The sequence below is a fragment of the Nocardia jinanensis genome (assembly GCF_014645735.1).
Lineage (GTDB): Bacteria > Actinomycetota > Actinomycetes > Mycobacteriales > Mycobacteriaceae > Nocardia > Nocardia jinanensis.
Genome location: NZ_BMMH01000027.1, coordinates 1 through 57,671 on the forward strand (window position 1 = coordinate 1; position 57,671 = coordinate 57,671).

Consider the following 57,671-nt stretch of genomic DNA (forward strand, 5'->3'; position numbering starts at 1 on the left):
GCCGCAGCCTGATCTCATCACCGGGACTCATCTCCCGGGCTTGACATCTTCATTGGGAAGCTCCTCGAGCGGATCGGGCCCATGGACCTATCGCATCCAATTCTGTTCTCGCTCAGCGCTATACACAAGCCTTCCAATCCGGGACACGAACCGGCATCCTCGGCGCAGACCGCCGGGATCACTGATCACGGCAGTTCCGGGGATCAGTGGTCGCCACGTTCCTTCGCCTCCAGGCGTTAGCGAAGCGCCCCGGGACGAGCGCTGACAATCGGCGCGGTACGGGTCGTCGAGCTGTAGCGTGGCGAAACGGCATCGCGGGGATAGCCTGAGGAAAGAAATTCCACGAGCGAGGAGTTTTCGATGCCGGCACCACGATGGGTCGCCCGCGCCAACCGGGCCGGGCTCAACAAAGTCACCGGGTTCATCGCCCCCTGGGCCCCGGGTTGGGCTGTCGTGGTGCATCGCGGCCGGAAATCGGGTCGCGTCTTCCGCACCCCGCTCTGGGCTTTCCGCCGCGCGGACGGCTACGTGATCGCGTTGACCTATGGGGCCGAATCGGACTGGGTGAAGAACGTCCTCACCGCCGACGGCTGCGAACTGGAAACCCGCCGGCGGCGCTACGCGGTCGGCGCACCGCGCGTCTACCACGACGAGACCGCCGGCGCGATGCCACCGTTCATCCGGTTCGTGCTGCGCAGGGTGATCAGAGCGCCGGACTTCCTCAGCGTAGAGGTGGTCCGGGAGCTCGACACCGCGCACTGACCCCACCGCGCCTCTCCACAGTGGCCGACCTACCCGGCTCGGATCTACCGGCACGGGGAACACACCGGACACCGACCGTCGCGGACGCGGCCCGGGCCGGTTCAGTTCTTCCGGCCGACGGCCCGGAAGAGCACCAGCTCGGTTTCCGGGAGGTCGTCACCGAACCACCCACTGCTGCAGCGGGGCCACGCCGGGGTCGGTGTTCTCGAAACCGTCCAGCATCGAGGTCACCTGTTCGCGTGATCGGTATCGGACCTGGAGCTGTTCCGCGCGTCCTCGGTGGTGCGCTCGATGATCTCCGGATGGCTGGTATCGGCGCCGTGCGTGATCGCCAGGAAGCGACCGGGTGCCACGACGTCGCGAGCACGCTGTACCGGCACTTCCCGACCCGCGAGGATCTCCTCGCCGAGGTGTACCACCGCGAGGTGGACGAACTGGTCACCGCGGCTCCGCACCTACTGGAAACCCACCAGCCGCTGGACGCGCTGGCGGCGTGGTTCGATCGAGTGGCCGCCTACGCCCGGGTCGAACGCGATGTCTTCGCCGCCGTCGAAGATCGAACAGCACGCCGTGCTCATGGCCGTAGTGTGGCCCGCGGTGCCGACACTCGTGTTCGCACCGCTGGGGCGGTGCATCGGTTCCAGCGTTTGAGCCGCTGAGGCCGGATGGGCGGCGCGGCCGGGTCCGACCCGCCGTCCATCGCGTACTCCGGTCGGCAACGAACCGCGCGGTCGCGACGATTGTCCCTCGGGTGAACCGCCTCTACAGCGCCGGAACCGTCCGGCGCGTTGTCGAACGCATGATCCCGGTCGCGATACAGCTCGACGACGACGGCCGCATCGAGCCCTACCTCTACGCCGCCGACTACGCCAGACTGCCCGATGTCACCGTGGACCGGGTCGATGAATGGTCCGCCGAATACCTGCATCTCCGTGGCCGCCACGGCGGTATCGACTACGCGGAGATCGGCGGCTCCAACAACGAGATTCCCGTCATGCGCGAAATCATCGTCTCGGTGAACCGCCACAACGAACCGACTCTGGTCCTGTTCTTCACCGACGGCGGGTTCCGCCGAAAAGCGAAAATCGCCGCACTCATGCGGGAAGCGTCCACACTTCCCGCGTTCTGGCAGTTCATCGGCCTCGGCCACGCCGACTACGGGCTCCTGCACGATCTGGACACCATGACCGGGCGTCACGTCGACAACGCGGGTTTCTTCTCCGTCGACGATATCGACACCCTGACCGATGCCGACCTCTACAACCGGCTTCTCCACGAGTTCCCGGACTGGCTGCGTGCGGCAGAGTCCGCCGGAATACTGCGCCGCCACTCCACCGCGACGGAATCGTGGTGAGCACTGCGTCACGGTGCGGACGCCCACCGAAGCGATGCGATCGCCCGCGCCCAGTGGGCGGGGCGGCCGCGAGTCCGGTAGCGGCCGCTGCTCGGTCCCTGGCCTACCTTCCATCCAGCCGGGCCCGACCGCGCTCGAAGCCGAATGTCCGGGGGTGCACTGCATATGAGAGCTCGGCCGCCCCCACCGGTACGCTTGCTCCGCTCACCCGTTCTCGAGCGGAATACCGTTATCGCGGAGCCAGGCGGCGATCTGCTCGATCACTGCGCGCGCGGGCGCCGGCCGCAGCATGGACGGCGTCATGAACAGGTAACGCTGGAAGGTGACGCCCTGTGCGTTTTCGGCCACGGGGTCGGCGCCTGCCTGTAACAGGTCGAGGACGGTGGTGTGCTCGTCGAGCTCCGCGGCGACGTGCAGGGGGGTCTCGCCGCAGCGATCGGCGATATTCGGGTTCGCGGCAGCGGCCAAGAGGGCGCGAGCATTCGAATGCCGTTGGTGGAGTACCGCCTCGAGTAGTGGCGTGCGACCGGTATGCGGGTTGATCGCATCGGGGTCCACCTGCCGTCCGAGCAGTATCGTCAGGCACGCGGGATCGTCGGCCATCGCCGCACAGTGCAGTGGGGTGTCGCCGTCGTCGTCGGGGCGCAGTGGATCGGCGCCGGCGTCGAGCAGTGCGCCGCAGGCGCTGTCGGCTCCATTGAGAACCGCCCAATGCAGCAGCGTGATCCCCTCCGCACCGGCGGCATCCGGCTCGATACGGAGCGTGAGCAGCCGGGCCAGGTGTGCGTCGTCACGAGCCGCGATCGCCGCGGCAGCGTCCTGGTCGGCAGTTCCGTCGAACGGTGTCGCCATCGCCCGGGTGTTCCCTTCATCCGGAATTGTTCGAGTCCTCAGCTACCCGGCGGACCGGACCAGGGTCGCGCCTGGTCCAAGGCCAGCTGGACGCCCGGCAATTCGTGTAGATCGATCGCGCGGGACAACCGCCCGCCACCGTATTCGGCCGGGAACGGGTCGGGCAGATCTATTCTCGCGCCGAGCGCGGGCGCCACCTTGGCGAGCCCACCCGCAATGCCGGTGGCGCCCGCTGCACCGCCCATCGCCGCACCGACGAAACCGCCGACGGAACGTCCGGCCACAACCCCGGCTATCCGGCCTGTCTGACCGCCGATCGCAGTGCCGACCGCGCCGCCGAGCGAGGACCCCACGAGACCGCCGGCGACCCCGCCGATCACCGAACGGTGCACGCGGTGCGCCTCCTGTATTGCCGTCAACGGATCTCCGGCGACCATATAGGCGCGCACATTACCCGCCGCCGCGTAGTCCCTCGCGGCCACGGGTTCGAGGCCCAGCCCACGGATCGTCTGATCGGACAGGCCCACACCGTTGAATGTCACCGCCGGCGCACCCGATTTGAGCGCCGCAGTCGTCGCCAGACCGCCCCCGAGCGAATGACCGGTGATCACCAGGTCATCGCCGAAAGCGACGCGAGCCAGCTTGCCGAGGCGCCCGGCCATGACGTACTGGCGCGCCGGTAGTCCCATGCCCTGAGCAAAATTGGTCTGCCAACTTCGCAGGCTGGTTCGGTAGGTACCCGCGAATGCCAGCACGTACCGTCCGTCATCAGCTCGGTATATGGCGCTGGTGAGACCGCTGCGTGCATCGTTCAGCGCGCCCGGGGGTATCCCGACACTCTCCAACTCCCTACTCTCGAGCCGGACGAATCCGTCGATACGATGGCCGGGCCGGGCCGGGAGGTACACATCATCGGCAAGCTTGGCCAGTGACCGATCGATCTGTTGTGCCGCAGTCGAACGCGTACTCGCCGCGAAGGTTTTCCCGCCGCTGCGCCGACGATCGGCACCCCCACCGCGGTGATCGGGTCGCCGGATGACACTTACACCTTCGATCTCCTTCTTGCCCCGGCGAGCGGCGTTTTCGACTTCGTCGGCCCCTCTCCGCAGCGTTCCGACCATCGTGCGCATCCGCCCATCCGTGTCCCGGATCGCCCGCTGGGCCGCATGAGCCAGATTACGACCGGCCAGCTGGGCGAGGCGCCGCGCCGGAGATGTCACTGTGGTGACGCTATCCCAAAGTAGGAGGCCATGAGGTGAATGTATGCGGGCCGACCGAATTGTGATCCCGGCGAGAAGAAACCTTCGCCCCACGGCGTTCGACGTCGGAGGCGGCGGCCCGCTGCTGTCGTCTGATCACCCGGCAGCCGTATACCGCCGCTAGATGCCCGGCCTCAGCGCACGTGCCACCGTACCGATCCTGCGTTCGCTCATGTGATCCGAGAGGTGGGCCGGCCCCGCCCAGGGCATCTCCGAACGGGATACCGCAGTTGGCGGGGTCGACGGGATCGATCGGCGATCGCCTCGACAGCGGCATGGCCGCAAGTTCCGCAGGCGCTGGACAGTCGGAACCAGTCGCCGGGCCACCACCGAGAGCCGGCCGACGTGCGACTACGCCGAAGCGCGGTTCGCCCACGGACGAAGCTGCGGGTGAGGGCGGCTACGGTGGCTGGACCGATGTGGACAGGAGTCGTTCATGGTGCGGTTGGACCATCTCGTGAACGTGCTGGGCGGGTACGGAGTGCGGTTGCGCTACTGCCCGGTGTCACGAGCGACTGTGATCCGCAGCGTCGCGATGTACGACGCGACCGGGTCGGAGGACGCTACCGGCGATATCTTCCTCGCCGTAGGCGCCGGCTCCGTGCGCGAAGCGGTGGCCGGGGCGCGGGCCGCGAAAGCCGTCGCCGTGCTCGTCCGTGGCGGCGCCGATGCCGAACGAGAAGCGGCCGGGATCGGGCCCGGCGACGGGGTCGCGGTGTTGGTGGTCGATCCCGCGGTGTCGTGGAGTCAGGTCACCGGCGTGGTGTTCGGTTTGGTCCTGGAGGGTCGGGAAACGGCGTCCGGACGCGGTCCGACGGATCTTTTCGCATTGGCCGACAGCTTGGCGGCCGCGGTCGACGGCGCAGTGGCCATCGAGGATCCCGTGTTCCGCGTGATGGCTCATTCCACCCCGCAGCGGGGAGCCGACCGAGCACTGTCGGAGACGGTGCTGCGCCGGCAGCTGCCCGCGACCTTGCGGACCCTTTTCGATTCGCGTGGCGTCTACGCACATCTGGCAAGTTCCGACGAGCCGTTGTTCGTCGATCCGGATACAGAGCACGGGCTCGACGGGCGAATGGTGATCGCCGTGCGCGTGGGCCGGGAACTGCTCGGGTCGGTATGGGTGACCTGCGCAGCGCCGTTGACGGGCGTACGGCGGACCGCGTTGGCCGACGGCGCGCGGACGGTGGCCCTGCATCTACTGCGATCCCGGGCGAGCGCGGATCTGGAGCGTCAGGTGGAATCCGAGCTGGTGATCCGGCTGCTGGAGGGCAGCCCGGATGCCGCGACCGTGGTCGGCCGGCTCGGGTTGGGGTCGGCACCGTTACGAGTGGTCGCGGTGCGCGCCCAGATCGCCACGGAACGACACGCCGGCCTACTCCTGGCCTTCGAGCAGGCGACCCAAGGTTTCGGCTGGTCGCGCCCGGGGCGCAGCGCGCTGTCGGACAACACCGTCTACACGATCCTGCCCGGCGAGCAGGTTCGCACCGCCCGGGATTGGGTAGCGGCGCTGCGGGCGGCGCTACCCACCCGGGTGACGGTATCGGCCGGTATCGGTGGACCCGCGACAGCGACCGATCTGCCCGCCTCCAGGCAGGAAGCAGACGAGTGCCTGGCGCTGCGCGAACAAGGAACAACGGATATCCCGTCTCCGGCCTACGACGAATCCTGGAGTGAGATCCTGCTGCAACGATTGCGGGCGGCGGCGCGGGCCGGGCGGATACCGGCGCGCGGGCCGGTCGCCGAATTGCGCCGATACGACAGCGAGCACGCCACGGACTACGTCGCGACGCTGCGCGCATGGCTCGACGCACAAGGCGACCCGGTCGATGCCGCCGCCCGGCTCGGTGTCCATCCCAACACCGTGCGTAATCGGTTGCGGAAGATGCGCGACCTGACCGTTCTCGCACTCGACGACCCCCGTACTCGACTGGCCATGACGATCGATCTGGCTGCCTTCGAGAACGACTGATCCGGGTGTTGTGGCAACCGAACAACGCGGACGGTCGGAACTGTGACGAACGGACAGGCGTACTGCCGTCGCCCGAGTCATCATGGCTGTGACAGCGCATCGTCGGACAGTGGAGGTGAGCATGGCGCGCGCAACGAGTCGGCTCGACCGCGAACGCGCAGGCCGGTTTCGGGTGGAGAGCCCGGCATCCGGCTGAGTCCTCGACTATTTCCCCCATCCGTGGAGTCGGTGTCGTCAGTTCCCGGCTCCACGGAGTTCCGCCGTCGGGGCGGCGCTCCTCCCTCCCTCCGCCGCCCCGACGGCCGACCTCACTTTCCCGATCGATCCTGTAGGACGTAAATGACCACGAGCTCCCCCATCTGGCTGACACCGGATGCCCACGATCAGCTCCGGACCGAGCTGGCCGACCTGCTCGCCGCCGATACCACCGGTCGTGCCGAGAACTCCGACCCCGATGATCGGGTCACCGCCCGACACCAGCGCCTGGCGCGGATCACGCATATCCGGGACCTGTTGAGCAACGCCGTCGTCGGGCAGGATCCACCCGACGACGGGATCGCGGAGCCCGGCATGGTGCTCACCGTGGGCTACGACGGCACCGACGACACCGAAACATTCCTGCTCGGCAGCCGCGACGGGGAACAGGGCGATCTCGAGGTCTACTCGCCGGACTCGCCACTCGGCGCCGCGCTCACCGGAGCACGGCGCGGGGAACAGCGCACCTACCGCATACCCAACGGCACCGAAATCCGGGTAACGCTGCTCGAGGCCGTCCCCTATGGCCGCACCGTCGCCGGTGTTCCCCCCGGCGCCTGATGACCACGGGCGAGCGGTCGAGCTCGAGGACGCGCACGTCCACGACCGAGATCACCCTTCTACAGATCGATTCTCCGGTGATCGTCCGGGACGATCGGACGATCGCGCTGCCGATCCACTCGTGGCTGTCCGCAGGATTCTGGGATCTCTTCGGTCTTCCCCGGGCCGACCGGGCACTGGCCGCGCTCTCGTTCGGCACCGAGAGTGCGCCGCGCACCTATCTGGCCCGGCGCTCCGCTCACCCCACCACGTGGAAGGAAGAGCCACTGGCGGTGGATGTTCCCACGACGATAGGCCCCGGACCGGGAAGGCTGGAGATATCCGGTCCGATGACCCGTAGACGACGTCGCCTGGTCGAACGCACCACGCTGGTGATCGCCCTTGCCGCACCTGTCGGCTATCGCCCGCACCAGGCCCTCCCGGACCACATGTGGGAGGAAGACCGATGGCACACGACTGTCCTGGTACCCGGGGCTCGGCCCGTGTCGCACCCGGCGCCGTTCAGGAAATACCGGTAATGCGTTCCTGCCGCCACCCTTTCCGCGAATCGAGCGTGCGGGTGTAACCGCCGGCTCGACAACGGCCATCCTGCGGCGGCATCGAAGTTCGCCGATATCAACATCTTCCGCGTCCGGATGGTGTCAAATTCCACTGATCGACGGTGTTTCCGATGACCGATGCAACCAGTCAGGGGTGCCCTCATGCCACGTGGAATCGATTCAGCTGTCTTCCCGCATCTGGAGGCGGACTTGGACCGTGTCCGTGACGTTCTCGGACCTGTCCGGCTGGAGGGCAGGTCTGAACTGACCGCCCTCACGGACGAGGGGCCGAGCACCTCTCGCCGGTTGGTTCGGCCCACACTGACCCTGTTGTCGTATTACCTGCTCACCGATCCCGCGACCCCCGCGGACGATCGGGTGGTGCGCGCCGCCGCTGCCGTCGAAATGCTGCATCTGGGCTCGCTCTACCACGACGACGTCGTCGATCACGCGTACGAGCGTCGCGGCCGCCCCAGCGCCAACGTGGTGTGGGGTTCACATATGGCGGTACTGGGTGGGGACTCCATGATGCTCACGAGCGTGCGCATGCTGGCCGAACTCGGCCGACGGGAAGTTCTCGCGGGGGCGATCGCCGGTGAGCAGATGTGCGCGGGCATGGTGATCGAGGCCGCCGACCTCTACGTGACCTCTCGCAGCGAGCAGTCCTACCTGGACGCGATCGACGGAAAGACCGCGGCGGTACTGTCGTTGGCCTGCCGGGTGGGCGCGATGCAGGCCGGCCGCGCCGAGGACGCGGAAGAGGCGCTGGCCCTGTTCGGCCGACACTTCGGGATGGCCTACCAACTGTACGACGACATCCTCGATCTGACCTCGACCGTCGAAGAAATGGGCAAGCCCGTCAACGCGGATCTACCCGACGGTATATACACGCTTCCGGTGATCCGCGCGGCCGCCCGTGACGGCGATCTTGCCCGGCTGCTCCGGCGGGCGATGACGCGTGAGCAAGCGGCGCGGGCCCATGAGCTCGTCATCGCCTCCGGCGCCGTGGACGAAGCACGAACGACAGCGGGTGAATTCATGGACCGGGCCGCCGATCGGCTTGCCGCTGTGCCCGTCGACCCACGCGTCCGCCATGCGATGATCGACTACGCCCGATCCATCCTCGACCGGCGCACTCCGGGGCCGGTGGAGGCTCCACGTACGACACAGCCACCCCGATCCCGCGCAGCCGGGCTCCCGCCACATGTCGAGCAATGGTTGCGGAACTGGCTGGTGGACACCGGGCTCGCTCTCACTCCTGCCGAGGCCGGCTACCACCGGTGGACCGGAGCGATCCAGCTCCCGGCCGGGACCTTGACCCCGGCCGCGACCGCCGCGCGTGAACAGACGACCTACGGTATGGCCGTACTGACCCTGATATTGGACGACCTTTTCGAGGATCCGCAGCTGAAGGACCCGGAGGCCGTCACAGCGCTGCGGCGCGGCATGGTGGAGATGGTGCGCCGGGCCCCGGCGACGCCCGCCCGGCCCGGCGCGATCCCCACGGCCTGGGAGAGTCTGTGGCCGCGGCTGCGTGAGGGCCGGAGCGCCCGCTGGCGGGAGCGGTTCCTCGACGGCCTCGAGGATTGGTTCGAAGCGGCCGAACGCGAAGCGCACCATCGCATAAACGGCTACATTCCCGGCACGGCCGACTACCTGCCGCTGCGGATCACGACCAGTGGGATCGAAGTCGCCCTCGCCTGCATAGAGGTGTACCAGGACGGGGAACTGCCGTCGAGACTGCGCAGCCACCCCGTGATCCGCCGCTTCGAGGAACTCGCCTTCTGGGTGACCTTCGTGGAGAACGACCTGGTGGGGTTGGACCAGGACGAGGCAGACGGGGTCCCCTACAACTTGGTGCGGGCGGTCCGGCACGAGACCGGCTGCACCCGGAGCGAGGCCGTCGAGCAGGTGCAGCGCCAGGTAACGGAGCATCGCGCTCAGCTCGAGGCGGTGATCCGCTACATTCCCGGGCTCATCCGCGTGCTTCCCGGCCTGCCGGGCAAGCGGAGGGACTACGCGCAGATGTACGCGAACATCACGAATGTGGCGCTGTGGGGACGTGAGAGCGATCGGTACGAGCCGGCTTCGGCTTCTCCGGCGCCGGACTTGGAACGCTTGCGCCGTGAGCTCTACCACCGGGCCGCCGAACCAGCTCCCACCGCGTTGTAATCCCCCACAGCCGGCAGTCCCGCCCGATCCACCGTAACGATCGGGCGGGACGCGCCCTCATTGCTTCGCCGGCTGCCCGGCCTCGGTCGTTCCCGGGATACGAGGCCCGAGGGTGCGCGGTCCGGGGATTCGGATCCGAGGGATAGGCCGAAGAGCCGAGCGGGTGCGCAGATGAAAAGCGACCAGTCCGATGAGGGCGCTCGCGGCGAACCAGGTCAGTTGCACGGCGAAGCCCGCGAACGGTGTGGCATCGGAGAAACCGGCCGCGCTCGATGCCTGCATCGCCCCGTAGGAGGGCAACCAGCGCACGAGATCACTGTCCGCCCCGGCGCTGGCGATGGGGTTCTGCACGGCCATGTCGACGCAGCTGATCATCGCGATGGCGAACATCCCCTCCACCTCGCGGCGCAGCAGCGCGCCGAGGGCGACACCCAGCGCACCGTAGGTCATCGCGGCGGCGAACAGCGCCGCGGCGAGCAGGACCGGCTGCCTGGGCGACCAATAGCAGCAGATGATCGCGGTGGCGTACACGCAGACGACCGCGGAGGCCGACACCAGGCAGGCGATCTTCGCCATACCCAGCGCGACCCGGGGATACCCGGCCATCGACAATCGCCTGTCGAACGCTCCACTGCTGAAAGTCGCCGCGAACATCATGAATCCGACGATCAGTGAGACCACCATCAAGGCGGCGCTGAGCTGAGCGAGCTCATTGCCGTCGGCACGCAGCACAAGACCGGTGTCCCGAAGCCGGAACGGCACCTCGATATCGGTGACGGCCACCCGCGCCAGGGTGATCAGTACGGGGACGAAAACGGCCACCAACAGCATGGCGAACCGGTTACGTGCGTGCTCGATCAGGCCGTAGCGGGTGGCGATCAGGAACAGCCGAACACCGTTGCTCATCCGGCCTTCTCTTGTCTGTCTCGTAGGACCCCCTCGTGCAACTGCCACACCTGATCCAGTCTGTCGGTGTCGTGGGCCAGATGCGAGACGATCAGTACCGATCGGCCGGTGTCACGGAACTCGGTGACCAGATCCCAGAAACGCAGATACGTCTCCCAGTCGAAACCCTGATAAGGCTCGTCGAGGAGCAGAACCTGCGGGTCGTGCATCACCGCCAAGGTCAGGTTGAGCTTCTGCCGGGTGCCGCCGCTCAGCGTCGCGACCCGCTCATCGGCGTACTCGGCGAACCTGAGGATCTCCATGGTCTCCTCGGCCCGGCGCAGATCCGGAACGGCATAGGCCGCGGCGAAGAAGTCCAGGTGCTGGCGGATCGTGAAGGCGTCGTTCAGTACCACCTGCTGCGGGCAGTAACCGAACCGCCCACGGTGCCGGATGGTTCCCCGGTCCGGTCGCAGCGCTCCGGAAAGGACCTTCAACAGCGTCGACTTCCCCACCCCGTTCTCACCGACGATGCCCGTCAGCGTCCCCACGGGCAGCGTGATGTCGATACCACGCAGCACCGACCGCCTGCCGTACGAGTGGTGGACGTTCTCCACTTCCATCATCGTCCCTTGTCTGCCGCCGATGCAGTGGACCGATAGCGCTTCGAATGCTACCAAGCGTCACCGAAACCCTGTGCCGCAAAGTCTGATTCACGGCCGCACGATGCCCGGCCCGAGGGCTCGGCCGGGTCCGGCCGCCGCGGGAGCGGGAACATCGTGGCAACCCCTCGGCGGATACCGTCCGGGTCGTCGACCGCGTGGTCGACGAGTTCGGCACGGACGTAACCCGGGGATATCGACGTCGTCCGCAGCACCTCGTCGGCACTCTCCTGCCGCGAACCCTCCCGCAGCGTGCGTCCCGCGTTCTTCGTCCCCACGTACACCGCGTGCGTCGGGACGATCTTCAATCCGTACGTCGAGACGACCGCGACGGGATGCACCGCCCCTGAAGCCGGGCGTTGCGCACCCACCAGAATCTGGGCTCGCGCCGTCCGCTGACGAGCGCCGAGCGCCCCGAGGCGCACGCTCCGAACGGCCGTTTTTCCCGCGAAAGTGGACAATCTCGCACGATGCCTGTGCGGCGTACAGGCGAATCCGGGTTGCTTCGGTAGCGTGCTCACCCGACCAGAATCCGAGACCGATGAGGAGTACCGGGTGCGAGCGAGGAGTCGGCGGGTGGTGCGGAAGCGGTTACGGAGAGTCGCCGCGGTTGTTGCGTCGATGGTGCTGACGAGCTGTGTGGGCGGGGCGGTGGTCAGCGCGGCGCCGGTCGGCACTCCGGTGCTGCGGTCCCCGGCGGGTGGGTACGAAGAACTCTTCGTGCCATCCGGTATGGGCCCGATCAAGATCCAGGTGCAGTGGGCGGCGCGCGGTGGCAGTTCGGCGCTCTATATTCTCGACGGCCTCCGCGCACCGCACGATCACAATCAGTGGACCAGCGATACCGACGCCCTGCGGCAGTTCGCCGGTGACAACGTCACACTGGTGTTCCCGGTCGGCGGCCGTTCCAGTTTCTACACCGACTGGTACCGTCCCAGCGGCACCAACGGTCAGGAAACCACCTACAAGTGGGAAACCTTCCTCACCAGTGAGTTGCCCGACTTCCTTGCCGGATACGGGGTGTCGCGTACCAACAAGGCCATCGTGGGCGCCTCCATGGGCGGCGGGGCGGCCATGACCCTGGCCGCGCACCACCGCGACCAGTTCCGATTCGCCGGATCGTTCTCCGGATTCCTGAACCCGACCTTTCCGGTCTGGAACGAAGCGGTCCGCGCGGCGATGTGGGACGAGGGCCGGTTCAACGTGGACGATATGTGGGGCCCGGTCGGTGACCTCGCCTGGAGCCGCAACGATCCGACCGTGCAGGCCGAACTGCTGCGCGGCCTGCCGATGTATGTCTCGGCCGGTAACGGCACCCCCGGCGCTCTCGACCTGCCGTACGGGGTCGGCAACACGGTGAACGCGATGGGCTTGGAGGCAACAGCCGCGGTAGGCACTGGAATCTTCCGCGACCGGGTCGCCGCGCTGGGTATTCCGGCCCGCGTCGAGATCGTCGACGGCACCCACACCTGGCCCTACTGGGGCCGGGCGCTCGCCACCGCCCGTCCGATGATCCTGGACGTACTCGGGGCCCACTGACGGTTCTCACCAGGGCGTCCGGCATCCGGCCGGGCGCATCCGGAAGCCGTGAGTAAACTCCGAGGTTGCGTAGGGTTTCGAGCGGGATCGGTACCAGCACGGAGTTCGATCATGGAGACGCACACCGGCGATATCGCCGCGGGCCACGACAGCCTCGAACTACGCGTGTACGCCGAACTGAACGATTTCCTGCCCCCGCGGTCCCGGTTCTCGGTGCTGCGGCGGTCGGTACGGTCCCATCAGACCGTGAAGGATGTCATCGAGGCGGCCGGTATCCCGCACACCGAAATCGACCTACTGCTGGTGAACGGGGAATCGGTCGGCTTCGGACACCACCCCGGCCCGGGCGATCGGCTCGCGGTATACCCGGTGTTCGAAAGTCTCGATATCGCCGCCCTGACCCGGGTGCGCCCGCACCCGCTGCGCGAACCGCGCTTACTCGTCGACGTCAATCTCGGCGGTGCGGCTCGTCTGCTGCGGCTGATGGGCCTCGACGTCCGCTGCGAATTCGACGCCGCGGACGTACAACTCGCCGAAATCGCCGGGAACGACCACCGCATCCTGCTGACCAGGGATCGCGGTCTGCTCGCCCGTCGTATCGTCACCCACGGCCTCTTCGTGCACGCCGACCTCCCGGCCGATCAGGCCGTAGAGGTGATCGACCGGCTCGATCTCGCAAATTGCCTGGCCCCGCTCACCCGCTGCCTCCGCTGCGGCGCACCCCTCGCAGACGTAGCGAAAGCCGACGTGATCGACCGGCTTCCTCCCCTCACCCGGCGCTATCACGACAGCTTCCGCCGCTGCACCGGTTGCGACCACGTCTACTGGGCGGGCGCGCACCGAGACCGCCTCGACGAACTCGTCGCCCGCATAATGTCGAAGATCCGGCGGACATCTCCACCAGAGGGTCGTCACTGAACTCGGCCCCGGATCCCGCCACCGGCCCGAAGGCCGCTTCGGCACGGATGTACTCGTCCCATTCGCCGGACTGCGCGACAGCGACGGCGTGATCCGGCTCGGCGCTCGCATCAGCCGACGAACAACACCGTCGCCGCGCCTGCAGAGAGACGACTGCGAGGCACCCGACTGCACCGGATCACCAGACTGCGCCGAAGGCCGTACGGGACGGCCCTACTTCTCCAACGTTTTTCAACGAACATCCCAGTATGGCTGAAGTACTGGACAACCAATTCCCAGCGTTGGACACTAGAGCAATCTGCTATCGATGGGGTGAACAGCATGGTCAGAACACATATCGTTGTCGCCGGGGAAACGTTGCCGGACTTGTCGTTGCGCTTCTACGGTGACGCCGAGCTACACCGGCTGATCGCCACCGCCAGCGGGATCGCCGACCCCGATGGTATCGATGTCGGGCAACAGTTGATCATTCCCGACTTCGAGAGATACAACATTCTCGCAGGGGACACGCTGTCGGCCTTGGCATCTCGTGCCTACGGTGACACCTCGCTTTCTCCGCTGATCGCCGCCGCCAGCCGGATCGCCGACCCTGATGACATCAATACCGGGCAAGAGCTGATCATCCCCGAACTCACGAGATACAAGGTCCTCGCGGGGGACACGCTGTCGGAGTTGGCATCACGCTTCTACGGTGACACCTCGTTTTCCCCGCTGATCGCCGCCGTCAACGACATCACCGATCCCGACCGCGTCGACGCCGGGAAGGTGCTCGCCGTATTCGCCGGGCGCAGTGACGGGTTCGGGCTGACCATCGTGGACCGCAACGAGAGCGACCCTCGCATGTGGTACTACCGGTTCCAGACCAGTGCGATCGGCTGGAACCCCGGAGTCAATGTCCTGCTTCCCGACGACTACAGCACCAGTGGACGTACCTACCCCGTTCTCTACCTGCTCCACGGCGGCGGCGAGGACTTCCGCCAGTTCGACTTCCTCGGCATCCGCGACCTGACCGCCGGCAAGCCGATCATCGTCGTGATGCCCGACGGCGGGCGCGCGGGCTGGTACTCCAACCCGGTCAGCTCGTTCGTCGGCCCGCGCAACTGGGAGACGTTCCATATCGCCCAGCTGCGCCCCTGGATCGAAGCGAATTTCCGGACCTACGCCGAGTACGACGGCCGCGCCGTCGCCGGGTTCTCGATGGGTGGCTTCGGTGCGCTGAAATACACAGCCAAGTACTACGGCCACTTCGCCTCGGTCAGCAGCCATTCCGGTCCGGCGAGTCTGCGTCGCGATTTCGGCCTGGTCGTGCACTGGGCGAACGTGTCCTCGGCGGTCTCGGACTTGGGCGGCGGCACGGTCTACGGCGCGCCGTTCTGGAACCAGGCCAGGGTCAGCGCCGACAACCCGGTCGAGCGTATCGGCAGCTACCAGAACAAGCGGATCTTCCTGGTCGCCGGCACCAGCCCGGATCCGGTCAACTGGTTCGACAGCGTGAACGAGACCCAGGTGCTCGCCGGGCAGCGGGAGTTCCGCGCACGTCTCACCGATGCCGGCATCCCGCATGAATTTCACGAGGTCCCCGGCGGTCACGTCTTCCGGCCCGAGATGTTCGCCCTCGACCTCGACGGCATCATCGCTCGGCTGCGGTCGGCGGCTCTCGTGTGACCCTCGAGTTCGATGCCAGGGGCTGCACGAACAACGGTGTATCTCGGCGAGAGATGCACAAGCCTCCGAAAACCGGGAAGAACGCGGCTGCCGACCCATGACTCGAGCGGGCCGTCATGCACGAGGACGGCCCGCACTCCACAACAGAATGCGGGCGTTCGTCCCGTTCACCGCCCCGATACCACAATTCGCCCCTCGAGTTCTTCGACAGAATCCGCCCGCCGCGGTGATCCATGCTCGGGCACCGGACCGTACCGTCACTGTTTCGGTCGGAATACCGCCCACCGCCCGCTCGCCGCAGCAACCGCACCCTGATACGGGGTAGTTGACGGTCCGAGTTGCGGAGCCCTGCTGAGCCACCGGATCGTCATCTAACGTTGAGGCAGGCAAGCGCGAGCGAAGGACGCGATATGGGGGAATCGACCCGCGAACCGGCCCATCTGGACCTGTTCCGCTACCTGACCGCGGACGAACGCGACGAATACATCGCGATCATGTCGCATTTCACGTCTTCCCTGCTTGCCGATATGTCCGCCGCAACCGCCGCCGAACTGCTCACCGCGGCCGGTACCCCACTCGCGGCCGATACCACCGAAACTCGCTGCAAGCAGCTCGTGCGCTGGGGAAATCTGGTGCCCTCATTGCGGGATACCCGAGTCACCACTGTTGCGGACTACCTGCGAGCTCGTTCGCGGTACCAGGTTTCGAGCTTGGGCGGGCGCGTGCACCGCGGGGCGCTCGAGATCATGTCGGCTGCCGACGGCGCGCGCGAGGTTGCGCGCGAACTGCTCGGGCAGATCGCCCACGCGCTCGCGGACATTCCCAAGCTCCTGGATGCCGGCATCGAGGGTGAACGCGGTGAACGCCTCGCGGGAACCGTCACCACAGTGTTCAACAATCAGCGGTTGTTCACCGATAGCGTCACCGATTTCTATGCATACCTGTCCGGCGTGCTGACCCGGTTCGATCTCGGGGGTGAGGAGTATGCACAGTTCAAGTCGCTGCTGCTGGACTATGTCGATCTCATCAATGCCGATGTGAACAAGCACGCTCCGCTTATCGCCGAGGCGTTGAACCAGGTTCTCGCAGTTCTCGACCGGTTGCTTCCCGTCCTGGATGCACTGCCCGGCTTACAGTTGGGCGACGATATAGCAGTCGAACGCTCGGCGGGGCGCGCGCGATCGGATTGGGAGCAGCTGTATCAATGGTATTCGGGTGAGGAATCCGGTCCGGGACAGCTACGGGCAGCCGCCGGCCAGGCACTCGGACAGCTGATCGCCAACGCGAAACGGATTCTCGATTCCTCCCGGACCGGGTATTCGCGGCGGGCGGACCTGCTGCGCCTGGCCGGGCGGCTCGCCCGGGCGTCGGACGCCGAAGCGGATCGGCTGTTCACCGCCGGCTTCGGGGCCTGGCCCGCCCGGCACCTCGGGTTGGGTCCCGAAGAGCCGGACCCACAGATCACGCCGACGACATCGTGGATGGTGGCCGACCCCATCGATGTTCCGGTGTCCCTGCGGGAACGCGGTAATCGTGTCGCGAAGGGTCGCTCCTCTCGGGTGCCGGACACCGCCACCGATCGCAGGATGGTCGAGGCCGCGGCTCGTGCGGAGGCACAGCGCCTGCGCGAAGCCGCGGCCGAACTCGCCGCGTGTGGCGCTCTGGATGGAGCCCGGCTGTCACCCGCGGCGCGTGGAGTCCTTCTGGAACAGCTCGGTCGGCTACTGACGACCGATCACGATGCCGACGCGGTCATCGTCGATTACGATCTCGGCCTTGCGCTCGAAGCCACCCGAGGTCGCCGCACCCGGATCGATTCCCATGACGGGACCCTCACCGTCGAGGGCTACACCCTCAGTATCCGCTCTATCGACAGCTCGCTCGCCGCGCTCCCCGATGCCCTATGAGCCGCGACTCCGGACGCCGCTCCCTGGGCACGCGCTCACAAGATGCGGCCGGTCTGCGCGAGGCGGCCAGAGCGCTACTGACGACACCGGTCATCACCGCAACTCGCCGTCCGGAGACTATCGCCCTGGTCCGTCGTCATGTGACCGCGCTCCGTACGATGTTCAGTACGCAACTCGGATACCACCTGATCGCGGAGTCCGGTTTCGCGCGACTGGTCAAACTGCCGCCCGAACCCAGCTCACCCGCAAGGACCCTCGCGCGGCGCAACGGTACTCCGCTGGGCGCGCCGACCTACACCTTGGTCGCACTCGCGTGCGCGGCACTGCTGGCCCCAGGGGTCGGTGAGCAGATCCTCATCTCCCAGCTCGTCGCCCAGATCCGCTCCGACGCTGCGGAGCAAGGGATCAGCGTCCCGGACGACCTCCCACAGCGCCGGCGGCTCGTAGCGGCGCTGTCCGTGCTGATCGATTGGGGAGTGCTCACCGAGACCGACGGTACCATCGGCCGCTGGGGCGACACCGGCGCAGACGAAGCGCTGTTGACGATCTGCCGACCGCTACTGCCACATCTGCTGGTTCGGTCGATCGGTCCCGGAGCAACCGATGACAGCATCCTGGCGCCGGAAGCCGGGGCACCCAGGCGCCGCCTGCGCCGTCGGCTCGCCGAGGATCCAGTTGTACTGCGCCGCGATTTGAGTCCCGAAGAACTGGATGTGCTGTCGAGGGAGCGCACCGAACTCAGCCGGCTTCTCAACGACAATTTCGGGCTCGTCCTGGAAGTCCGGGCCGAGGGCGCTCTGGCCTACGATCCGGCCGAAACGCTCAGCGATATCGAGTTTCCCGGTGCGGGCAGCGTGAAGCAGGCCGGTCTTCTGCTCGTCGGTGCCCTAGCAGATCGGGCGGAGCAGTCGCAGTCGGCCGCGCCGGAATTCCCCTGGGCAGTAGTCGAAGACAGACTGGGAGAACTGCTGGATCAAAACCGAAGAGTATGGAAATCCGAATACGGCGACGCCCCTGAACGGCTGCGCGACGATGTCGTCGCCCTTCTGGTATCGCTGCGGCTCATCGAAATCAGCGATTCCGGGGTCCGCTTGCTCGGGCCCGCCTTCCGCTACCGGCCCCGGGCGGTAGCGCAGCACAGCCAGTTGACCTTGGATTCCTTCGATGAAGAGAGAGGCCGGTCGTGACCGCGGAAACCGTTAAACATTTCGATCAGCGCTGGCGGTTGACCCGCGCCGGTGTGGTCAATGTCTGGCACTATCTCGACAACGAATTCATCATCTCCGGTGGCAGGCTGATTCTGCGCGGCGCCAACGGCTCCGGGAAGTCTCGTGCCCTGGAGATGCTGCTGCCCTTCCTACTGGATGCCGATCGCAGGCGGATGGACGCCACCGGCTCGCAGAAGGTGAGCCTCGACGAATTGATGCGCACCGGTGCTCGTGGCCAGACCAACCGAATCGGCTATCTGTGGGTGGAACTGGCCCGTCCCGGGGAACACCTGACTCTCGGCGCCCACATCAAATACAGCGCCTCGGCGCACCGGTCCGAAGTCCGGTTCTTCACCACCGGGCTGCGGGTCGGTGAGGAGCTACCGCTGCTCGACGCCAACCGGGATCCGCTGCCCCGGGGTCGGCTTGCCGAACGAATCGGGCAGCAGAGTCTCACCGATGCCGAGCAGCATCGTGAAGTCGTCCGTACCAGAGTATTCGGGCTGCACGGCGAGACAGGTCGCGACAGGTTCACCGGTCTCGTACAGCTCCTGCACACTCTGCGCTCTCCCGATGTGGGTAACAGGATCGACGAGGGCAAACTGCCGCAGATCCTGTCGGACGCACTACCGCCGCTCAGTGAGCACACACTCGAACAGACCGGTAACCGCCTCGACGGACTCACCGAGACTCGCGCGGCACAGGAGAAACTGGTCGAAACGCTCGGCCATGTCCAGCGTTTCCATGCTGTGTACAGCGCGTATGCCGCCGGGGTGTTGGTCCAGAGCGCCACGGTGCTGCGAGACGCGGCCGGAGAACTCGAATCCGCACGCGAGGAACGCCGAGATCTCACCGACCAGCTGAACAGGGCCCATAGCGACCACGCTGCCGCAACCACCAGGGCAGCCGAGTTGGAGGATGCCGTCGAGGAGTTGCGCACCTCCATCGATGGTCTGCGTACGGCGCCATTGTTCAAGAAGGCCGAAGACCTCGCCCAGCGGGCTACTGCTGTCGCTGCCCTCCAGCGTTCTGCCGAGCAGGCGCTGGCAAACGCCCATCGGGCACGAACCGACGAAACGGACGCCGCCGCGCGCACCACGAACGTAGTGGCCGAGCTGCAGGCGGCCGTGACCGTGGCTGCCGATCTGCTCGCGCAGGCGGTCGAGCGGCTCGCGGTGGAAGACATCTCCCGCAACCGGCTACCGATTTCGATCGAGATGCGTACGGAACCGGACCACACCGTCATCGATTCTGTTCAGGATTCACTCGATCAGGCACCGGTCGCCATCGAACGACCTCGTTCGGCAGGTGTCGAGATGCTCCCCGAGTCGTTGGACGACACCGCCTCCGCGGCGCAAGACTGCGCACGGGCTGCCGAAGAGCGGGAGACGAAAGCCCGTCGACGCGAGGACGAGGCACGGCGGCTCGCCGGGCAACGCGCAGCAGTCGAGTCGCTCGAACGTGAGGCGGACGAGAAGCAGCAAGCCGCAGACGATGCGGACACCATCTCCGCGGAGGCCGCCGGCGACCGTGACGAACTGGGGGTCGCTCTGAACCGGGGCTGGCGCGCCTGGTTGGATTCCGGCACCACCGAAACTCTCCTTGTAGAAATCGATCGATCCCATTCGGCGATCGAGGCTCTGGACAGCGATGTCGAAATCCTGTGCGGTGACGACCCCAGTACCGATCTGCTGCTCGACGACCTCGATCGGCTTGCCACCCGATTGGCCACGCCGGTCGTTGATCGGCTGGCCGTCGATGTCTCCCAGATCAACGATGAGATCAGGGCAGAAAGGGACACCGCCGCCGAATTGACCGTCCGGCAGCGCGAACTGGAGGCCGAACAGGATCCGGAACCTCCGGCCGCACCCTGGCAGGCGCCTACCAGCGGTGTCCCGCTGTGGCGGGTCATCGATTTCCAGCCGGGCGTGCCGGATGCCGACCGGGCCGGTATCGAGGGCGCCCTCCTGGCCTCCGGACTGTTGACCGCGACGCTGGACGGAAATGGCGACTTGCGCTCCGTAGACGGCGAAGCCCTGCTGCGCGCGGCGACCGTTCCGGTCGGTTCGCCGTTATCCGAGGCGCTGCGACCGGATCCTTCCGCGGCAGAACACGCCACAGCGGTCCAGCGCGTGTTGGCGAGCATCGGTTGGCAGGATCCACACGCCACGACCTCGGTCGGCCCCGACGGCACCTGGCGAAACGGCGCACTGCTGGGCCGCCATATGCCGACCGCGGCGCAGCACATCGGCGCGACCGCCCGTGCGGCGGCACGCCGCGAACACCTCGCTGCTATCAAGGCCCGGTTGGGGCGAATCGCGGAAAGCCTCACCGCGCACCAGGATCGTTTGCGGGATCTCGGTGCACACCGGACAGCACTCGACGCCCATCTGCGCACAGCACCGACGTCGCGCGCGCTTGTCGAACGGCGTGTGACCGCCCGCACCCAGCGGAAGCAGGCAGAAGACGCTGCGGACCGAGCCTGGAATAACGCACGGCGCGCCGAATCCGCACGCTCCGACTGGAGCCGCCGCGAAAAGGAGCATCGTGATCTCTGCAACGCTATGGCACTTCCGCCGGATGCGGACGATCTCCGTGCGGTGCAGACGCGGTGCGCCCGAGCACGAGCCGTGTGCCTGGAGCTCGAGCAGTCCTGCGGATCGGTGATCGGCGTGGCGGAGCGAGCGCGGGAAGCACGGCAGGAGTATCTGAGCAAACGCAAACGCCGCACCGACGATGAGGCCACCGCCGAATCCGCCAGAAAAGACTGGTATAGGGAGGCGACGGAACTCGCCGCGCTACACGAGGCGCTCGAACTGCCCCTCCGGGAGCTGACCGCGCAAATCGAGGCCAGCGAAGCCGAGCTGAAGCGTACAAACCGGCAGCGGCAAGAAGCCGATCACAGGGCACAGAGCAGGAAAACCGAAGCGGAGACGACAAAGGTGCGCCTGGAGACCGCGAACCGCAGCGAACGGTCCAGCGCCGGGCACCTACGACAGACCGGCGACCTCTTCAACAACCGCATGCATCTACCCGGTCTGCGGGCATCGGCCACTCCACAACCGCTGAAACCGATCCAGGATGTCACCGATCCGGCCGCTGCCCGGCGCACCGCCGAGGAGGTGCTCCGGGCGCTGCGCAGTACCAAAGCCCACGACGTGAACCGGCTGCTCACCGCGCTCACCAAATTCGGCGCCGACACCTCCGGCCATCTCGAGGTATTGCACCACATCGAACACGGAGTGCATCTCATCCGCCTCGAAGGCGCCGAAAATTATCACGACCTTCCCGCAGTTCTCGCCTATCTGGAGAACCGGGTCGAAGTCGGCCGCCACGCGCTCACCGAACGGGAGCGGGAGGTCTTCACCGAATTCGTCCTGGGAAATGTCACCGAAGAACTCCGCCGCCGCGTGCATCAGGCCCGGCAGCTCGTACAAGCCATGAGTACCAGCCTGGCCGGTACCAGGACCAGCCACGGCATCGGCGTCCGGATCGGCTGGGAGCTCGACAGCGGCGACTCGGAACTCCAACGCCTGATGCAGCTTGTGGGTATTGCCGACCAGGTTCGTTCCGAGCAGGACAGCGAGGAACTCGTCGGACTGGTCCGTGAACGTGTGCAGCGCTTACACACTACCGACGCGTCCAGCGGATACACCGCTCATCTGCGCGAAGCCCTGGACTACCGTTCGTGGCATTCCGTCGAGGTCACGATTCTCGGTCCGGATCCCGGGCAGGTTCGGCGCATATCGCGGCGCGCCAAGATCTCCCAAGGCGAAACGCGGTTCGTCTCCTACGTGACCCTTTTCGCTGCCGCCGACGGCTACCTCTCCGGTCTCCCTGATGCCGAACGCGCACTGCGGCTGGTACTGCTCGACGACGCGTTCGCCAAGGTGGACCAACGGGCCATAGGCGAACTCATGGGTCTGCTGGTGCGCTTGGATATCGATTTCGTCATGACCGGCCATGCCCTGTGGGGGACCGTGCCGGAAGTCCCGGCCCTGGACATCTATGAAATCCGCCGTGTCGGCGACAGCAGCGTGGTGCCCACCCGGATCCACTGGGACGGCCGCAACCGCAACTACCTGGTTTCGGTGCAGCCTCGATGACACTTCCCGCGCCTTTGCTGGAGTACCTCTCCGCGCCGAGCCTGCTCGACGTGTGGATGACGCTGCGCAACCGACTCGAACGCACGGGTCATGCAATCTCAGGAACAGTCCGGGTCGATCTGAATGCCGATGCCGCGGACCGCCTGTCCGGACTGCTGGGTCGCCCTATTCTAGCGGGGATCCGCACCCTATCGGTGAGCGATCTGGATGCCGCCCTGCTGCGCAGTTCCGCAGGCCGGGGCCTGGTCCCCGTCCTGGCCGAGCTCACCGGCGGGCCACTCCGGGACCGCCCCTCGGAACGCCTGGGGCGCCGGCAGGCGGTCAGCGCCCTGTGGGCGGACGTCGAACAGACGATCCACGACCGTGGACTCTCGTCGACCCCGTGGGTCCGTCCCTGGATCGAATGGCTACACAGCACCGGTCTGCTGATCAGGTCCGTGACGACGGCCCGGCAGGAATTCGACACAGCCGCCCACGCTCTCGCCCTCGCCCTGTTGTCCGACCCACCCCAGCGCATCCTCGGGGAATTGGCGACCGCGGTCGCCGGCAACGCCCACGCACTCGACAAGGACACACTCGCGGGTCGCCTGGCCCTCCGGGCGCTCTGTTTCGCATTCGACCACCCGGAACCCACTACCGCACGCGACCGGATCAACCTGTGGCGGCTTGCCGGCATCACCGTGGACACGATCTCGAGCACGGTCCTCACCTGGGGACTGCGACCTCCCGGCGCGGACGCATGGTCGGTCATGATGCGAACGCGGGCCGACCTCGGCCTCGTCACCCACCTGACTCTCGCCGAACTGTCGTCCACCGATGCCTTGCTGACCCTGCCCGGTACCACCGTGGCGGCCTGCGAGAACCCCCAGGTCCTCCAGCGCGCCGCCGAGGCGGGCGTGGGTCGGACTCTCATCTGTTTCAGTGGCAACCCGTCATCAGCGGGATCGGTCCTGGCCGGGCGGGTGAATCTGCGGTACCACGGGGACTTCGACTGGCCGGGTATCAGCATCGCGGCCCGCCTGCACGCGGCCGGAGCCGGGCTGTGGCGGATGAGCGCGACCGATTACCTCGAAGCGGCGGCCCGCGGGACAACCCGGCTTCCGCTCTCGGGCTCGCCCATACCCACGACCTGGGACCCGGAACTGTCCCAGGCAATGGACCGAGTAGGCGTCGCGGTACACGAAGAGTCCGTGATCAACACCCTGCTCGAGGACCTACGGTGAGGTGTCTCCGCAGCGCCTCATCATGCTTTGATGGCTCTTCCAGCCTGGACCATCGCATCGAAAAGCCTTTGCTGCCAAATTTTCTGCTGCTCCGCCGTGCCGCGATAACCACTCGGCCCGGTGCTGCGATGCCCGAAATACCTCGGACTGATTGCCGTTTTGGAGAAGGACTGCCAAAAGAAACTCCACCCCAGCGCAGGAAACCGCCCGAACACGAACACAGCCCGCAACTGCGGCAATCGCGCGAGCCGGCAGTCAGTAACGTCTATTGATCTTCACCGATGTCCAGAGCAGAGCTCGACATACGAGCCCCACGCGGGCATGGGACACAATGAGCGATGCGCAAAAGGGTGGAGGCAGATGTGACGCAGGTGCCGCTATGGGAAGACACCACGGCAGTAGAGCAGGGGCTCACTGTACAGGTGCTGACCCAACCCGCGATCAACCTCGCACTCGTGCACAACGGCGTTCCCTTGATCGCTGGGCTTCGCGTTACGAATACTTCGGACTCGCCCTCAGTAGATGTCACAGTGACGGTCCGAATCCATGGCAACGGTGCAGAACTCGCGCAGCCCTGGACTCGAACCCACGACGGCAATCTCGGAGCTGCCGACGACGTGTTCTGGGACGATTTTTCCGACTTCGCCCCGTCGACCTCGTGCCTGAGCGATCTGAACGAATCCCATCCCGCAACGTTGAGTGTCACGATCTCTCGCCTGTGGGGTCCGGAGGTTCACCTCACGGTGCCGATCAAGGTCCTCGCACACAATGAGTGGTTCAACGCTCCGATATTCTACGATTCGCTGGCGGCGTTCGTGCAGCCGAACACCAATGCGGTCCATTCCGTGCTGAGCGATGCTGCCGAACTCCTTCGATCGCAAACAGGTAACTCCTCGATCAGCGGGTATCAAGACAGCCCCGAACGTGCCGCCTTCATCGCTGCCGCCATTTACGAGGCACTGCGTACACGGCAGATCCGATACATCAACCCGCCGGCCTCGTTCGAGGACACCGGTCAGAAGATTCGCACGACCGCCCAGGTGCTGGAGCAGAGGTTCGGCACCTGTATCGACCTTTCCGTGACCTATGCGGCGTGTTTGGAAGCCGCTGGCCTGCGCCCACTGGTGTGGCTGGTCGAGGGCCACGCATTCGGTGGTTTCCTCCGCAATGAGGTGAATCTGGCCCATCCGTCCCTGACCGAGCAGAACGCCCTCGTCAACCTCATCGAATCCGGCATTGCCGTGCCTGTCGAAGCGGTGTTCTACGACCAATCGCCGCATGGCGATTTCAAGGGCGCGATCGCGAGCGCCAGGCGACATTTCAGCAGTCCGGAGACCCTCGGGGGCGTTATCGGCATCGCGGCGGCGCGGAAGAGCGGCGTACGCCCGATTCCGAGCACCGACGATATCGCCCCTGTTACCCACTCCGAGTCAGCGAATCTCCGGAGCATCGCTCTCGAACTCCCGGAGGAGCTGCAGAATCAACGCAGCAACGACGATGTGCTGGAAGTGGCCGATCACGCTCCAGCCCGGGTCCGGAAATGGAAGCGCGCGCTCCTCGACCTGAGCACGCGCAATCGCTTGCTCAACCTCAAGCCGTCGCGTCAGGTCATCGACCTCAACGTACCGAGGGGAGGGCTACCAGTCCTCGACGACCTCGTCCATGCCGGAACTGCGATCACGGTGACCCCACACGACGATCTCTCCTCGATCCATCAGCTTCGAGGAGCACGCCGCGCGGCCGAAATAGATCCGGACGAGCTCAGGACCCTCCTGTCGGATGAACACAAGTTGTACGCGGCCGTCTCTCGCGATACGTACGCACGCCGTTTCAAGGAGCTTTCCCGCACCGCACGGACGCTGCTCGAGGAAACCGGTAGCTCCAACCTCTACTTGACACTCGGGGTGCTCGTTCACCACACGTCTACCGGCGCCGAGGCGAGGGCTCCCCTGTTCCTGCTTCCGGTGCGGCTCACCGGTGGTACAGGCCGCGCACCGTTCCAGATCGCGGTGGACACCACCGAGGTAGCGACACCGAACCACTGTCTCGTCGAATGGCTGCGCCTGAAGCACAATGTTTCGATCGAGGCGCTCGAAGCGCCGAAGCTCGACGATAGCGGGCTGGATATCGTCCATACGTTCCGGGAGATCCGCGGAGCTCTCGTCGAAAACAATATCGATCTTCGTATCGACGAGGTCGCGACGCTGGCCATCTGCCAGTTCGGCACGTTCGGAATGTGGCGGGACCTCAACGACAGATGGGAGACTCTGGAGCAGAGCCCTATCGTCCGGCATCTGACGCATCACGCCGGACAATCGTTCCGCGATCCGCACAGCGACGGTGATTCCGGACTCGATCACGTCGACGTCGACGAGGGAGCCGTCGTTGTCCCTATTCCGGCCGACGGCTCACAACTGCGGGCAATCGCTCTCGCTGCGGAAAGGCGCACCTTCGTCCTCGAAGGCCCGCCCGGTACGGGGAAATCCCAGACGATTACCAACCTGATTGCGCACGCATTGCGCCTCGGCAAGACCGTTCTCTTCGTTGCGGAGAAGCAGGCGGCTCTCGATGTCGTGAAGAAACGGCTCGACACCATCGGCCTGCAGAATTTCACCCTCGACTTGCACGGAAAAGGACAACGGCCGAACGCTATCCGTGATCAGCTCAAAGCTGCCATCGACTGTTCGCTCTACTACAACGACCGCGCGTGGGACGTTCGACTCGCGGAATACCGGAAAAGGCTGGTTCCGCTGGCGGACTATCCGGCCACGATCCATGAGCGCAACGGCGTAGAGCGTTGCCTCTGGAGCGCGTACGAGGAAATCTTGGAGAGCGGCGACGGACCCGTCGCACCCATCCCGACAGCGTATGTCGCCCGCCCCCGGGAAAATTGGACCGAGATAAGGGACTCGCTCGATCAGTTCTCCCGAGCCGCCCGTTCCCTGGAATTCCGTGCGGGCGTTCCGTGGTCGATTGCCGGATCGATCAGCGCCGGGATCGGCCCCGACCAGATCTCGGCGGCACTACGCCGATTCGACCTGGCGCTCCGCGCCGCCCGAGCGAGCGAGCGGGTCTGGCCTTTGTTGGGGCACGTCGACCACCCCGAACGTATCAATGCCTTGGTGCCCGCAGCAGCTCGGCAACAGGGCCGGCCCGTTCCTGATGCGGTGACGCAGGCATGGATGCGCGATCACAAGTTCGCAACCCTGCGGGAGGCGCTACTTGCCGAAGTTGCGCGGCTGCATCAGGATTGCGCTCCGCTTCTGGGGAAGTTCGTCCCCGCATTTGTCGAGTCCGGTGACATACCCGCGTTCATCGCAGAAGCCGAGGAGAGCGGGAAGGGTCTGCTCAACAGAAAGAAGAAAGCGGACCGGTTCCAACGGAATATGTCCCCGTTCGCCCAGCCCGGCGCAGGTCTCGACCCGGCCGCTGCCCTTCCACTGCTCCGCGCGATACCTGGCGTGCGTGAACGAATCTCTCGGGTGCAAGCGCTCGCGCGAAACCTTCTCGGCCCTTTCGCACCACACTATTGGAACCCGCTGCACCCCGACGCCGCCGCCCAACTGAAGCCCACTTTCGCTTATGTCGCGGAGACGCTCCGGTTCGCTGACGAAAACCCGGCAGAGTGGAGACTGCTCGAATCCTTCAAAACTCCCCTGGAGAACGAGGTACGCCTACTCGCGGAACTGGGTGCAGCGTGGGACTGGATTCGCACGAACTTGGGGACCTCTGCCGACGAGATGGAGCGGTGGTGTGCCGGGGACCATTGGCTCACCGCGTGGGAACGCACTCGTTCCGAGCTTATCGAGGATGCGGAGAGCTTCCGGGCGCAGCGCATTATCGGATGGTCCCGAATGTCGGGATTTTTGACCCCGCTGCGGCGTGCCGGGCTCGACGAGTTCGTCGCGATGCTCCTCGCCGGCCGGATCCACGCCGCCGACGCAACAGGAGCGTTCATTCGCGGAACCGCAGCTACCTCGCTTGCCGAACGCCGCCGCTCGACAGGTGTGACGAATTTCGATTCGAATCTGCGTGACGGTGAGATAGAGGATTTCGTGCGCGCGGCCGACTCCTTACGCACTGAGCAAGCCTCCGCACTACCCGCCGCGCTTCTCGCACGACGCCCTTTCCGGGCCGGTTCGCTCACGGGTGCCGTCGGGGAATTGCGGCGATCGCTCGACCGAAAACGTGGTGGTGTCAGCGTCCGGCAGCTGATGAACAAATACGCCGAGCACATTCTGGCTGCCACCCCTTGTGTTTTCGTCAGCCCCGCTTCGCTCGCACAATTCATCCCACCCGGCTCGGCGACGTTCGACATCGTCGTATTCGACGAGGCATCCCAGGTAACCGTGGCACAGGCGATCGGCGCACTCGGACGTGGCCGAACAGCCGTCATCGTCGGCGATTCGCAGCAGATGCCCCCGACCTCGTTCGGTCAGGTCAGCACCACGGACGACGACGACGCCGATGAGGACGGCGGACTGGCGCCGGAGGATCTCGACAGCATCCTGACCGAATGTGTCGAGTCCGGTGTCCCACGGTTGTGGCTTTCCTGGCACTACCGCAGCCAGGACGAGACGCTCATCAACTTCTCCAATCAGAAGTACTACGAGGGCCGGCTGGCCAGCCTGCCCTCCCCTGGAGGCGATCTCACCGCCGGTATCGAATGGCGCCGCGTCGACGGCGGCTATTTCAACCGTGAAAACCGTGCCGATCTCCGCACGAACCGGGTCGAAGCCGAGGCCGTGGTCGAGGAGATCCGGACTCGACTCACCACACCGCATCTGGCCGGTCAGAGCATCGGCGTCGTAACATTCAATGCGCCGCAGCGCGACCTCGTCCAGGACCTTCTCGAAGAATGCTCCGACCCGCTGGTACGCGAGCAGATGCGGCCCGACGCCGAAGAGGGCATCTTCGTCAAGAACCTGGAGAATGTGCAGGGTGATGAGCGCGACGTCATCCTGTTCACCACCGCGTTCTCCGCCAAACCCGGCGAAACCCAGCTACCGCTCAACTTCGGTCCGCTCAGCCGGTCCGGAGGCGAGAAGCGCTTCAATGTCGCGATTACCAGGGCACGCCGCAAAGTAGTCGTCTTCACCTCATTCGACCCATCCGATATCGACCTATCGCGGACCACATCCGTGGGTATGGCCCATTTGCGTGGCTACCTGGAGACGGCAGCGCACGGATCGAGGATCGGCGAACACTCACGAATCGGTGCAGGGGTGAATCCGATCCAGAAGGATCTGCGCGCGGCCCTCCAGGAACGCGGCTACGAAACCGAAGTCAACTACGGCCTCTCCGAGTTCGTGCTGGATATCGTCGTTCGCGAGCCGGGTTGTCACCATTGGCAGGTCGCGGTGATGCTCGACGGTCCGCAGTGGGCGAGCCGGTCCACTGTCGCCGACCGCGACCTGACGCCGCGTCTGCTCGAATCGATGATGCACTGGGGTTCGTCGCTGAGGGTGTGGCTTCCCGATTGGATCGACAACCGAGCCGCGGTCCTCGCACGTATCGACCTGGCCGTCGAAGCGGCCCGCGCGCGTCGACGCGAATTCGAGAAGCAACTCGCTGCGGCCGCTGAGGTTCGCGCCGCACAGATTGCCGAAATCGAAAAGAACACACCTGACGACATTGCGTTCGAAGAGATCATCGCCGATTTCGATACCAACCGGGACATTCAGGAATCGGCAGTCGCCGCCCCGGAGATGCAGGAGCTTTCTACTGGAGCCAGACAGTTGGCGAGTGCGGTGTCCTCGGACTCGATCGACATAGACGCAGGATCCGTCCTCGAAGCCGCGCCCGCTGACCGTGACTGGCACGGACGTGGCATTGCCTATATCTCCGCCCCGGCAACGGAACTGGGAAGTCGGTCGGATCTCGACCGGACACAGTCACCGACAGTGCGGCGCATCATCACCGCCGCTGTGCGGGAAACAGTGGAAATCGAAGGGCCGATTGCACTGGAAAGATTGGCCCGTGACGTGGGCAGGCGTTTCGGCTTCGATCGAGTCGCGGCCGCGCGCAAGGATTTCGTTGCCGAATGTGTTCCTGCTGAGCTGATCTCCCGCGGTCACTTGGGCGTGTTCGTGTGGCCGCACCAGATTGCTCCCGGGATGTGGAAAGGGTACCGCGCCACTCCCGAAGGGCTTGTGCGACCGCTGAACGATATCGCCCCGGAGGAGATAGTGAACGCGATGCATGCGACCTGCGCCGGTCGTGAACTCGATTCCGAAGCCCTTATGCGCGAAACCATGACGATCTTCAATCAGCGGCGTCTCGCGGGTCCGAGTAGAGATCGCCTGGAGGCGTGCTTGGACCTGGGGCTGGAGAGCACGCGGCTCATCCGGATCGGCTCGAGGGTTCGGGCCGGGTCCTAACGCAGCCGCCCACCGACAACCCACGCAGTGCGGTTCGTCGAATAAGTTGTCCTACTTGTCGCCATGTTGGACCGAATGACGACGCTGCCGGTCGTGTCGACCTACTTCAGCCGGGCGTTGAATCCGCTCAGCTTCAGGTCGACGAGCGGCTCGACGTAGACGCCCTCCAGCGACCGCCCTGTTCGGGGGCGGTTCACTGAAGCGGGAGCACGCCTGCCCGCCTCCGGGCGCGCACAGCGTCAACGCCAGTCCATCGAGCTCGAATGCCGGCCCTGGCTCGGGCCGGTGGGCGGTAGCGTTATCCGGGTGGCGTCGAAGGCGGAGCGAAAGGCTGCACGGGATCGTGTAGCGGCGTATCACGAAGCGCATCTCGGCGAGCTGGTCGAGCACGTCGGCCGGGCGTTGGACGGATTCCGCGCCGGGCAGGCGGACGCATTCGAGGTCGATGCGCTGATCCACCAGTACCATCGAGCGGCTCAACGGCTGTGGGCATTCTGTGACCAGTCCGGTGCCCAGGTAGAAAGCGCCGCGCATCTCATCGACGACATGGCCGGCAGGGGCGAGATGATCGACTGGTGGCAGCGCGGTCTGTCGACCAGGGCCATGTAGAGCAGCCGGACACTTGAAGTCCGCTCCTGCGGCTGGCCGAGCCTTACAGCGCGGCACCACCCGGTCAACGACCATCGCCGTCCGGAACAGCGCCAATGTGATACACACCAGCACGAGCGCCAGGCAAGTAGCAGGAGATCCCAGATCGACATCAACTGTCTCCGGAATCGCTGGCCGGCCAGCGGAAACCGCGTGGATTCGCCGATCTGTGACTATCGCAGTTTCAGCGTCAAAGCCTTGGGCGGCCGGCGTGCCCGTCATGGATCCCCTCCCTCCATACGCCGCCAATCTTCTGTAACACCGGAATCTTCAGATGCGATCATCGGGTCGCCGACGCTGAACCGACTCGCGCAGCCGGTTCAACTCTGCCTGCAATTTTCGCCGGGCCTTTTTGGAGAGCACGTACGCCGGACCGTCCGCCACACTGTTGATCGCCCTATGATGCGCGAACGCCCAGGCGTTGATCTCGGTCAGCACCCGTCGTTCCCGCTCGAGCCCTGGCTGTTCGACCAACGCGATAACATCCGCGTGCTGAGTGATGAGCTCGATTGCCAGCTCGGCATCATCGGATCGGCACGCCTTGCGGAGCGCAACGACAATCGCCAGCACGCGAGCATGGTCGACACCGATTGGTTCTGTCGGGGCTGGGGCGGGCGTCGGCGGACGGACCACTCCGTTGTCCTCGATCCGGCAGTCGGCGAGCCGATACCACTCGATATCCTCGGCGGCCCGCTCCTGGATCCCCAGTCGGACAACGCGTTCGCCCTCCTCCTCGCCACACCGGATGCGGACGACGTAGCCGTCCCGGTTTACGAGTATCCGCGCGGTCCTGTCGGCCTCGGGACCAACCATCCAATCGAACCGGCCCAGCGCTCCTCGTAACTCGTCGTCGAGCGCCGAAAACTGATCGAACGGCAAATCCACAAGTTGAATCCGTACCGTCCAGGCGTCGCCAACATTGGATACCAGCAGGTCTGTGCATTCGCCGTCACTGAACGTTCCCTCGAACCGCTGCTTCGCCCCGTGCTCGCGTAGCGCACCGGTCAACGCCCGGTGCATGAACAGGTGGTCGGCGCTGTCTTCCCCTGAGCGGATACGGCCGCATTCCGGTCCACCCGGCAGGTGTGCGAAATGGCAGGCACGATCCCGGTAGAGCTTGTTGTTCAGTTCCCATCCGCAGCCGCCGAGTAGTCGCCCGCAGTAGTACCGGCGGTTGCGGTAGCGCCTGCGAAATGCCATCGCGGCAAGAAGTTCCGGCGGTAGATAAAGGGGCGAATCGGAGGACGGGCCGCCCAGAACGGCGGTCTGGACGAGCCGGTTATCCATTGCTCACCACCCCAACCAGCGTCCACTTCGAAACCAGCGACATCAGTCCCTGATGACCCTCTCAGCCCTGACCATCTCGACGAACAGTTGTTGCCGCCATACCTTCTGCTGTTCGACCGAGCCACGGTAACCACTCGGTCCGGTACTGCGGTGCGAGAAGTGTTTCAGGCTGCGCGCTGTTCTGGGATACGACTGTCGGAATAGATCCCATCCGCGGTTGGGCACGTCACCGAACACGAACACGGCCTGGAGTTGCGGCAAGCGCGCGATCACTTGGATCACAAGATCGACCCCTTCGAGTAGATATGGCTCTCGCAGGCTGGGTTTCAGCTCGCCGAGCCCCTTCTCGTACCACGGGTAGATATTCCAGCTCACACAAGCCGCCCGGTCGATCCGGGCATGATCGAGTGCCTCAGCGATCCGCGATGCGGCTGGATCGCAGTTCTCGACCGATAGCAATCCGGAGCCGCCGGGCAGGTCAAGTCTCGTTTTCTCCCCCGGCGACAGGGTCAGCAACAGCAACCGCGCCGCGGATCCGCCGAACTCAGGAGAAATGTGCGGGACGAATTTGCCCGGCTTCCGCGCCGTCAGCTCGTCGACGTACTCGTTCAGCTCCCGGACATGCGGGTCGTAGATCCGTGCGCGGAGGTCATCGCTATATCCGCGGGACTTCATCCGGTGATACATCTGTGCCATCCCCATCCAGGGAACCGAGCCGCGGATGTCGACGATGCCACAGCAGTCCGACATCGTCGCGGCAAAGCCGGGCAGTACAGGACGACTTGTACAGATGAGTGGCCGCCGGTCGTGGTCCGACCGCAGAGTACGGGCCGGACAGGTCGGACGGTCACCACTCGACGTTGCCCGGCCATTGGTAACGTTGACCGACCAAGTACGCGACCCGCATCCGGCCGCGGGGGAACCAAGCGGTAGGTGGTGACGTGGCACACAACGACGACCGGTGGATCGAGGTATCCAAGTCGGCGTTTCCGCATGAAGCGGACGGTTTGTCGATGCTTCGGTACGTTGTCCCGAAGGCGTCCCCGTACCGCGCGTGGACCAACTTCGAGTTCATGGACAACCACGGCCAGTGGCATGAGATCGACGCCCTGGTCCTCGGCCGACGCCGACTCCATTTGATCGAGCTCAAGCATTACACCGGTGTGCTGCGGGGTAGTGAGACGAGCTGGGTGCGGTCCACGCCCGGTGGTCGGCCCCGGACGCAGCGGTCACCGCTGCTGCTCACTCGCCGCAAGGCGCAGCGGCTCGCGACCCGTATCGAGGAGGAGGCGCGCAAGGTCGCGCTGGAGAACGGCCTCGATGGGGAGAAGGTGCGGCGTGCGCTGCCGTTCGTGCAGGAGTCGGTGTTCCTGCACGGCTCGCCGTTCAAGGTCGACATGCCCGAGCTCGCGAAATCGGGGCTGTTCGGACCCGACGGGTTCGAGGACGAAACGGGGTTGCCCGGGCTATCGACACGACTGCTCGAACCCCCCACCGATACGCGACGGGTGACCGAAGACCTGTCGGTCATCATCGCGTTGGCGTTGCGGAACCTGGGGATCGCCCGCCGCACCGAGCGTGACGCGGGGTCGTGGACCATCACGGGCACGCCGCTGGCCAGCGGCGACGATTGGCAGGAGTGGTCGGCGACCCACAAGGGCACCGGCGAGCCCGGTCGCGCTCGCGTCGTCTCGTTCAATCCCGGCACGCCGGCGCAGGCGCGGGCCGCGGCGCATCGCCGGATGCAGCGGGAGTTCTCCCTTCTCTCCGCGTTGCGGCATGAGGCGATCGTCGCTCCGCACGATCTGGTGCAGGACGACGACGGCAATACGGTCCTCGTCTACCGCGACCTTCCCGGCTATGAACCCCTCGACCTGCTGCTAGCCACCCACACTCTGACCGCGGAACAGCAGTTGCAGGTCCTCACCCAGATCGCCGAAGCTGTTGCCTACGCGCACCGCAACCATGTGGCGCATCGCGGTCTGGGGCCCAGTACGGTCCTGCTCCATACCGAGGCGCTCGACCGGGGTGAGGTGCGGGTACGGCTGGGCGACTGGTCGTGGGCCGGCCGCGTACACACCGGCGATACCCGCACGCCGACGATGATCCGCACACCGACCCTGCCCGGTAGCGCACCGGTCGACGCCGTGTACCAGGCGCCGGAGGACAGGTGGGCGCCGGACGCCGACCGGCTGGCGCTCGATGTGTTCTCGCTGGGCGCGCTGGCCTACTACTTGCTGTCCGGTGGGCAGGCACCGGCCCGTGATCGCGCCGCGCTGCTGGAACGTTTGCGCCAGGAGCACGGCCTGGACCTCGCGGCGTCCGACGCGGGGTTCATCGACGAAACGTTGCGCGCGCTGGTGCTGCAGGCCACGGAGCCGTCGGTGTCGAAGCGGATGAAGACCGACCGCAAGACGGGTCGCCCGCAGTTCGATGCGCAGCAGTTCGTGGTGGCGCTCTCCGAGTACCGGCACCAGCGGCTGGCCGAGTCCACCGCCCCCGAGGTCGATCCGCTGAATCCGGCGCCCGGTTCGCTGCTCGCCGGCCGATTCGATGTGGTGCGGGTGCTGGGCGCCGGTTCCACCGCGCGCGGTGTACTGGTTACCGACCGGGAGAACGACGACCGGCTCCGCGTGCTCAAGGTCGGGTTGGACGATGCCGCCACCACCCGGCTGCACGACGAAGCACAGGTGCTCACCGAACTCGCCCGGCTGTCACCGCCGGTGCCTGGTGTCGTCGAATTGATCGAGGGGCCTATCGCACTGGCGCACCGCGCCGCGCTGTTGCTGAGCAATTGCGGTGAGCAGACCCTCGCCGACGTCGTGCGCTACACCCCGCTCGGCGAAACGCAGCTGCGCGTATGGGGTAGGGAACTGCTCGACGTGGTGGTCGCGCTGGATGCGGCGGGCATCACCCATCGCGACCTCAAACCGTCCAATCTCGGCCTGGCCAAGCCGGAGGGTAAGGCGAAGGCGAAGGCGCGGCTGGCGCTGTTCGATTTCTCGCTGTCGCGTGCCCCGGTCGAACAGGTCGACGCGGGCACTCCGCCCTACCGGGATCCGTTCCTGGGTACCGGTATCCGCACCGCCTATGATTCGGCGGCCGAACGGTATTCGGCCGCGGTGGTGCTCTACGAGATGGCGACCGCTAGCACCCCCGTCTACGGCGACGGCATGAGCGATCCGCGTGTCCTCGACGAGGATGTCACCGTCACGGCCGAAGACTTCACCTCGGCGGGTATGAGCGCGACCCGGGCCGAAGCGCTGGCCGCGTTCTTCCGAACAGCGCTCGCCCGGGATGTCAGGAAACGTTTCGATACCGCCGCCGCGATGCGTACCGCGTGGGGCGGGGTGTTCACCGCGGCGGCGGCCGAACCGGTTGCCCTGGCCGAGCCCGCACCGCAGCCGAAGAAGCATGCGCCCGCACCGGTTCCGACGCCGATCCCAGAGTCGGCCGGAACCGATATCTCCCTGCCGGAACTCGCCGATATGTTCGCGCGCGCCGCCGCGACGAAGCCGTCGGCCATGCGCAGGCAGATTGTCGAGCTGATGCTGGGCACCCATACGAAAAGCCCCGACGATCCCTTCGTCACCTACCAGGTGCTGGCACCGCTGGCCGGGGTTACGGCGGCTCGTATCGCACAGATATTCGGGGAACTCCCCACGCTGTGGGCGAAAAAGCCACAGCTCGAGGCAACCGTCGCCAACCTGTATCGGCGGATGGTCGGCCGGCTCGAATCCTCGGGCGGGGCCTCGACTCCGGACCTCCTGGCCCGTGAACTCGCCGGCGCGTTCCCCGCCGACGACGCAGGCGATCCACAGCGCATCGCGCTGGGCGTGCTGCGCTTGCTGCTCGCTTCACCGCCCCGGGCCGATGCCGACACCGCGGAGGCGGGCCCGCCCGCGGTGAATATGGTGCGCCGGCAAGGATCCGGGACCGTCGCGATGATCTCGACGCCCGCGGTGTCCCGCAAACTGCCCGCGGTGCTCGCGGGGCAGGCCGAGAAGCTGGTGGATGAGGCGCAAACGCAAGGCTCGCAGCTGGTGTCACCGGGCGACTGTGGACCGGTGTTGCGCGAGGCCGCGGCGACCGCGCTCGGTCTCGACGTCGACGATGTGGAGATTCCCGCGCATACTCTGCTGCGTATCGCGGCGGCGGCATCGACGCAGGTGGCGTTGACTTCCGGCGACGAGCTGCATGCGCGGTCCATGCCGATCGACGAAGCGCTGCGGATCCTACTTCGTGGCCTGTCCTCCAGCGATGTGTTCGGCCGGTCCGAGCTGGAGTCCCGGCTCGCGGCACGATTCCCCGCACTGGTCAAGGCTCTGCCGCGACGGCCGGACCTCGATCTGCTGGTGCAGGCGGTAGTGCCGGACATGCACTGGAGCGAAGCGCTCGGCAAGTACAAGTTCACGGTGGAACAGGCGGCGGCGTCCTATGTACCGACCCGGCACACTCCTACACCCGTTCCGATTCGGCGCGAGCACGGGATCTCGGATGTGGAGTACCTGCTCGAGTCCAGCAAACAGGAACGCACGTTCCGGGCGCTCGGGGTTCCGCTGGGCACCTCGGACGATTTCGCCGAAGCGTTGGTCGGCAAGTTCGGCGCCCTCCGCATCGACGTGACCGACCTGCTCCTGAACACGCTGCGCTCGAAGGCCGCCACCGCCGGTATCGACTGGAATACGATCCTCGCCGCCGACGCCGGCGCGGCGGCCGATCGCGAAGGACTCAAAGGTTTCGTCGCGCAGGCCATCCCGACGCTGCTCGAGGCCGTCGATACCGCCCCCGGCCCGGTCGTCCTCACCGACCTCTCGACGCTCACCGCATACGGGCAGATCGACGTTCTCGGCCGCTGGACCGACCTCACCACCCCACCCCCGCACGCGGTGTGGGTTGTGGTCCCGCAACGAGACGAGGCGGGCGGCCGCCCGGGTTCGAAGGTCGACGGCACCCGATTGCCGATCAACAGCCCGGAACAATTCGCGCAGATCGACGATAGAGAGGTGGCAGCGCTGCTCAGCTCTGCCGCGCACAGCGCTGATTCGACCATGAAGGAGCCTGCCTGATGGCATTGGCCACGATCGCCGGGGGCCAGCTGACAGCTGCCCTCAAGCCACAACTGAAACTCCTCGTCGATGACATGCGCGAGCGCCTCAACGCCGACCCGGTACAGCTCGAAGAATGGCGTACAACTCACAGGAAAGCCGTGAGCGAGCAGCGCACCGCGACTTCCTGGACGGATTGGTCAGAGGATCAGCTCACCCAGGCCGCCGTCGGCTGGCTGCTCACCTCGGTGTTCGTGCGGTTCTGCGAGGACAACCTGCTGCTAGGTGACACAGCAGTGTGGATCGCGGGTCCGACCCCGCTGCTGCGGCAGCGTGCGGTGGACGCAGAGAACGCCTTTTACCGGGAACATCAAGATTCCTCGTACCGGGAGTGGCTCGAGCGGTCGTTCGATGCCTTGCGGAGCAATCCGGCGACTCAGGCATTGGTCGACGAGCATGCTGCGTTGAATATCATTGCCCCTTCTTCCGATTCGGTGCAGCAGCTGCTCGGATTCTGGCGGCAGACCGACAATTCGGGCGAGCTGGTGTGGTCGTTCCGGGACGACTCGCTGTCCACACGGTTCCTCGGAGACCTCTACCAGGATCTGTCGGACTTCGCGAAGAAGAAGTACGCGCTGCTGCAGACGCCGGAGTTCGTGGAGGAGTTCATCCTCGACCAGACCCTCGAACCCGCACTGAAGGATCGGCCGCTCGAAGGATTCAAGCTGATCGACCCCACCTGTGGATCAGGTCACTTCCTACTCGGCGCATTCGCTCGACTCGTGGGACAGTGGCATCAGTACGCGCCATCCGTTGAACTACGCACGCGCGTTGACAGCGCCCTTTCATCGATATACGGCGTGGACCTCAACCCATTCGCCGTAGCAATTGCAAAATTCCGTCTGATCGTCGCGGCAATGAAGGCATGCGGAGAAATTTCTCTGATGAATTGTCCGAAGTTCACCCTCAATCTCGCGGCAGGCGACTCGCTACTGCACGGCCCGGAAAGAGGAGGCAAGGAAGCGCTCGATTTCGGCGACGTAGCATTCGACAAGGACGCTGCAGCTTCGGGTTTTAATTACAGCACCGAAAATGCGGTGATTTTGCGCCGCATCCTGTCTCCCGAACAGTACGACGTGGTGGTAGGAAATCCACCGTACATCTCCGTAAACGACAGAGCTCTGAACAAACGATACCGAGAGATATACCATTACTGCAAGGGAAATTACCCGCTTACCGTGCCATTTATGGAGAAATTCTTCGACCTCGCCAAGCCCGGGGAGCGCGCTGGCTGGATCGGGCAAATCACCTCGAATTCATTCATGAAGCGCGAATTCGGAGTGCCATTGATCGAAGAGTTCTTCGCACGGAAGGATTTGCGGCTGGTCGCCGATACTTCGGGCACATTCATTCCCGGGCACGGCACACCGACGGTTATTCTCGCCGGACGAAACCGGGACATAAGGCATAACACCGTTCGAGCGGTCCTCGGGATCAAAGGTGAGCCAGCTCCACCGGAGGAGCCCGCGAACGGCTTGGTATGGAGGTCCTTGGTCGAACACATCGACGAGCACGGATATGAGGACGAGTGGGTTTCAATCACAGATCTTCCTCGTGACAACCTACGCCGACACCCTTGGAGCCTCAGCGGTGGAGGCGCTGTTGAAACGCTTTCAGCCATTGATCTCGCAATGCAGAGCACCCTCGGCGCAATCACTGCCGAGATAGGGCGGACAACGGTAGTCGGCGAAGACGGCGGGTGGCTCTATCCTCCCGCAACTTACCGTCGAAATAGGTCCAGTCTCCCGTTCCGGCATTTCGTGGCAGGGGAAGATGTTCGCGACTACACGATCGCAGAGAGCACGTATACCCTCAACCCATATTTGGATTCAGCAAATTCAAATCCAGTAGGACCCGAAGCGCCGTTGATCGCATTCCTATGGCCGCTTCGAACTCTCTTGGCAGCCAGAAAGATTTTTGAGAAGTCACTGGCCGAACGCTCACTCCCCTGGTGGGTTCATCTCGAAAGCTACTCACGCAAGCTCCGCACTCCACTGTCCATCACATTCGCCTTCGTCGCAACCCACAACCATTTCGTACTTGACCGGGGCGACAAGGTGTTCAATCGCTCCGCGCCAGTAATCAAGTTGCCTGAGGGAGCGAGCGAGGACGATCACTTGCGATTGTTGGGAGTACTAAACAGCTCGACCGCATGCTTCTGGCTCAAGCAGAACAGTCAGGATAAAGGAAATCGTGCAGGTCAGCGCTCTACTGGACGATACGCCTGGGAACGCTTCTTTGAGTTCACAGGTACCACTCTCCAGGACTTCCCTTTGACGATGGAATCTCCTCTAGATCGCGCCCGCACTCTAGATACCCTTGCACGACAACTCTCAGCGCAGGATCCAGAAGCGGCAATAAAATCAAATGGCGCCACACGCACTGTGATCGATAAGGCTCGAACTAGGTATACGCAGATCCGCGCTCAGATGATCGCTGAGCAAGAAGAACTCGACTGGCAGCTCTACTTCCACTACGGCCTCGCCAATGAGCACCTCACCCTCCCTGTCGGCGGCGCCCCGGGCATTTCTTTGGGACAGCGCGCCTTCGAGATCGCTCTAGCCCGGAAGCGTGCAGCAGGAGACTCTGAATCCGAATGGTTCATCCGGCACGGTTCCACACCAACAAGCCAGATGCCCGACAACTGGCCCGCCGACTACCGTGCTCTGGTCGACAAACGCCTCGCCGCTATCGAAGCCAATCCTCATATCCGTCTCCTGGAGCGCCCCGAATACAAGCGTCGCTGGGCCGTAGAACCTTGGGATACAAAACTCCAGCTTGCACTGAAGGATTGGCTGCTCGACAGGCTCGAAGACGAAAGGTTTTGGTCCACCCAGCAGGGAACACCCCTTCCCCGGTCTGTCAGTGAACTCGCGGGGCACTTCGAGAAAGAACCTGAGTTCATCGAAGCCCTGGACCTGTGGGCCGGGCAGAAGGATGCCCCAGTTGCCGCCACGCTGGTGAAACTGCTCTCCGACCAGGCCGTCCCCTACCTCGCCGCCCTCCGATACAAGGACTCCGGCCTGCGTAAACGCGCCGAGTGGGAGCAGGTGTGGGATATGCAGCGCGACGAAGACGCCGGCCTGATCAAGGCCACCGATATCCCGGTCCCCCCGAAGTACACCAGCGCCGATTTCCTCAAGACCGCTTACTGGTCGCACCGCGGAAAGCTCGATGTCCCGAAGGAACGGTTCATCGCCTACCCGGATGTCGGCCGAGATACCGACCCCACCCCCCTGCTCGGCTGGGCCGGCTGGAATCACGCCCAGCAAGGCTTGGCCCTCGCCACCATCTACGCGTGGCGGGAATCCGAGGGTATGCCGCTGGCATCGCTCGTGCCCGTGGTCGCCGGAATCGCCGAGGTGCTGCCGTGGGTGAAGCAGTGGCATTCCGGTGTCGATCCGAACCTCGGCGTCGATCTCGCCGAGTATCTGAGCAGCCAGCTCGCCGAGAAATCCGCGGCTGTCGGTGTGCCGGTGCAGGATCTTTCGGCATGGCGGCCCGAGAAGAAGACCCGCGCCCGTAACCCAGCAACCCGAAAGGCAGGCCAGTAGTGTTCCCCGGCGCCTCCGCGTCCGCGCGCACCCTGCGGGAGACTTTCGATATCCCGGAATCGCACGGCACCAACGACTATGTGCTGCGGCTGTCCGATTCGGTCGGTGCGGATCATCTCGCGGCGACCGTCGATTCCTACGTCGTCACCCCCGCCCTCACCGAAGCGTTCGATTCGGCGCTGGGAGTGGTGGAGGAAGCGCTACGCACCGGCGAGAACAAGGCCGCGTTCCTGCACGGTTCGTTCGGTTCCGGTAAATCGCATTTCATGGCGATGCTGCACGGCATCCTCGGGCACGCCCCGAAGGCGTTGTCGGTGCCGGAACTGCAGCCGATCGTCGCCGAACACCCCGCGGTGAACAAGGCGAACCTGCTGCGCCTGACCTTCCATTTCCTCGACGCCGACTCCGTCGAATCGGCGCTGTTCGATCAGTACCTGCGGCAGATCACCGCCGCGCGTCCGGATGGGCTGCCGCCCGTGCTGCATTCCGCGGGCGGGTTGTTCGAAGATGCCGACAACCGGCGCCGGGAAGTAGGTGACGAGAAATTCTTCGCCGCCCTCAACGCGGCGGGCACAGCGCGGGCGAGCACCACGGTCGACTGGTCCGCGCTCGGCCAGGCCGGTACTGCGTGGACACCGGACACCTACGCCACCGCGAGCGCGCCCGGCGCCGACCCGGCCGAGCGGGCGCGCCTGCAGCAGGCGCTGGTATCCACGTATTTCACCAGCTATTCGCGAAATACCGACTGGCTTCCCCTCGAGGACGGCCTGGCGGTGATCGCCGATCACGCGAAATCGCTCGAGTACAACGGCGTGGTTCTCATGCTGGACGAGCTGGTGCTGTGGCTGACGTTCCTCATCACCGAGCGGGAACGGTTCAACGCCGAGGTCCAGAAGATCACCAAACTGGTCGAGACCAGCCGCGGGCGGCTCGCGGTACCGGTGATCTCGTTCGTCGCGCGCCAGCACAATCTCGCGCAGTGGGTCGCGAGCGGGCCCGATGCCGGCGCCATCCAGCAGGCCGTCGAACGCGCCTTCGCGCACCAGGAAGGCCGATTCGGGTTGGTCACCCTCGGCGACGAGAACCTGCCCTATATCGCGCACAAACGCCTGCTGCAGTCTCGTGATGCCGAGGCGCAGGCCGCGCTGGAGGCCGCTTTCGCGCGGCTGGACCGCAGCCCCCAGGTGTGGGATGTGCTGCTCGACGGCGTCAACACCGACGATCGGCATCGGGGGTCCGACGCCGACGCGTTCAAGCTCACCTATCCGTTCTCCCCGGCTCTCATCGCGACCCTGCGCGAGCTGTCCGGGCAGATGCAGCGCGAACGTACCGCGCTGAAGGTGATGCAGCAGATGCTCGAGGACAATGCCGACCGGCTCACCATCGACAATGTGATCCCGGTCGGTGAGGCGTTCGACTACATCATCGACAGTGCCAACGCGACACCCATCAACGACGCCGCCGCGCACACGTTCAAAACCGCGCGCTCGTTGTGGACCGACAAACTGCGGCCGCTGCTGTTCCGCAACGCCGACGTCGCGGAATCCACCCTGGACAAGGACGTGCCGCCCGGGCTGCGGGCGGATATTCGTATCGCCAAGACCCTGCTCATGTCCGCGGTCGCACCGAATGTGCCCGCGCTCAAGCAGATCGATGCGTCGCGCTTGGCCTCGCTCAACCACGGCAGCGTCATCAGCCTCGTCCCCAACGATCAGCTCGGGCAGATCACCGGCAAAGTCAAACAGTGGGCGGCGGAGATCCCGGAACTGGCCGTCACCGCCGACGCCAACCCGATCATCTCGGTAACCCTCGAATCCGTGGACTACGAGCGGATCGTGCGCCGCGCACAGGCCGAGGACACCGACGGTCGCCGGCGCGAACTCATGCGCGAATTGCTCGCCGAGCAGCTCGGTGTGCTCGGCGCCGAGCACACGGTCGACAATGCGCTACTGCGGCAGCGGATCTGGCGCGGTACGCAACGTCAGGTGGAGGTGGTGTTCGGCAATGTCCGCGACCACGGCTATCTGCCGGACGAGGCGTTCCGGCCCTCCGCCGAAGGCGCGCTCCGGCTGATCGTCGACCTGCCGTTCGACGATCCCGGCCATACCACCGGCGAAGACCACGACCGGATCGACGAGCTGCTGCGTACCGGCCAGAACCGGTTCACCGTGGTCTGGTTGCCGAACTTCTTCAGCGACAAGGTGAATCGCCAGCTCGGGCGTCTGGTTATCCTCAACTATGTGCTCGCCGGTGACAGGTGGGCCTCCTACGCCAACGAGCTGTCCGACGCCGACCGCGCGGCCGCACGGTCGATCCTGCAGCAACAGCAGACGCAGGTGCGGGGGCAGCTCGGCACCGCCATCCAAGTGGCCTACGGTGTCGCTGCCGGCGCGAAGTTCCCCGAGACCCAACCGCCACTGCGCTCCCTGCACGCGGGATTCGCCGTCCAACCGCCCATCGGCCACGATCTGGGCGAAGCCGCGAACCGGCTGATCGACGACGCTTTCACGGCGCTCTACCCGGACCACCCGGAGTTCACCCCGGCCGATCAGCTCATCACGCCGCGTCAACTGAACATCGCACTCGCCCGGTTGCGGGATGCACAGGCGGTGGTGGACGGCCGGGTCGCGCTCGAGCGCAGCGAACGCGAGATCGTGCGGCGGATCGTCGAATCGCTCGGCATCGCCCGCACCAACGACACCCATCTGCTGGCCGGTCCCGAACATTTCGCGACGTGGCGTAACCGCATCACGCAAGAGTTGTCCCGCGCCGGCATCGACGAAGCCTCGGACGTTCCCATCGAGGAATTGCGCAGCGCGATCGCCGCGAGCGGACCGAAGCGCGGGTTGACCGACAATATGGTCGACCTGGTGGCCGGCGCATGGGCGGCGCAAGGTAAACGCTCATGGTTCCTGCACTCCTCCCCCGTCGACGAACCCGGAATCGGCGAGTTCCGGCGCGGTACCACGCTGCGCCTCGAACCGCTGCCCGACCGGCAGGAGTGGACGCGGGCATGCAGCCGGTGGAAGCTGCTCACCGGAAACGTTGTCAACGACTATCTCACCGCCACCAATGTCGCGGCGTTCGTCCAGCAGGTGCGCGATCACGCGGCTGTCGGACGGGCCGACCGGTCGCGGCTCATCGATGTTCTCGCCTATGCGTACGAGTACCTCGGGCTGGAATCCGGCGAGCGCCTGACTCTCGCGCGAGAGCTGAACACCATGCTCGACGCACGCCTGAACCACCTCGACAACCTCGCCGTAGTCGACGCGATCGCCGGCACCGCACTCACCGGCACCGACCTCGAAGCCGGGAAGTGCGCCACGACCGCCGGTGCTGTCGCTGATGTCGTGAGCCGGTTCCCCCTGCAACGTTTCGACCTGCTGCGCGCTGCGGCCGCCGACAACACCGACCGCGGCCGCCAGGCGGCTTCGATCATCGCCGCCTTGACTGCCACATTCGCCGACCACGAACTGTCCCGTCCGCTCGGGGAAGCACTGCGCGTCGCCGACGACGCACGCAACGCCTGGCTCGAGGCGGGAGTCAAACAAGGCCCGGCCCCGCAGCCGCAACCCGCGCCTGTACCCGCTCCCCCCGTACAGCCCAGGCCTGCCCCCACCCCGTCCTCGCGCACCTTCACCGTCACCAGCAAAGGCGGATTCTCCGCCGTCGAAGCCCGGCTGCTCGAACTCCTCGCTGCCGAACCGAACGCGACGTTCACGGTCACCATCGACAGGAACGAGCCGTGACCGCGGCAGCGGCCCTGCCCGAAGCGGATATCTCGGCGGTGCGCAGCAAGATCGCCGAGCTCCGCAAGAAGAACTACCCGCGCGGCGTGGTCGCGATCGCGGCCGTACCGGTCTGGCCCGGCGCCGACACGTTCGAATACGACGGGCAAACCGTTCGGGTGCGCACCGCTCCGAGCGTGCTCGCGGTCCGTGATGCGCTCACCGAGCGGCATCGGGACGGCATCGACTGGGTCGTGATCCTCACCGATTGCGCATCCGCCGAACTGCCCGTCGGAGTTCTCGAACACCTCGTCGCCGGGCGGTTGTCGAATCTGGATCCGTGGCCGGCGCTGCGCGAGGTGTTTCGCGCCTCGCGGCAGGAGTTCCATCTGCTCTCGTTGAGCAACGACGCAGCCCGGGCGGCACTGCGCGACCTCGACGAGGTGCAGAAACCCGCACCCCGCGGCGTGCTCACCAACGATCACCTGTTCGCGGAACTGTCGCGACAGAAGTTCGGTCTGCGGCCCGCCGAATACACCCCGCACCACATCGCGCTGTGGTCGATGGACGCGGCAGCGACCGCACGGTTCGAGGTGTGGCGGCAGGACACCGATCCTGCGCTGCTCGAACAGTTCTACACCTGGATCGCCAACCGGCTCGGCACCCTGGGGCCGATCTTCGTGACTGTATGGCGGTCGGGTGGGCCCGCCGGTCTCGTACCGCTGGGCTTGGTCGCCGCGCTGCTCGGCGACAGCAATGCGTCGCTCCCAGCCCCGCGCGACACCATGATCAAGGTCCGCACCCTGCTCGAGGTCGAACTCGGCGGGCACACGCTCACCGAACAGCAACTCACCGCCTGGGGTAATGCCGCCGCGCTGGCGGTGACCGGCACCGATGTACCCGATGGAGTGCTGCGCCGGGCCGAGGACGCCGTACGCCGGCTGCATGCCGAACCGCTCGTGGCCCGTTCGGATGTGCTGCCCATGGCTTTGGCCCCGCGTATCGCGCACTTCGCGACGGCGCTCTCCGATGCCGTTCATTCCGGCGATCTCGCCGCCGCCGAGAACGCCTGGGCGGATGTGGTCGCGCATCGCGCCGCCCACGACGGAACGCCGGACGCCCCGCGCGATGTGCGGGTCGGCGCCGCCGCGCTCCGGCTGCTGCGCCGTCGCGACCTCGACTGGCCGTCACCCGGCGGGCTCACCGACTGGCTGACCTTCTACCGGCAAGACCTGTCGTGGGTGGACGATGCGGTCAACGATGCATTCGTGGGGGCCGACGACCGGCGCCTCGCCGAGGCCGCCCATCGGATCGTGAGCGCGGTGCGCGCCGCGCGGGGAAAGGCGGACCGCGCATTCGCGGAGCAACTCCGCATCGAAGGCGTGCACCGTCCGACGTCCGGCGATCTGCTCTGTGTCGAAGACGTTCTCAACCGCATCGTCAAACCGCTCACTGTCCCGCCCTCCGGCCCGACCGGCGGACTCGGCGGCGTGATGTCAGGAGGCGTGCAATTCTCGCCGGTTCTGCTCGTGATCGCGGACGGCATGAGCGCGGCGGTGTCCAACGAAGTGGTCGCCGATGCCCTGCGTCGCCATCGTCCGCAGTGGCAGGAATGCCGGCTTGCCGGTGCCGAACGACCCCACGCCGCGCTGGCGGCGCTGCCGACCGTCACCCGGTTCTCGCGGTGCTCGCTGCTCACCGGGGCACTCGCCGAGGGTGGTCAGGACAAGGAGCGGATCGGATTCGCGAACTGGTTGCGGTACAACGGGTTCAAATCCTCCGGGCCGGCACTGTTCCACAAGGCCGATATGGATCTCGTCACCCGCACCCACTCCCTCGCCGACGCGGTACGCGACGCGGTCGGCGATACCGAAGGCCGGCCGGTGGTCGCGTGCGTGCTCAACGATATCGATGATGCGCTGGACCGCTCCGACCCGATCGGAACGACCTGGCGGACCTCGAGTTTCAAACACCTCGACCCGCTGCTCACCGCCGCGGCCGCTGTCGGACGGACCGTCGTCCTGGTGAGTGATCACGGGCACGTCGCCGAACGCCGCGAACAAGCCGGTGTCCAACGCGGGCAACAGATCTCCGCACGTTACCGGCCCGGCTCGGGCGAAGCGTACGACGACGAGCTGTTCGTCACCGGTGAGCGGGTGCTCTCCACGAACCAGCGTGCGATCCTCGCCGTGGACGAACAAGTGCGCTACACCGGTCTCCGTGCCGGCTACCACGGCGGTGCCGCACCGGCCGAGGCGGTGATACCGGTGACGATCCTCGTCAACGGTGCGGTGCCACAGCATCTCGGGCTCGACATCGCACCGCCCCCGCAACCCGCCTGGTGGAAAGAAGCCCGCCCGGCCCTCGAGCCGACGCCGGTCCATGCCGAGAGCAAACCCGCACCACGACCGAAACCGGCCGCGCCCGCGAAACCGGCCACCCCTGCGAGAGCGACCGCTCCGGGCGCCACATTGTTCGACCTGGGTGCGCCCGACGAGCCCGTCCGATCGGTTCCGGGCGGCCGCGACCGCGTCGCCGAGCTGCTGGCCAGCGAGCTCTTCAAACAGCAGTACCAGCTGTTCAAACCGAAGTTCCAGAAGCCGGTGATCAGCCTGCTGCTGCAGAAGCTGATCGACAACAACGGCCGTCTCCCGTTCGGCCGGGCCGCGGACATCCTCGAGGTCAAACCGACCCGCGCCCGCTCTGCCATCGCGATTCTCGCGCAGGTGCTGAATACCGACGGAGTCGTGGTGCTCTCCGATAACGGGGCGGAAGTCGAACTCGAATCCGTATTGATGTTCGAGCAGTACGGGGTCGCGCCGTGACGGCGCTGTCACCGGTCCGGCGACGGGAGATCCTGCAGGCACTACGGCAGGGCACCGTCCCCTCCGGCAGTCTCGACGTCCTCGCGGTCGGTATCGACAGGTTCGCACCCACCGTCGACGAAGACCTCGACGCCGTCGCTGCCGGCGGATCCATGTTCAAGGCCGTGCGCGGCGACTACGGCTCCGGTAAGACGTTCTTCGCCCGCTGGATGCAGCAGCGCGCGATGCGTCGTGGGCTGGCGGTTGCCGAGGTGCAGATCAGCGAACTCGAAACACCGCTGCACAAACTCGAAACCGTCTATCGGCGCACCACCGAATCGCTGCGCACCGCGGCATTCCCCCCGTCGGCGTTCCGCAATGTACTCGACGCGTGGCTGTTCGGGGTCGAGGAGGACGCCGCCACCGCGGCCGGCGCCGACGAGGCCACCGCCGAACAGGTCGACGCACTACTCGAACAGCGACTCGCCACTGTCGCCTCGGCGACCCCGGTGTATCCGATGGTGCTGCGCGCCTACCGCGCCGCACTCGCCGACGGGGACACCGCGACAGCCGATGCACTGGTCGCGTGGCTCGGCGGACAGCCACATGTCGGGGCAGCCGCGAAACGAGCGGCCGGGGTGCGTCAGGACGTCGATCACTTCCTGGCGATGGGCTTCCTGCAAGGCTTGCTCGCGGTTCTGGAAGGTGCGCGACACCCCGGCCTACTCCTGGTGATCGATGAAGTCGAAACTCTGCAGCGCATGCGCTCCGATAGTCGCGCCAAGGCACTCAACGCGCTCCGGCAGTGGATCGACGAACTGGATTCCGGCCGCTACCCAGGGCTGTATCTGCTCATCACCGGCACACCGGCATTCTTCGACGGCCGGCTCGGCATCCAGTCGCTGCCACCACTCGCGCAGCGGCTGCACACCGATTTCACCACCGACGCCCGCTTCGACAACCCCCGCGCACCACAGATCCGGCTCGCCGGTTTCGACCTCGACCGGCTGGTCGAGGTCGGGATGCGTGTCCGGACGGTCTACGCAGACGGAGCGACCGCGCCCGACCGGATCCGCACACTCGTCGACGACACCTACCTCCGCGACCTCGCCGCGGCCGTCGCCGGAAAACTCGGTGGGCAAGTAGGCATCTCACCGAGGCTCTTCCTGAAGAAGCTGATCCTGGACGTTCTCGACCGGGTAGACCAATTCTCCGAATTCGATCCGCGACAGCATTACGCGCTCACCGTCACGAAAACAGAACTCACCGACACCGAGCGCGCCGCGGTCAGCGCCGACGATGTGGAGCTCTAGGTGACGGGATTCGACCGGCTCGATCCCGCCCTGCAGCACCATATCGTCAACACACTGGGCTGGCCCGGCCTGCGTGCGCTCCAGGACGAAGCGATCGCACCGGTCCTCGATGGGGCCGACGCGATCCTGCTCGCACCGACCGCCGGCGGCAAGACCGAGGCCGCGATGTTCCCGTTGCTCACGCGCATGCAGTCCGAGCGATGGACCGGAATATCGGTGCTCTACATCTGCCCCCTCAAAGCCCTGCTCAACAACCTGCAGCCGCGACTGGCCGAGTACGCCGAATGGCTCGGCCGATCGGCGATGACCTGGCACGGCGACGTGAGTCAGTCGGTGCGCGGCCGCATCAAACGCGACCGGCCCGATATCCTGCTCACCACCCCGGAGTCACTGGAATCAATGCTCGTCTCCGAAAGCGTCGATGCCGGGGAACTGCTCAACGGGCTCCGCGCTGTGGTGGTCGATGAAGTCCACGCATTCGCCGGTGACGACCGCGGCTGGCATCTGCTCGCAGTCCTCGCCCGGCTCGAAACACTGCTGGGCAGGCGGCTACAGCGAGTCGGCATGTCCGCCACGGTCGGGAACCCGGACGAATTGCTCGGCTGGCTCCAGGGCGGGGCCACCGGACCCGGCCGGGTCGTATCGCCCGCGATAGCCGGAGGGGCCGTCGCCCCGGAGATAACCGTCGATTCCGTCGGCGGTGTCGAGAACGCCGCCAAGGTCATCGCTGCACTGCACGCAGGTGAGAAGCGCTTGGTGTTCGTCGATTCCCGCCGTCTCGCCGAAGAACTCGGTGCCCAGCTCCGGCAGCGCGCGATCACCACGTTCGTCTCGCATTCGTCGCTGTCCGCCGCGGAGCGCCGGGAATCGGAACAGGCGTTCGCCGAGGCGCGCGACTGCGTCATCGTCGCCACCTCCACCCTCGAACTGGGCATCGACGTCGGCGACCTGGACCGTGTCATCCAGATCAACGCCCCCCGAACCGTCTCGTCGTTCCTGCAACGGCTCGGCCGCACCGGACGCCGTCCCGGAACCACCCGTAACTGCCTCTTCCTGGGCATCACCGACCAATCCGTCCTCGACATACTCGGGATGCTGCAGTGCTGGTCTTCGGGCTGGGTCGAGCCCATTGTGCCCACCCCGGAACCGAGGCATATCGCCGCCCAACAACTGCTGGCAGCAGCCTTGCAGACCCGCCGAGTGCCGCTCAGCGGCTGGCAGCAGGCATGGGGAGAGCTACCGCTGTTCGACGCCGACGGTCAGGAGATTTTCGACCACCTGCTGAGCGAAGGGTTTCTCGAGCACGATGCCGGCAGCGCCTTCATCGGCTCCGAGGCCGAGCAGCACTACGGTCGCCGGCATTTCATGGACCTGCTCGCCGTGTTCACCGCTGCCCCGGTATTCACCGTGTTCGCGGGGCGCCAGGAAGTCGGCTCTGTCGAAACGAGCGTCCTCACCGACCCGGTCGAAGGGCCACGGGTCCTGCTTCTGGCCGGCCGGTCGTGGCAGGTCACCCACATCGACTGGAAACGACGGCAGGTATACGTCGAAACCACCGATATCGGCGGCCGTGCCAAATGGAGCTCCGCGCCCGACGGATCATCGTTCGACATCACCCGGGGAATCAGAGCTGTCGTGCTCGGCGCCGTCCCTGCCGGAATAACCCTCACGAAGCGGGCCACCGCCACACTCGCGGATCAGCGACTCCTGCGCCGCGACCATGTCGCCGACGACGCCTTCGTCATCATTCGCGACCAGCGAGACGACTGGCGGTGGTGGACCTGGGCAGGAAGCAAGGCCAACCGCACCCTCGCCGCGTGGGCGACCGACCTGGTACCGGCACGGCAGAAGATCACTGCCGAATCCCTGCGCTTATACCCAGACCTGGCCGTCACCGATATCCGGTCCAGGCTGGCCGAGCTTCGGGCGGCCCGGCACCGATCGCTCCCCGCCGTCGACGCGAACGCGGTACAGGGTTTGAAGTTCTCGGCAGCACTTCCCGAACACCTCGCCCTCGCTACACTCGCCGCCCGCATATCCGACCCGGTCAGAGCTTCGACGGTCCTCGGCGAGGAAACACGAATCCAAATAACCAGGTGACTTGCTATCCGAGCTCGGCAATCGCCGGATGACGGACTGGCCCACGGATAGCCACGCCGGCAACTGATGGGCTGCTGCACGACCAGTTGCCGGTGGTATGCACCCAGCCCCAAAGAAGGCGACTGCCGGAACTACGGTGTGAGCGACGTGGTGTACCGGCAATGACGGCCCGCGCTCCTCAACGGAATGCGGGCCGATTCGGGCCGGGCGTCAGAGATCGCCTCGGCGCACCGCGTGGGTGAATGCGTCCCAGTCCCGCGGGGCGAAGGCCAGAGCCGGGCCCGTCGGGTTCTTGGAGTCGCGGACGCCGACCACACCATCACGCAGGTGCGCAACCTCGACGCATTCTCTGCTGGCGCCACTCCGACTGCTCTTGAACCAGCGAGCCTCAGACATGTCCACGCTCATACATACTCCTTCGCAAGATCCCGGAAGGCTTTCCGGCTGTCCTGGTCACCCAAAGCTGCCCGCTGGATGGCCTGGTACGCATCACGGTACCGGCGCACCGTGAGCGGCTTGTCTGCATACAGGTCGCCTGTGAAGCCTTCCAGGTACACAACAGGTGGTTCGACCGGATTTCCCTTTCCGTCCACACCGAATTCCAGGATGGTGAAGGAGCCGATCGGCTCCCCAGTGGGATACCCGGCGGTGAAGGGCATGATGCGGACGTTCAGATTTGGTCGTGTACTCGCGTCAGCCAGCGCTTTGAGCTGAGCTTTCATGATGTCTCCCGATCCGATGAGCCGACGCAATACTGCTTCATGTAGCACCACGTCGTAACGGATCGGGCGCACCGGCCGTTTCAGCATCGCTTGCCGTTTGATGCGGAGTTGGACACGACGGTCGACTTCTGCCTCGCGCCCACTCGGATACCCCGTCCGGATCAGAGTTCGCGCGTAGTCGCTGGTTTGCAGCATTCCGGGCACAAGTTCGGACTGGTAGACCGTCAGACTGGTAGCGACCGTCTCGAGGCCCACATACACATCGAAGTTCTCCGGAATCAGATCCCCATAGGAATGCCACCATTCCTCCGTATTCGCCTGCCGCGCAAGCCCGATCAGCGCCTCCGCCAGATCCGGTTCCGCATCGTAGATCCGGCACAGCTCCCGCACATCCACATCGCGGACCTTGTCCACGTGCCCTTTCTCCACCCGCTGCAGCATGCTGGGGCTCCACTGGATCAGTTCCGCCGCCGTGGCGATCGTGTATCCCGCCCCCGTCCGCAACTCGCGTAGGTGCCGCCCCAACTGCCTACGCGGAACCGTGGAACCCGCTGATGAACCCGACATCGAACACGCCCTCCCTCTGTCACGGTGAATTTCCAGGCATTCACAGTAATCGGTGCTCAGCGGCTATGGGCAACTTTCCTCGAGTATTCACCGAGGTTATTGGCCTGTCTGCGCCACCGTGGTGAGCTGGCACTACGCGGGGAGGACAGCGTACGGGTCGCTCCCGCGATCAGCACTTCGCTTCCGCACCCACTGGACCGAGCGCCGACTGTCCCGACCCGAAAGCACCGAGGTACACGCATGCGTCCCGAGCTCCCGCCCTTGCCCACGCGCGAACCGTCCAACCCTGCCATCGCCGCAGCCCTGCGCCTCTGGCACACCGAAACATCCTTCGTCACCGACGATCCGGCCATCCTGCGCCGCCTCGCCGACGGACTGCGCACCCTCCCCGGCCAACACTCCACCGACGACTGCCACTCCCGAACCCCCGTCCGCGGCCACTCCCACGCCCACCAGCTGATGGCCGCCCACGCCGGCCACAACTGCCCCCGTTACACCACTGCTGCCCAGTACACGACGGAAACCCGCCCATGACCGCCCCGACACCACCCGTCCCGTTGGGCGACACCCCGCCCACCCGCTGCGCCTTCTACCGCCGCGTCTGTGACCTCCCCGCCCGCATCGACCCACCCGAACTCGGCCGAATCATCGTCCGCGCCGACCACATCGCCGCACTCGTCATGCCGTCCGCGCTCGGCCGCGCCGTCCATGCAGACCTCCAGCACTGCCACCGCCTCGACGCCGTCCCCGCCACCGGCCCCGTCCTCGCCCACCCCCGCTCCGGCCGCTGGACCTTCCTCATCCGCCCCGACCTCCCCGACGACACCGCCCTGTTCACCGAAATGTTCCGCCTCGACATCACCATCACCCGCCCCGGAGCCACCCTCGCCCTCCCCTCCCCCACCGACCGCGGCGAACACTTCCGCCGCTGGATCCACCTACCCCACAACCCCTTCCGCCCCTCCGGACTCACCGTCCTCGACTCCCTCCGCGCCTGCACCGCCCGCACAGGCTGGCTGCGCACCCCCATCACCGGACCCCGCCCATGACCTCACCCCGCCCCCACGAACCCGACCTCCACCTCAGCATCCACCTCCACGACCTCCGCCTCGACTACGCCGCCTGCCACACCGCCGCCCACCACTTCCTCCACGAATGGCGCACCCACCACCACCCCGACGCCGCCACCATCCTCCCCGGCCACCCCATCGGTCTCCCCCGCCTCCCCAACGAACGCCTCTACCTGCCGTGATCCAGGCCGGACCGGCCTGAAGCGTTGCGGGGCAGCGGAATCGGGGTAGGTACGACTTGTAACGGTGTACGAGCGGCTACGTTCGCCGTTAAGGGTCTTGGCCGCGCAGCCTGTGGAAGGGAGGCACGACAATCGCACAGCAAGCCGAAGAGACGACGAGAGCTCCGCTCATCGCCGGGCAGCGGATCTGGACAAAACTGAGCAATGCCATCCAAGGCGCCGAAAGAATCGCGGCGGCCATCGCATTCGTCGGCCACAACGCTACGGAGCTGTTACCCCTCCGCGAGGGGGACAGCGTCGTGGTCAACGGCACCCTCCGAGCGTCGCAGACCGACTCGGTCGCCCGAGGCATCGTCGACCCACGCCAATTGCGGTGCTGGTTCGACCGAGGGGTGCACATCTACCTGCACCCATGGCTGCACGCCAAACTGATCGCCGCCGAACTCGGCGACGAGCGCTTCGCCACCGTGATCGGCTCGGCGAACGTATCCCAACACTCCGAGCACAGCCTCGAAGAGGCGGCCGTCGTGCTCCACCAGCCCGAGGTTTACCAGCAGGCGCACCAGCAGATAGAGGACTGGATCGCCGACGCTCACCCGCTCACCCGGGTTTGGTTGGACCGAGCCGAACAACGCTTCCGGCCGCAGACACCGCGAAAACGACCTCCACCGGAGCCGCGCCCTGTCACGCTGTCGAACGAACGACTCATGATCAGCTACACATACCCCGATGAACACCACGACGACCCAGTCGTAGACGCTGTGGCCGCCGAGCTCGGGAACGCGACTGACCCGCCGGAACGGTGGAGATGGCCGGAAGATCCCACCGTCGACTTGCAGATCGGTGACACCTTGGTCCTCATTCCCCTACGAGATGACGAAGAAGACTGGGAGAGTATCGCTCAACACCGGCGCACCGAGCCACCGGCGCGCGTCCTCGCCCTCGTGTCCAGTCGGGGCCACACCACTGTGCTCTACCGGTTCGCCGAAGACCGGAAGCCAACGACAGTAGCCCGCCTACGCAAGACGCTGCCGGACGGGCAATTCGGCCTGGATCGGGTAAGCACCTCGCGGGAAGTGAACAACGAGATCCTCGACCTGTTCCCCCTTAAAGACCCGACACTGCTTGGCACCGGAAGCCGATGAGGTGGATCCGGACTTCCACCTCCCCGTAGTGCCGGGTAGTCGTCGTCCACGTCCGCCAAAAGAAAATCCGAGGTATCGAACTCGGACCCTTGATGTGCAAGCAATTGCCACCACATGCACTACTGAGAGGCCCGCTCAGGGAAGTAGTCGATCTCTTGAAGCAGACCATAACTGAAATCGGCGCCGTACGACACACCGTCGGCTGCTTCGAACACGAACTCTTCCCAGGGCGGAAAGGCATCGGTGGAGCGCAGTGTCCCGGACTCGTTTTCGAAGTCTTGAATGCACACGCTCCAGGGATCGAGCGTCGCCGGTGACGACATATCAGGGCGCGAAGAATTCGAGGCCCGAACGAACCGTGCCATCCACCAATGACGACCCGCTTGACTCGTTACCACGAAGTCGAAATCCGGCCACAGAGTAAGCCTGTAGGTGAGACTGGGATTTTCCTCTTCGGTTGCCGGCACTCTCAGGATGGATCGAGTGTTCTCGAACTGATCCCTACCGAACCGAATATACTTGTCGACGCCTTTTTCGATACGCTTGGCTTCTTCCTGGGAAACACCCAGCTCCTTCAGCTTCGCAGCCTTCAGCCTTTCGTCGCAACGCATACCCATCAATAGGTCTATCTCCAAGTCCAACGGCTCCGGTAGCCCCGACTCGCTCACTGTCGCTCCTTTCTGATTTCAGTACTCGATCAGTTCGGTCACATCGCCTCGTGCCGCCACTACCGAACCGTCCGGTTTCACGATCATAACCAATCCGTGGTGCACCGAGCGGGGTACCAGCGCCGTGCCGCCGCCCACAGCGTTAGCCGTCCCGGAATTACTCCCGAAAGCTATCTCGGTTGCTTGAATAGTTGCCTCCAGAGCCTCGTCGTGCGACAGGTTCAACTCACTCAATCGCTGTGCGAGGAATTCGGGATTCCTGGGCTCCGAATCCTTCGACCTCGATTTGACCTCGTCGCCGATATCCTGGACACGCGCCCTGATCTGCTCGGGAGTCATCTTCGTCTTCTTGGCTTCGTCCCCGTGTTTCTTCGTGAGGTCGATGATGCGTTGAAGATTGTTCCGGCTGCTCGCAGTCGACTTCTGTACTGTGACAGCCGTTTTTAGCTTCACAATGTCCATGACCTTGCGCAGTCTGTCGACGTAATGTTTGACCTTGGTAGCAAATTTTCCCGCGCGAATCGCGGCAACTGCCGCGCTTCCCATACCGAAGCTGACGACCGAGGCGCCGATACTGAGGGCCAGAGTGACCATCACTTCCGTGCCGATGTCGACGGCGAATTCTTCCAGAATCGTGGCGAGATCGGCACGGAGTTTCCGGTGCGCTGCTTCCTGGTCCCGGCAGGCGGTGGCGAGGTCTGCGAACGTCGTGAGCAGATCCTCAGCGGCGGCCTTCAACTCCCGCAGGTCCTCATCGATGAATGAAACGTCGGGTGCGGTCACCTCTTGGAACAGGACCCCCGCACGTTCCAGTTCGGCTGGGAGATTTGCGGTGGCCTGGCCGGTGGCCAGTGTGTTCCAGCATCCTGCCGCCTTCGCCAGTTTGTCGGCATCGCCGTCCGGTATCGGCACACCGATCTGTGTCGCGAGATCGAGTCCGTCGTCGACCAGACCTTTACCCGAGCCGCCCGCCGAAGCAGGAGCCGCCGGGCATTCCAGCAAGGCAGGTTGCGGAGTCGCCGGCCGTCCCGGGACCGGACCGCTTCCGTCGTGGTCGGCAACGGCGTAGTTGTAACCGGCTTCGACCAGGATGTCCGAGTAGTTGTCGATCGCGCCGATCAGCGACTTGAACAGGAGGTACGTGTCGGTGGTCTGCTGGTCATAGGATTCTGCCCAGACTTTGCCGTCGCCGATACTGCCGGCCATCTCCGCGGTTTCCAACGCCAGATCACCGAACTGCTCTGTGACTACATCGAAAAAAGCCACAGCCGCCGCACTGCAGATCGTCGCCGCCTCGTAGTAGACACCGGGCGCGACGTTGATGAACGTCATCGCCCGAACATCTGCCGGTTCGCCTCGATCGCCGCAATATACCGGTCACGGGCAGCTAGGGTCGCCTGCCGCATGATGTCGATCCCCTCGGCGACGTCCGTCGCTCCCGCCGCCCATTGCCGGAACGCACCGGCTTGCGCGATCGCCGCGTCTCCACTCCACGTCTGATGCAAGCTCGCCATCCGCTGCTCCAGGCCGGTGAGACTGTCGGACAAGAATCCGATAAAGTTCCCCACGCGCGCCGTAATATCCTCCAGCTCGGCCAAATCGACCTGAAACGCGCTCTCGTGCAACGCTTCCCCTCCTGCCGCTCACTCAGATGTTCAGCGAGCCGTAACTCTGCGAGTTGCTGTCGTCCTGCTCGACGTAGGTGCGACTGTTCACCCCGAGCAACTCCGCCGTGTTCGCCAAGGCTTCCAGCACAGTGATCGCCCCTTGCTTGGTCTCCTGCCAACCCGACCGATAGGAAGTAGCCGAGACGCCCTTCCAGACCTCGAGCAGCCCGTCGATATCGGTGTCCAGTGAACTCAATGCGTTCACCAGTGCGTCCGCGGTCTGCTGCACGAACTGGCCCGCGTCGACCACCTCGTCGGGAACCACCTGCAGCACAGGATTCGGATCCTCGGAATCGAAAACGATGCACCCCCAGTTTGCGACGACTGGCCCACCCTACCCCGAGGTCGATATCCCGCAGAGAGCTATCGACGACCGCATCGCCGACCACACAGTCACTGTGCATTCAGCGGAACGTGCCGAACCGGCAGCTCTGCGCGACGCGATCGGTAACGTTTGTCCAGTAGTCGCGACGTACGATGCAGTGCGGGTATGGAGGCCGAGCCACCAACGCGCTCGGAACCGCACGCAGGGGCGGCTCCACACACGAGTTCTGCCGGATCAGGGAGGGAAGTGCATGGCCCAGCAGCCGCTGTTGCGGGAGTTGATCGATATCAGAGAGTCGATCAGTACCTCCGATTTCGTGCTCGAACTGGCGAAGGCAGTTACCGACGAGGACCACCGGGGCTAGCTTGAGTTTTAACCTCTGAGCTGCTGTTTTGTGGACTTTCTGCGGGGTCGCGGCTCGGCGGTTTGGGAAGGTTTCTTGTCGTTGGCGGTCTTGATGTGCACGTCGTAGCGTGGTGCCGGCCGCTGGTTGCGGTGCCCGGCCGGGCGACCGGGTCCGGGGCGGGAGGGTTTCGGTGCTCTGGCCGGACATGCCGTTTTCCG

At 65.5% G+C, this 57,671-nt stretch carries 40 protein-coding genes (1 of these 40 running past the window's edge); 26 read left to right on the forward strand and 14 right to left on the reverse strand.

The genetic code is table 11. From position 1 onward, the window contains the following. Positions 1-360: 360 nt before the first annotated feature. The 3 genes from IEY68_RS31520 (at position 361) to IEY68_RS31535 (ending at position 2,116) form a co-directional block, all read left to right on the forward strand. Positions 361-762 (forward strand): nitroreductase family deazaflavin-dependent oxidoreductase, encoded by a 402-nt coding sequence (locus IEY68_RS31520; RefSeq protein WP_063000586.1) that lies wholly within the window; start codon positions 361-363, stop codon positions 760-762. A 302-nt stretch (positions 763-1,064) separates the two neighbouring features. Continuing rightward, entirely contained in the window at positions 1,065-1,421 is a 357-nt protein-coding gene (locus IEY68_RS36550) for a TetR/AcrR family transcriptional regulator (protein WP_229719159.1), read from the forward strand. A 92-nt stretch (positions 1,422-1,513) separates the two neighbouring features. Next, positions 1,514-2,116: a vWA domain-containing protein gene (locus tag IEY68_RS31535; protein WP_063000584.1), complete on the forward strand. Its 603-nt coding sequence runs from the start codon at positions 1,514-1,516 to the stop codon at positions 2,114-2,116. Positions 2,117-2,320: 204 nt separating this feature from the next. Here IEY68_RS31535 and IEY68_RS31540 read toward each other — a convergent pair whose 3' ends face one another. Beyond that, entirely contained in the window at positions 2,321-2,968 is a 648-nt protein-coding gene (locus IEY68_RS31540) for an ankyrin repeat domain-containing protein (protein WP_063000582.1), read from the reverse strand. Between the two features lie 38 nt (positions 2,969-3,006). Continuing rightward, positions 3,007-4,188 carry a Tle-like phospholipase domain-containing protein gene (locus IEY68_RS31545; protein ID WP_189094606.1) on the reverse strand — a complete coding sequence of 394 codons (1,182 nt, stop codon included), beginning with the start codon at positions 4,186-4,188 and terminating at the stop codon, positions 3,007-3,009. Positions 4,189-4,663: 475 nt separating this feature from the next. Between IEY68_RS31545 and IEY68_RS31550 the strand changes: the two genes are divergently transcribed. From IEY68_RS31550 to IEY68_RS31565, 4 genes are all read left to right on the forward strand, one after another. Continuing rightward, positions 4,664-6,199: a PucR family transcriptional regulator gene (locus IEY68_RS31550; RefSeq protein WP_063000578.1), complete on the forward strand. Its 1,536-nt coding sequence runs from the start codon at positions 4,664-4,666 to the stop codon at positions 6,197-6,199. 339 nt (positions 6,200-6,538) lie between these two features. Then, the gene (locus tag IEY68_RS31555) at positions 6,539-7,015 is read left to right on the forward strand and encodes a GreA/GreB family elongation factor (RefSeq protein ID WP_063000575.1); all 477 of its coding nucleotides are present in this window, start codon (positions 6,539-6,541) and stop codon (positions 7,013-7,015) included. Further along, positions 7,015-7,533, forward strand: a complete 519-nt coding sequence (locus tag IEY68_RS31560) for a hypothetical protein (RefSeq protein WP_063000573.1) — start codon at positions 7,015-7,017, stop codon at positions 7,531-7,533. Before IEY68_RS31555 ends, IEY68_RS31560 begins: the two co-directional genes overlap by 1 nt. A 183-nt stretch (positions 7,534-7,716) precedes the next feature. Next, the gene (locus IEY68_RS31565; RefSeq protein WP_063000571.1) at positions 7,717-9,726 is read left to right on the forward strand and encodes a polyprenyl synthetase family protein; all 2,010 of its coding nucleotides are present in this window, start codon (positions 7,717-7,719) and stop codon (positions 9,724-9,726) included. Positions 9,727-9,783: 57 nt separating this feature from the next. Here the strand turns inward: IEY68_RS31565 and IEY68_RS31570 are convergent, their stop codons facing one another. Genes IEY68_RS31570 through IEY68_RS37230 form a run of 3 tightly spaced genes read right to left on the reverse strand, consistent with a single transcriptional unit; the run spans position 9,784 to position 11,734 of the window. Then, positions 9,784-10,632 carry an ABC transporter permease gene (locus IEY68_RS31570; protein ID WP_063000569.1) on the reverse strand — a complete coding sequence of 283 codons (849 nt, stop codon included), beginning with the start codon at positions 10,630-10,632 and terminating at the stop codon, positions 9,784-9,786. Continuing rightward, positions 10,629-11,237 (reverse strand): ABC transporter ATP-binding protein, encoded by a 609-nt coding sequence (locus tag IEY68_RS31575; RefSeq protein ID WP_229719160.1) that lies wholly within the window; start codon positions 11,235-11,237, stop codon positions 10,629-10,631. The genes IEY68_RS31570 and IEY68_RS31575 overlap by 4 nt, the downstream gene beginning before the upstream one ends. A gap of 47 nt (positions 11,238-11,284) precedes the next feature. Further along, a complete protein-coding gene (locus IEY68_RS37230) occupies positions 11,285-11,734 on the reverse strand; it encodes an SDR family oxidoreductase (protein ID WP_373293042.1) in 450 nt (149 codons plus the stop codon). Between the two features lie 94 nt (positions 11,735-11,828). On the opposite strand from IEY68_RS37230, the gene IEY68_RS31585 reads away from it, so the two are divergent. From IEY68_RS31585 to IEY68_RS31625, 9 genes are all read left to right on the forward strand, one after another. Then, complete coding sequence (locus IEY68_RS31585; RefSeq protein ID WP_063000590.1) at positions 11,829-12,812, forward strand: alpha/beta hydrolase; 984 nt, start codon at positions 11,829-11,831, stop codon at positions 12,810-12,812. 111 nt (positions 12,813-12,923) lie between these two features. Next, a complete protein-coding gene (locus IEY68_RS31590) occupies positions 12,924-13,730 on the forward strand; it encodes a Mut7-C RNAse domain-containing protein (RefSeq protein WP_063000565.1) in 807 nt (268 codons plus the stop codon). A gap of 321 nt (positions 13,731-14,051) precedes the next feature. Then, a complete protein-coding gene (locus tag IEY68_RS31595) occupies positions 14,052-15,395 on the forward strand; it encodes an alpha/beta hydrolase-fold protein (RefSeq protein ID WP_063000563.1) in 1,344 nt (447 codons plus the stop codon). Positions 15,396-15,805: 410 nt separating this feature from the next. Then, a complete protein-coding gene (locus IEY68_RS31600; protein WP_063000561.1) occupies positions 15,806-17,302 on the forward strand; it encodes a DUF2397 domain-containing protein in 1,497 nt (498 codons plus the stop codon). Beyond that, the gene (locus tag IEY68_RS31605) at positions 17,299-18,489 is read left to right on the forward strand and encodes a TIGR02678 family protein (RefSeq protein WP_063000559.1); all 1,191 of its coding nucleotides are present in this window, start codon (positions 17,299-17,301) and stop codon (positions 18,487-18,489) included. The genes IEY68_RS31600 and IEY68_RS31605 overlap by 4 nt, the downstream gene beginning before the upstream one ends. Further along, positions 18,486-22,616, forward strand: a complete 4,131-nt coding sequence (locus IEY68_RS31610; protein WP_063000557.1) for a TIGR02680 family protein — start codon at positions 18,486-18,488, stop codon at positions 22,614-22,616. Before IEY68_RS31605 ends, IEY68_RS31610 begins: the two co-directional genes overlap by 4 nt. Continuing rightward, the gene (locus IEY68_RS31615; RefSeq protein ID WP_063916459.1) at positions 22,613-23,839 is read left to right on the forward strand and encodes a TIGR02679 family protein; all 1,227 of its coding nucleotides are present in this window, start codon (positions 22,613-22,615) and stop codon (positions 23,837-23,839) included. The genes IEY68_RS31610 and IEY68_RS31615 overlap by 4 nt, the downstream gene beginning before the upstream one ends. Before the next feature lie 338 nt (positions 23,840-24,177). Continuing rightward, positions 24,178-30,219 carry an anti-phage protein ProA gene (proA, locus tag IEY68_RS31620; protein ID WP_063000553.1) on the forward strand — a complete coding sequence of 2,014 codons (6,042 nt, stop codon included), beginning with the start codon at positions 24,178-24,180 and terminating at the stop codon, positions 30,217-30,219. A 306-nt stretch (positions 30,220-30,525) separates the two neighbouring features. Then, entirely contained in the window at positions 30,526-30,828 is a 303-nt protein-coding gene (locus tag IEY68_RS31625) for a hypothetical protein (protein WP_063000588.1), read from the forward strand. 309 nt (positions 30,829-31,137) lie between these two features. Here the strand turns inward: IEY68_RS31625 and IEY68_RS31630 are convergent, their stop codons facing one another. Both IEY68_RS31630 and IEY68_RS31635 read right to left on the reverse strand, forming a co-directional pair. Next, on the reverse strand, positions 31,138-31,887 hold the full coding sequence (locus IEY68_RS31630) for a hypothetical protein (RefSeq protein WP_189094607.1): 750 nt from the start codon (positions 31,885-31,887) through the stop codon (positions 31,138-31,140). Between the two features lie 309 nt (positions 31,888-32,196). Further along, complete coding sequence (locus IEY68_RS31635) at positions 32,197-32,850, reverse strand: uracil-DNA glycosylase family protein (protein WP_063000551.1); 654 nt, start codon at positions 32,848-32,850, stop codon at positions 32,197-32,199. Between the two features lie 317 nt (positions 32,851-33,167). Here IEY68_RS31635 and IEY68_RS31640 point away from each other — a divergent pair, with 317 nt between their 5' ends. From IEY68_RS31640 to IEY68_RS31665, 6 genes are read left to right on the forward strand one after another with little or no spacing between them, the layout of a single operon-like run. Continuing rightward, positions 33,168-37,223: a protein kinase domain-containing protein gene (locus tag IEY68_RS31640; RefSeq protein WP_189094608.1), complete on the forward strand. Its 4,056-nt coding sequence runs from the start codon at positions 33,168-33,170 to the stop codon at positions 37,221-37,223. Further along, positions 37,223-40,816, forward strand: a complete 3,594-nt coding sequence (gene pglX / locus IEY68_RS31645) for a BREX-2 system adenine-specific DNA-methyltransferase PglX (protein WP_063000547.1) — start codon at positions 37,223-37,225, stop codon at positions 40,814-40,816. Before IEY68_RS31640 ends, pglX begins: the two co-directional genes overlap by 1 nt. Beyond that, entirely contained in the window at positions 40,816-44,565 is a 3,750-nt protein-coding gene (locus IEY68_RS31650; RefSeq protein WP_063000546.1) for a DUF6079 family protein, read from the forward strand. The genes pglX and IEY68_RS31650 overlap by 1 nt, the downstream gene beginning before the upstream one ends. Further along, positions 44,562-47,369: a BREX-2 system phosphatase PglZ gene (pglZ, locus tag IEY68_RS31655; RefSeq protein WP_063000544.1), complete on the forward strand. Its 2,808-nt coding sequence runs from the start codon at positions 44,562-44,564 to the stop codon at positions 47,367-47,369. The genes IEY68_RS31650 and pglZ overlap by 4 nt, the downstream gene beginning before the upstream one ends. Continuing rightward, positions 47,366-48,661 carry a BREX system ATP-binding protein BrxD gene (gene brxD / locus IEY68_RS31660; protein WP_063000542.1) on the forward strand — a complete coding sequence of 432 codons (1,296 nt, stop codon included), beginning with the start codon at positions 47,366-47,368 and terminating at the stop codon, positions 48,659-48,661. The genes pglZ and brxD overlap by 4 nt, the downstream gene beginning before the upstream one ends. Next, positions 48,662-50,761, forward strand: a complete 2,100-nt coding sequence (locus tag IEY68_RS31665) for a DEAD/DEAH box helicase (RefSeq protein WP_063000540.1) — start codon at positions 48,662-48,664, stop codon at positions 50,759-50,761. It abuts the gene before it with no gap. 210 nt (positions 50,762-50,971) lie between these two features. Here IEY68_RS31665 and IEY68_RS31670 read toward each other — a convergent pair whose 3' ends face one another. Together IEY68_RS31670 and IEY68_RS31675 are read right to left on the reverse strand one after the other, a co-directional pair. Continuing rightward, positions 50,972-51,169 carry a DUF397 domain-containing protein gene (locus IEY68_RS31670; RefSeq protein WP_063000538.1) on the reverse strand — a complete coding sequence of 66 codons (198 nt, stop codon included), beginning with the start codon at positions 51,167-51,169 and terminating at the stop codon, positions 50,972-50,974. Then, positions 51,166-52,050: a helix-turn-helix domain-containing protein gene (locus IEY68_RS31675; protein ID WP_063000537.1), complete on the reverse strand. Its 885-nt coding sequence runs from the start codon at positions 52,048-52,050 to the stop codon at positions 51,166-51,168. Before IEY68_RS31675 ends, IEY68_RS31670 begins: the two co-directional genes overlap by 4 nt. A 240-nt stretch (positions 52,051-52,290) precedes the next feature. Between IEY68_RS31675 and IEY68_RS31680 the strand changes: the two genes are divergently transcribed. The 4 genes from IEY68_RS31680 to IEY68_RS31695 all read left to right on the forward strand — a co-directional run bounded on the left by IEY68_RS31680 (position 52,291) and on the right by IEY68_RS31695 (position 54,447). Continuing rightward, a complete protein-coding gene (locus IEY68_RS31680) occupies positions 52,291-52,584 on the forward strand; it encodes a hypothetical protein (protein ID WP_063000535.1) in 294 nt (97 codons plus the stop codon). Beyond that, positions 52,581-53,099 (forward strand): hypothetical protein, encoded by a 519-nt coding sequence (locus tag IEY68_RS31685; RefSeq protein ID WP_063000534.1) that lies wholly within the window; start codon positions 52,581-52,583, stop codon positions 53,097-53,099. The genes IEY68_RS31680 and IEY68_RS31685 overlap by 4 nt, the downstream gene beginning before the upstream one ends. Next, positions 53,096-53,302, forward strand: a complete 207-nt coding sequence (locus IEY68_RS31690; RefSeq protein ID WP_189094609.1) for a hypothetical protein — start codon at positions 53,096-53,098, stop codon at positions 53,300-53,302. Before IEY68_RS31685 ends, IEY68_RS31690 begins: the two co-directional genes overlap by 4 nt. A 299-nt stretch (positions 53,303-53,601) precedes the next feature. Continuing rightward, positions 53,602-54,447 carry a phospholipase D-like domain-containing protein gene (locus IEY68_RS31695; RefSeq protein WP_063000532.1) on the forward strand — a complete coding sequence of 282 codons (846 nt, stop codon included), beginning with the start codon at positions 53,602-53,604 and terminating at the stop codon, positions 54,445-54,447. Positions 54,448-54,566: 119 nt separating this feature from the next. On the opposite strand, the gene IEY68_RS31700 is transcribed toward IEY68_RS31695, so the two are convergent. The 5 genes from IEY68_RS31700 to IEY68_RS31720 form a co-directional block, all read right to left on the reverse strand. Then, entirely contained in the window at positions 54,567-55,115 is a 549-nt protein-coding gene (locus IEY68_RS31700; protein ID WP_063000530.1) for a hypothetical protein, read from the reverse strand. Positions 55,116-55,133: 18 nt separating this feature from the next. Then, positions 55,134-56,447 (reverse strand): hypothetical protein, encoded by a 1,314-nt coding sequence (locus IEY68_RS31705; protein WP_063000529.1) that lies wholly within the window; start codon positions 56,445-56,447, stop codon positions 55,134-55,136. After that, the gene (locus IEY68_RS31710; protein WP_063000527.1) at positions 56,444-56,740 is read right to left on the reverse strand and encodes a WXG100 family type VII secretion target; all 297 of its coding nucleotides are present in this window, start codon (positions 56,738-56,740) and stop codon (positions 56,444-56,446) included. The genes IEY68_RS31705 and IEY68_RS31710 overlap by 4 nt, the downstream gene beginning before the upstream one ends. A 22-nt stretch (positions 56,741-56,762) precedes the next feature. After that, a complete protein-coding gene (locus tag IEY68_RS31715; RefSeq protein ID WP_063000526.1) occupies positions 56,763-57,056 on the reverse strand; it encodes a WXG100 family type VII secretion target in 294 nt (97 codons plus the stop codon). 423 nt (positions 57,057-57,479) lie between these two features. Further along, on the reverse strand, positions 57,480-57,671 hold the final stretch of the coding sequence (locus tag IEY68_RS31720) for a hypothetical protein (protein ID WP_229719162.1). The gene runs 657 nt beyond the window's last position; the window shows 192 of its 849 coding nt (coding positions 658-849); the start codon falls outside the window, past its right edge — the gene reads right to left on this strand; its stop codon occupies positions 57,480-57,482.

Bases quoted from the DNA above. Each gene is read 5' to 3' on its own strand.
- IEY68_RS31705 (WP_063000529.1), bottom strand. From the start codon at position 56,447: ATGACGTTCATCAACGTCGCGCCCGGTGTCTACTACGAGGCGGCGACG.
- IEY68_RS31520 (WP_063000586.1), top strand. From the start codon at position 361: ATGCCGGCACCACGATGGGTCGCCCGCGCCAACCGGGCCGGGCTCAAC.
- pglX (WP_063000547.1), top strand. From the start codon at position 37,223: ATGGCATTGGCCACGATCGCCGGGGGCCAGCTGACAGCTGCCCTCAAG.
- IEY68_RS31630 (WP_189094607.1), bottom strand. From the start codon at position 31,887: ATGCACCGGGCGTTGACCGGTGCGCTACGCGAGCACGGGGCGAAGCAG.
- IEY68_RS31605 (WP_063000559.1), top strand. From the start codon at position 17,299: ATGAGCCGCGACTCCGGACGCCGCTCCCTGGGCACGCGCTCACAAGAT.
- IEY68_RS31680 (WP_063000535.1), top strand. From the start codon at position 52,291: ATGCGTCCCGAGCTCCCGCCCTTGCCCACGCGCGAACCGTCCAACCCT.
- IEY68_RS31560 (WP_063000573.1), top strand. From the start codon at position 7,015: ATGACCACGGGCGAGCGGTCGAGCTCGAGGACGCGCACGTCCACGACC.
- IEY68_RS31555 (WP_063000575.1), top strand. From the start codon at position 6,539: ATGACCACGAGCTCCCCCATCTGGCTGACACCGGATGCCCACGATCAG.
- IEY68_RS31675 (WP_063000537.1), bottom strand. From the start codon at position 52,050: ATGTCGGGTTCATCAGCGGGTTCCACGGTTCCGCGTAGGCAGTTGGGG.
- IEY68_RS31615 (WP_063916459.1), top strand. From the start codon at position 22,613: ATGACACTTCCCGCGCCTTTGCTGGAGTACCTCTCCGCGCCGAGCCTG.
- IEY68_RS31575 (WP_229719160.1), bottom strand. From the start codon at position 11,237: ATGATGGAAGTGGAGAACGTCCACCACTCGTACGGCAGGCGGTCGGTG.
- IEY68_RS31685 (WP_063000534.1), top strand. From the start codon at position 52,581: ATGACCGCCCCGACACCACCCGTCCCGTTGGGCGACACCCCGCCCACC.
- IEY68_RS36550 (WP_229719159.1), top strand. From the start codon at position 1,065: ATGGCTGGTATCGGCGCCGTGCGTGATCGCCAGGAAGCGACCGGGTGC.
- IEY68_RS31690 (WP_189094609.1), top strand. From the start codon at position 53,096: ATGACCTCACCCCGCCCCCACGAACCCGACCTCCACCTCAGCATCCAC.
- IEY68_RS31590 (WP_063000565.1), top strand. From the start codon at position 12,924: ATGGAGACGCACACCGGCGATATCGCCGCGGGCCACGACAGCCTCGAA.
- IEY68_RS31670 (WP_063000538.1), bottom strand. From the start codon at position 51,169: ATGAGCGTGGACATGTCTGAGGCTCGCTGGTTCAAGAGCAGTCGGAGT.
- IEY68_RS31600 (WP_063000561.1), top strand. From the start codon at position 15,806: ATGGGGGAATCGACCCGCGAACCGGCCCATCTGGACCTGTTCCGCTAC.
- IEY68_RS31635 (WP_063000551.1), bottom strand. From the start codon at position 32,850: ATGGCACAGATGTATCACCGGATGAAGTCCCGCGGATATAGCGATGAC.
- proA (WP_063000553.1), top strand. From the start codon at position 24,178: ATGCGCAAAAGGGTGGAGGCAGATGTGACGCAGGTGCCGCTATGGGAA.
- IEY68_RS31640 (WP_189094608.1), top strand. From the start codon at position 33,168: ATGCTTCGGTACGTTGTCCCGAAGGCGTCCCCGTACCGCGCGTGGACC.
- IEY68_RS31540 (WP_063000582.1), bottom strand. From the start codon at position 2,968: ATGGCGACACCGTTCGACGGAACTGCCGACCAGGACGCTGCCGCGGCG.
- IEY68_RS31565 (WP_063000571.1), top strand. From the start codon at position 7,717: ATGCCACGTGGAATCGATTCAGCTGTCTTCCCGCATCTGGAGGCGGAC.
- IEY68_RS31550 (WP_063000578.1), top strand. From the start codon at position 4,664: ATGGTGCGGTTGGACCATCTCGTGAACGTGCTGGGCGGGTACGGAGTG.
- IEY68_RS31595 (WP_063000563.1), top strand. From the start codon at position 14,052: ATGGTCAGAACACATATCGTTGTCGCCGGGGAAACGTTGCCGGACTTG.
- IEY68_RS31570 (WP_063000569.1), bottom strand. From the start codon at position 10,632: ATGAGCAACGGTGTTCGGCTGTTCCTGATCGCCACCCGCTACGGCCTG.